49 protein-coding genes and 2 pseudogenes (1 of these 51 running past the window's edge) are annotated in these 57,671 nt (G+C 70.4%); 26 read left to right on the forward strand and 25 right to left on the reverse strand.

What is annotated here, in order from left to right:
* Window positions 1-180 precede the first annotated feature (180 nt).
* Window positions 181-1,881, reverse strand: a complete 1,701-nt coding sequence (locus POF73_RS17260; protein ID WP_272116130.1) for an RICIN domain-containing protein — start codon at window positions 1,879-1,881, stop codon at window positions 181-183.
* Between the two features lie 272 nt (window positions 1,882-2,153).
* On the opposite strand from POF73_RS17260, the gene POF73_RS17265 reads away from it, so the two are divergent.
* Entirely contained in the window at window positions 2,154-2,330 is a 177-nt protein-coding gene (locus POF73_RS17265; RefSeq protein ID WP_272116132.1) for a hypothetical protein, read from the forward strand.
* 334 nt (window positions 2,331-2,664) lie between these two features.
* Here POF73_RS17265 and POF73_RS17270 read toward each other — a convergent pair whose 3' ends face one another.
* The gene (locus POF73_RS17270) at window positions 2,665-3,084 is read right to left on the reverse strand and encodes a transposase (protein WP_272116134.1); all 420 of its coding nucleotides are present in this window, start codon (window positions 3,082-3,084) and stop codon (window positions 2,665-2,667) included.
* Between the two features lie 39 nt (window positions 3,085-3,123).
* Here POF73_RS17270 and POF73_RS17275 point away from each other — a divergent pair.
* The 7 genes and pseudogenes from POF73_RS17275 to POF73_RS17305 all read left to right on the forward strand — a co-directional run.
* Window positions 3,124-3,314, forward strand: a pseudogene (locus POF73_RS17275) (IS701 family transposase); the annotation flags it as partial.
* Between the two features lie 127 nt (window positions 3,315-3,441).
* Window positions 3,442-4,395 (forward strand): LysR family transcriptional regulator, encoded by a 954-nt coding sequence (locus tag POF73_RS17280; RefSeq protein ID WP_272116136.1) that lies wholly within the window; start codon window positions 3,442-3,444, stop codon window positions 4,393-4,395.
* Window positions 4,396-4,526: 131 nt separating this feature from the next.
* Window positions 4,527-4,688, forward strand: a complete 162-nt coding sequence (locus POF73_RS17285; RefSeq protein ID WP_272116139.1) for a hypothetical protein — start codon at window positions 4,527-4,529, stop codon at window positions 4,686-4,688.
* Window positions 4,685-5,719 carry an amidohydrolase family protein gene (locus POF73_RS17290; protein ID WP_272116142.1) on the forward strand — a complete coding sequence of 345 codons (1,035 nt, stop codon included), beginning with the start codon at window positions 4,685-4,687 and terminating at the stop codon, window positions 5,717-5,719. Before POF73_RS17285 ends, POF73_RS17290 begins: the two co-directional genes overlap by 4 nt.
* A 1,174-nt stretch (window positions 5,720-6,893) precedes the next feature.
* Window positions 6,894-7,673: an SDR family NAD(P)-dependent oxidoreductase gene (locus tag POF73_RS17295; protein ID WP_272116144.1), complete on the forward strand. Its 780-nt coding sequence runs from the start codon at window positions 6,894-6,896 to the stop codon at window positions 7,671-7,673.
* A 331-nt stretch (window positions 7,674-8,004) separates the two neighbouring features.
* Window positions 8,005-8,151 (forward strand): annotated as a pseudogene (locus tag POF73_RS17300) (IS1380 family transposase); the annotation flags it as partial.
* A 46-nt stretch (window positions 8,152-8,197) separates the two neighbouring features.
* Window positions 8,198-9,322, forward strand: coding sequence for a transposase (locus POF73_RS17305; protein ID WP_272116146.1), 1,125 nt, complete (start codon window positions 8,198-8,200; stop codon window positions 9,320-9,322).
* Window positions 9,323-9,554: 232 nt separating this feature from the next.
* On the opposite strand, the gene exaC is transcribed toward POF73_RS17305, so the two are convergent.
* From exaC to xylB, 7 genes are all read right to left on the reverse strand, one after another.
* Entirely contained in the window at window positions 9,555-11,078 is a 1,524-nt protein-coding gene (exaC, locus tag POF73_RS17310) for an acetaldehyde dehydrogenase ExaC (RefSeq protein ID WP_272116148.1), read from the reverse strand.
* Between the two features lie 284 nt (window positions 11,079-11,362).
* Window positions 11,363-12,640, reverse strand: a complete 1,278-nt coding sequence (locus POF73_RS17315; RefSeq protein WP_272116151.1) for a GAF domain-containing protein — start codon at window positions 12,638-12,640, stop codon at window positions 11,363-11,365.
* 143 nt (window positions 12,641-12,783) lie between these two features.
* Window positions 12,784-13,383, reverse strand: a complete 600-nt coding sequence (locus POF73_RS17320; protein WP_272116153.1) for an N-acetylmuramoyl-L-alanine amidase — start codon at window positions 13,381-13,383, stop codon at window positions 12,784-12,786.
* Window positions 13,384-13,422: 39 nt separating this feature from the next.
* Window positions 13,423-14,433, reverse strand: coding sequence for an acetamidase/formamidase family protein (locus POF73_RS17325; protein WP_272116155.1), 1,011 nt, complete (start codon window positions 14,431-14,433; stop codon window positions 13,423-13,425).
* Window positions 14,430-15,914: an APC family permease gene (locus POF73_RS17330; RefSeq protein WP_272116157.1), complete on the reverse strand. Its 1,485-nt coding sequence runs from the start codon at window positions 15,912-15,914 to the stop codon at window positions 14,430-14,432. Before POF73_RS17330 ends, POF73_RS17325 begins: the two co-directional genes overlap by 4 nt.
* A gap of 379 nt (window positions 15,915-16,293) precedes the next feature.
* Window positions 16,294-17,502 (reverse strand): ROK family transcriptional regulator, encoded by a 1,209-nt coding sequence (locus POF73_RS17335; RefSeq protein ID WP_272116158.1) that lies wholly within the window; start codon window positions 17,500-17,502, stop codon window positions 16,294-16,296.
* Window positions 17,503-17,516: 14 nt separating this feature from the next.
* Window positions 17,517-18,962 carry a xylulokinase gene (xylB, locus tag POF73_RS17340; protein ID WP_272116160.1) on the reverse strand — a complete coding sequence of 482 codons (1,446 nt, stop codon included), beginning with the start codon at window positions 18,960-18,962 and terminating at the stop codon, window positions 17,517-17,519.
* 203 nt (window positions 18,963-19,165) lie between these two features.
* Here xylB and xylA point away from each other — a divergent pair, with 203 nt between their 5' ends.
* Both xylA and POF73_RS17350 read left to right on the forward strand, forming a co-directional pair.
* A complete protein-coding gene (gene xylA, locus POF73_RS17345; RefSeq protein WP_272116162.1) occupies window positions 19,166-20,332 on the forward strand; it encodes a xylose isomerase in 1,167 nt (388 codons plus the stop codon).
* A 544-nt stretch (window positions 20,333-20,876) separates the two neighbouring features.
* A complete protein-coding gene (locus POF73_RS17350; RefSeq protein ID WP_272116164.1) occupies window positions 20,877-21,116 on the forward strand; it encodes a hypothetical protein in 240 nt (79 codons plus the stop codon).
* 25 nt (window positions 21,117-21,141) lie between these two features.
* Here the strand turns inward: POF73_RS17350 and POF73_RS17355 are convergent, their stop codons facing one another.
* From POF73_RS17355 to POF73_RS17365, 3 genes are all read right to left on the reverse strand, one after another.
* Window positions 21,142-22,488: an esterase-like activity of phytase family protein gene (locus tag POF73_RS17355; RefSeq protein ID WP_272116166.1), complete on the reverse strand. Its 1,347-nt coding sequence runs from the start codon at window positions 22,486-22,488 to the stop codon at window positions 21,142-21,144.
* A 158-nt stretch (window positions 22,489-22,646) separates the two neighbouring features.
* Window positions 22,647-23,933, reverse strand: a complete 1,287-nt coding sequence (locus tag POF73_RS17360) for an SWF or SNF family helicase (protein WP_272116168.1) — start codon at window positions 23,931-23,933, stop codon at window positions 22,647-22,649.
* Complete coding sequence (locus POF73_RS17365; protein ID WP_272116170.1) at window positions 23,930-26,797, reverse strand: DEAD/DEAH box helicase; 2,868 nt, start codon at window positions 26,795-26,797, stop codon at window positions 23,930-23,932. Before POF73_RS17365 ends, POF73_RS17360 begins: the two co-directional genes overlap by 4 nt.
* Window positions 26,798-27,045: 248 nt before the next feature.
* On the opposite strand from POF73_RS17365, the gene POF73_RS17370 reads away from it, so the two are divergent.
* Window positions 27,046-27,228, forward strand: coding sequence for a hypothetical protein (locus tag POF73_RS17370; protein WP_062704261.1), 183 nt, complete (start codon window positions 27,046-27,048; stop codon window positions 27,226-27,228).
* 3 nt (window positions 27,229-27,231) lie between these two features.
* On the opposite strand, the gene POF73_RS17375 is transcribed toward POF73_RS17370, so the two are convergent.
* From POF73_RS17375 to POF73_RS17385, 3 genes are all read right to left on the reverse strand, one after another.
* Window positions 27,232-28,626, reverse strand: a complete 1,395-nt coding sequence (locus tag POF73_RS17375; protein ID WP_272116176.1) for a tannase/feruloyl esterase family alpha/beta hydrolase — start codon at window positions 28,624-28,626, stop codon at window positions 27,232-27,234.
* 270 nt (window positions 28,627-28,896) lie between these two features.
* Complete coding sequence (locus tag POF73_RS17380; RefSeq protein ID WP_272116178.1) at window positions 28,897-29,784, reverse strand: hypothetical protein; 888 nt, start codon at window positions 29,782-29,784, stop codon at window positions 28,897-28,899.
* 135 nt (window positions 29,785-29,919) lie between these two features.
* Complete coding sequence (locus POF73_RS17385) at window positions 29,920-30,216, reverse strand: hypothetical protein (protein ID WP_272116180.1); 297 nt, start codon at window positions 30,214-30,216, stop codon at window positions 29,920-29,922.
* 99 nt (window positions 30,217-30,315) lie between these two features.
* Between POF73_RS17385 and POF73_RS17390 the strand changes: the two genes are divergently transcribed.
* The gene (locus POF73_RS17390; protein WP_272116183.1) at window positions 30,316-31,212 is read left to right on the forward strand and encodes an oxygenase MpaB family protein; all 897 of its coding nucleotides are present in this window, start codon (window positions 30,316-30,318) and stop codon (window positions 31,210-31,212) included.
* Here the strand turns inward: POF73_RS17390 and POF73_RS17395 are convergent.
* Window positions 31,198-31,722 carry a PadR family transcriptional regulator gene (locus POF73_RS17395; RefSeq protein WP_272116185.1) on the reverse strand — a complete coding sequence of 175 codons (525 nt, stop codon included), beginning with the start codon at window positions 31,720-31,722 and terminating at the stop codon, window positions 31,198-31,200. The genes POF73_RS17390 and POF73_RS17395 overlap by 15 nt on opposite strands.
* Before the next feature lie 132 nt (window positions 31,723-31,854).
* Here POF73_RS17395 and POF73_RS17400 point away from each other — a divergent pair, with 132 nt between their 5' ends.
* Window positions 31,855-32,610 (forward strand): alpha/beta fold hydrolase, encoded by a 756-nt coding sequence (locus POF73_RS17400; protein WP_272116187.1) that lies wholly within the window; start codon window positions 31,855-31,857, stop codon window positions 32,608-32,610.
* Window positions 32,611-32,614: 4 nt separating this feature from the next.
* Here POF73_RS17400 and POF73_RS17405 read toward each other — a convergent pair whose 3' ends face one another.
* On the reverse strand, window positions 32,615-33,223 hold the full coding sequence (locus tag POF73_RS17405) for a class I SAM-dependent methyltransferase (RefSeq protein ID WP_272116189.1): 609 nt from the start codon (window positions 33,221-33,223) through the stop codon (window positions 32,615-32,617).
* A 143-nt stretch (window positions 33,224-33,366) separates the two neighbouring features.
* On the opposite strand from POF73_RS17405, the gene POF73_RS17410 reads away from it, so the two are divergent.
* The 5 genes from POF73_RS17410 (at window position 33,367) to POF73_RS17430 (ending at window position 38,490) form a co-directional block, all read left to right on the forward strand.
* Window positions 33,367-34,140 (forward strand): MHYT domain-containing protein, encoded by a 774-nt coding sequence (locus POF73_RS17410; RefSeq protein ID WP_272116192.1) that lies wholly within the window; start codon window positions 33,367-33,369, stop codon window positions 34,138-34,140.
* Between the two features lie 98 nt (window positions 34,141-34,238).
* Complete coding sequence (locus POF73_RS17415; RefSeq protein WP_272116194.1) at window positions 34,239-36,830, forward strand: sensor histidine kinase; 2,592 nt, start codon at window positions 34,239-34,241, stop codon at window positions 36,828-36,830.
* Window positions 36,827-37,264, forward strand: coding sequence for a roadblock/LC7 domain-containing protein (locus POF73_RS17420; protein WP_272116196.1), 438 nt, complete (start codon window positions 36,827-36,829; stop codon window positions 37,262-37,264). The genes POF73_RS17415 and POF73_RS17420 overlap by 4 nt, the downstream gene beginning before the upstream one ends.
* A gap of 20 nt (window positions 37,265-37,284) precedes the next feature.
* The gene (locus tag POF73_RS17425; RefSeq protein WP_272116198.1) at window positions 37,285-37,698 is read left to right on the forward strand and encodes a DUF742 domain-containing protein; all 414 of its coding nucleotides are present in this window, start codon (window positions 37,285-37,287) and stop codon (window positions 37,696-37,698) included.
* 186 nt (window positions 37,699-37,884) lie between these two features.
* Window positions 37,885-38,490 carry a GTP-binding protein gene (locus POF73_RS17430; protein WP_272116200.1) on the forward strand — a complete coding sequence of 202 codons (606 nt, stop codon included), beginning with the start codon at window positions 37,885-37,887 and terminating at the stop codon, window positions 38,488-38,490.
* Between the two features lie 50 nt (window positions 38,491-38,540).
* On the opposite strand, the gene POF73_RS17435 is transcribed toward POF73_RS17430, so the two are convergent.
* Complete coding sequence (locus tag POF73_RS17435; protein ID WP_272116202.1) at window positions 38,541-38,969, reverse strand: PPOX class F420-dependent oxidoreductase; 429 nt, start codon at window positions 38,967-38,969, stop codon at window positions 38,541-38,543.
* Window positions 38,970-39,067: 98 nt separating this feature from the next.
* Here POF73_RS17435 and POF73_RS17440 point away from each other — a divergent pair, with 98 nt between their 5' ends.
* Window positions 39,068-39,481 (forward strand): roadblock/LC7 domain-containing protein, encoded by a 414-nt coding sequence (locus tag POF73_RS17440; RefSeq protein ID WP_272116204.1) that lies wholly within the window; start codon window positions 39,068-39,070, stop codon window positions 39,479-39,481.
* 126 nt (window positions 39,482-39,607) lie between these two features.
* Window positions 39,608-40,519: a DUF6397 family protein gene (locus POF73_RS17445; RefSeq protein WP_272116206.1), complete on the forward strand. Its 912-nt coding sequence runs from the start codon at window positions 39,608-39,610 to the stop codon at window positions 40,517-40,519.
* Here the strand turns inward: POF73_RS17445 and POF73_RS17450 are convergent.
* Window positions 40,506-41,375, reverse strand: coding sequence for an acyl-CoA thioesterase (locus POF73_RS17450; protein WP_272116208.1), 870 nt, complete (start codon window positions 41,373-41,375; stop codon window positions 40,506-40,508). The two genes, POF73_RS17445 and POF73_RS17450, sit on opposite strands and share 14 nt — an antisense overlap.
* A gap of 19 nt (window positions 41,376-41,394) precedes the next feature.
* Window positions 41,395-43,908, reverse strand: a complete 2,514-nt coding sequence (locus POF73_RS17455; RefSeq protein ID WP_272116211.1) for a DEAD/DEAH box helicase — start codon at window positions 43,906-43,908, stop codon at window positions 41,395-41,397.
* 145 nt (window positions 43,909-44,053) lie between these two features.
* Here POF73_RS17455 and POF73_RS17460 point away from each other — a divergent pair, with 145 nt between their 5' ends.
* The gene (locus tag POF73_RS17460; RefSeq protein WP_272116214.1) at window positions 44,054-44,848 is read left to right on the forward strand and encodes a metal-dependent hydrolase; all 795 of its coding nucleotides are present in this window, start codon (window positions 44,054-44,056) and stop codon (window positions 44,846-44,848) included.
* 35 nt (window positions 44,849-44,883) lie between these two features.
* Here the strand turns inward: POF73_RS17460 and POF73_RS17465 are convergent, their stop codons facing one another.
* The 4 genes from POF73_RS17465 to POF73_RS17480 form a co-directional block, all read right to left on the reverse strand.
* Complete coding sequence (locus POF73_RS17465) at window positions 44,884-45,144, reverse strand: type B 50S ribosomal protein L31 (protein ID WP_272116216.1); 261 nt, start codon at window positions 45,142-45,144, stop codon at window positions 44,884-44,886.
* A 177-nt stretch (window positions 45,145-45,321) separates the two neighbouring features.
* The gene (locus tag POF73_RS17470) at window positions 45,322-45,792 is read right to left on the reverse strand and encodes a DUF5709 domain-containing protein (protein ID WP_272116217.1); all 471 of its coding nucleotides are present in this window, start codon (window positions 45,790-45,792) and stop codon (window positions 45,322-45,324) included.
* Window positions 45,793-46,335: 543 nt separating this feature from the next.
* Window positions 46,336-48,147, reverse strand: coding sequence for an ABC transporter ATP-binding protein (locus POF73_RS17475; protein WP_272116219.1), 1,812 nt, complete (start codon window positions 48,145-48,147; stop codon window positions 46,336-46,338).
* Window positions 48,144-49,973, reverse strand: a complete 1,830-nt coding sequence (locus POF73_RS17480) for an ABC transporter ATP-binding protein (RefSeq protein ID WP_272116221.1) — start codon at window positions 49,971-49,973, stop codon at window positions 48,144-48,146. Before POF73_RS17480 ends, POF73_RS17475 begins: the two co-directional genes overlap by 4 nt.
* A 225-nt stretch (window positions 49,974-50,198) precedes the next feature.
* On the opposite strand from POF73_RS17480, the gene POF73_RS17485 reads away from it, so the two are divergent.
* The 3 genes from POF73_RS17485 (at window position 50,199) to POF73_RS17495 (ending at window position 54,285) form a co-directional block, all read left to right on the forward strand.
* Complete coding sequence (locus tag POF73_RS17485; RefSeq protein ID WP_272116223.1) at window positions 50,199-50,969, forward strand: hypothetical protein; 771 nt, start codon at window positions 50,199-50,201, stop codon at window positions 50,967-50,969.
* Between the two features lie 59 nt (window positions 50,970-51,028).
* Window positions 51,029-52,723, forward strand: a complete 1,695-nt coding sequence (locus POF73_RS17490) for a peptide-N4-asparagine amidase (RefSeq protein WP_272116225.1) — start codon at window positions 51,029-51,031, stop codon at window positions 52,721-52,723.
* Window positions 52,724-52,899: 176 nt separating this feature from the next.
* Window positions 52,900-54,285 carry a cation:dicarboxylate symporter family transporter gene (locus POF73_RS17495; protein ID WP_272116226.1) on the forward strand — a complete coding sequence of 462 codons (1,386 nt, stop codon included), beginning with the start codon at window positions 52,900-52,902 and terminating at the stop codon, window positions 54,283-54,285.
* Window positions 54,286-54,463: 178 nt separating this feature from the next.
* Here the strand turns inward: POF73_RS17495 and POF73_RS17500 are convergent, their stop codons facing one another.
* Window positions 54,464-54,913 carry a MarR family winged helix-turn-helix transcriptional regulator gene (locus POF73_RS17500; protein WP_272116228.1) on the reverse strand — a complete coding sequence of 150 codons (450 nt, stop codon included), beginning with the start codon at window positions 54,911-54,913 and terminating at the stop codon, window positions 54,464-54,466.
* A 112-nt stretch (window positions 54,914-55,025) separates the two neighbouring features.
* On the opposite strand from POF73_RS17500, the gene POF73_RS17505 reads away from it, so the two are divergent.
* Both POF73_RS17505 and mltG read left to right on the forward strand, forming a co-directional pair.
* The gene (locus tag POF73_RS17505; protein WP_272116230.1) at window positions 55,026-56,837 is read left to right on the forward strand and encodes an ABC transporter ATP-binding protein; all 1,812 of its coding nucleotides are present in this window, start codon (window positions 55,026-55,028) and stop codon (window positions 56,835-56,837) included.
* A gap of 43 nt (window positions 56,838-56,880) precedes the next feature.
* Window positions 56,881-57,671 carry the 5' portion of an endolytic transglycosylase MltG gene (gene mltG, locus POF73_RS17510; RefSeq protein ID WP_272116232.1) on the forward strand. The gene runs 61 nt beyond the window's last position, so the window shows 791 of its 852 coding nt (coding positions 1-791); the start codon lies at window positions 56,881-56,883; its stop codon lies off the right edge, out of view.

A 57,671-nucleotide genomic window follows, 5' to 3' on the forward strand; every position in this document is an offset into this window, starting at 1 on the left:
TTCCTCTACCAGGGCAGGGACCCCTCCTCGGACGGCATCGACTACGCGAAGCTGCCGTACCGGCCGGGCGTGCTCACCCTGCAGCGCTGACCCTCAGCCCGACGAAGACGACGAAAGGCGCCCCCATCGCAGAGAGGGGGGGCGCCTTTCGGCATCTTCACCTACTTGAGTGCTGCAGCGCTACTTAAGCGCTGTACCACCCGAGTTGTGATAGGCGATCGTCTTGTTGATCAGGTTTCCGCCGTCGGACTCGACCGTGGTCTGTTCCTGCTGCCCCGGACCGAAGAACAGGCCGGCGACATGGGCGTTCGCCACCTGGTCCATGTGTCCGAAGAACCAGTCCACCTTGTCGTCCTTGTAGTGGTTGAGGGTGTTGTTCTGCGCCATGTTGCCCACGGGGATCTGCCACAGGACCACCGGCTTGCCCACGGACTCGGCCATCGTCTTGTAGAACTTCAGCGTGTCAGCGGCCGTCTGGTCGGTCCAGAAGGTGTTACGGCCGCCGTGGGCCGGCTGTGCGTACCAGCCCGCGTCGCGGTCCGACACGTCGGAGACCAGGAAGTCGGCGTCCTGCGCCCCGAGGCTCGCGTAGTCCTTGACGCATTTCTGGGTGTCGTTCTGCCAGTCCCAGCAGGTGAGGTGGAGCCCCGCGGCGGTGTTCGGCGCGTACTTGTGGGCCATCGAGATCAGGCAGCGGGAGAGTCCGGCGGCGCTGTTCTCCTGTGATCCGCAATCCTTCGGATTCGCGGTCGAGACCTGCGCGGCAACCTTGTGCGGATCGCCGAGCGACCGGACGTAGCCCCAGAAGTCGGGCTCGATGTCGATCGCGTCGTGCGACGTGCCGATCTTCTGGAGGAAGAAACGGTAGTCGTTCAGGTACCGGGTGAGCAGGTCGACCCGGTTGATGGCCTTGACCTCACCCGGACCGTCGCCCTCGCCCGCCGCATCGCCGAGGTCGCGCAACGAGTACCAGCTCCACAGCATCTTCTGCGGACGCGAGCTGCCCTTGTACGTGGCCTGGGACGCCACCTCGTCCCGCCAGGTCACGTACGTGCCGGGCGCCGTGGTGCTGCCGTTCCAGCAGCCCCACCAGCTCGACCACCCGTCCTTGCACTTCGCTGCCGTGTAGTAGTCCGACGAGGGCGCGGGCTGGCTGTGCACATAGGCGTAGCGCGCGTCGAACGGCGCGGCGTTCGCCGAGGCGTCGGACATCGAGCCGCCGATGATCACCTTGTCACTGCCCAGGAAACGCTTCGCCGAGCTGCCGCCACCACCCGCGGGCGACGGAGACGCGGACGAAGGCGAGGACGACGGTCGCGTGCCGCTCGGAGTCGGGCTCGCGGGAGCGCTGCTGCTCGGCGTGGTGGGCGTACCGCCGCCGCTGACGTTCCCGACCGCGACGAGCTTCCACTGCTGATCGGCGCCGCTCCGGTCGCGGTTCTGGACGACGCCGCCCCCGTCGGCCTTGGCGGCCTTGTGGACACCGACAGCCATACCACTGAAGCGATTGACCAAACGCACGTAGCCGTTCGACGACTTGGCCAGCTTGAACTGCTGATTGCTGCCGTTCAGGTCTTTCCACTGCACGACGGCGGAGCCGGCGGTCTTCGACCAGCCGAGGTCGTCCAGCACCTTGCCGGAGGTCCGGTTCTTCAGCCGGTAGTACCCGTCACCCGCGTCGATGAACCGCCACTGCTGGTTGGCCCCGCCGTGGCGCGCCCACTGCACCACCGCCGCGCCGTCGTTCTTGGCGGAGCCGCGGTCGTCCAGCACCTTGCCGCTGTTGCGGTTGACCAGCACATACCACTTCTTCAGGTCCAGAGTTTTCTGGTCCGCCGAAGCCTGGCTGACCACGACAGCCGAGCCGGCCACGATCACCATGGCGAGACCTCCCCAGAGGCCCCGACGCGCGAGCAACCGACGACCACGATGCTTCGGACGACCACCGCGCGCGCCGTCGTCGGCACGGTGTCCGCCGACGCGGGACGCCATCGATGACGTGGGTGGACCGGGGACATGTCTGTGCTCTCGTTCCAGGGACATGCCTGTGCTCTCTTTCAGCTGTTGCATGTGACCGGACCACTTGGCCGGACACCACTGAGTGGTCAGAGAGGCCGAAAAGGTTGCCGCGAAGATCCACAGAACTTTTTTCTGTGGGCCGGACGGTCACCCTGAAGCTCAACGGCGTGGAGGAAGGCGGCGCCGCCCGCCCGTCCACGAAAGATCAGCGAGCTGCAACGGCTGGTCGCCGGCTCCAGGAGACAGTCAGCTCGTACACCGTGATCGACCAGGCAATCGGCGTGGTCATCGAGGTGTCGTCGATGCCGTAGGTGTCCCAGGCGGGGAGCGGTCCGTGGGCGGCAGGCTCTCGCCGTCGGCCATGAGGCAGTCGGTCAGCGCCGCATGCAGTGCGTCCCGGGCTGTCGGCGTCCCGTGCGGCTTGCGAGGGTAGAGGCTCCCCGTCCCGTGCCCGGCACACCCGACACGTGATCACCTCCGTTCTGGCACGGGAGTGGCACGGCTCGCTACTTTAGATGGGTGCCCTAAGAGAGCATCTGATCAGTGTTCACGCCGATGCGAGCGGGATGTCCGTTTCGATTCGCCAGGTTGGTACGGATTCCCCGGTCAACTCGCGGGACATTTTGTTAGCCATCGCCCAGTGGATCATCGTCCGGGATGCAGGCGGCGGTGCTGCATCAGCCAGCCGAAGGTCCGCTCGATCACCCACCGCTTTGGCAGCGGCTCGAACCCCTTCGTCCGGGTCCGTTGCACGACCCCGACGTCGATGCCGTGGTCGGCACCGTGATTGAAGATGCTGCTCTGATAGCCGCCGTCGGCCCAGATCTTGACCACGCTGGGATGACGCGCCGCCAGGTCGTCGGGAAGATACTTTCCGCCGACGGTGTCGTGGACGTTCGCGGCGGTCACCAGGACGGCCAGGACCAGGCCGAGGGTGTCGGTGATCAGATGGCGTTTGCGCCCTTTGATCTTCTTGCCGGCGTCGATGCCCTGACTGCTCTCGGCCACGTTTACCATCGCCACGTTCCAGCCGTGGCCGGCTGCTGCTGCCCGCTGCCTTCGCACGGCTGACCGCCGCGCACCCGGACACCGAACTCCATGTCGTGGAGGCCGAGCTGGAGGGTCCGCGAACTCAAGCACGGCCTGGGCCTGACCACTTCGAGGGCCGGTCCTGGCCTGGCTGGCACCACCACGTCACCCTCGTGACCGCCGCCCACGCTTTCCTCACCGAACAGCGCCTGGCCCCAAGGCGCCCGAACGGGTCTCACTCTCTACCAAGTCCTCGACGCACTACAGGACGTCCTGAGGTGTTGGACCGGCACCTGCGCCACCTGCCATCAGCCCCTGCCCAGCCGGACACACAGCACATCAAGATCGAGACAGACCAACGGAGTCCTGTGGAAAGTTAGGCTGCATTCGCTGATGTCTCACATCAATGAGAGCGAGGCGGAGGCCGCCGTGAAGCTGTCGAACCTGGACCTGAACCTCCTCGTGTCGCTCGACGTGTTGCTGGAGGAGCGTTCGGTGACGCGCGCCGCTGCTCGCCTCGGCTTGTCCCAGCCCGCCCTCTCGGGCGCGCTCGCCCGGTTGCGGCGGCACTTCGACGATCCGCTGCTCGTCCGATCAGGCAACACGTCCGAGTTGAGCCCACTCGCCCAGGCCCTGCGGCTCCGCACGGCTCACGCGCTGAAGGAGGTCGAGCGCGTGTTCGCCAGTGAGGCCGTGTTCGATCCGGCGACCTCCACGCGGAGCTTCACCCTGCACGCCTCGGACTACGCCATGGCCGTGCTCGGCCCGCGGGTCGCGCAGGTGCTCGCGGACCGGGCTCCCGGTGTCATGCTGCGGTTCGAGAATCACCCGAACACCGTGACGGACAGCCCGACCGACTGGCTCCGCGGGATGGACGGCATGATCGTTCCACGCGGATACGTGTTCGACCTGCCGTCGAGCGACTTGTTCACCGACGAATGGGTGTGCGTGGTAGATCAGGGCAACGACGCCGTCGGTGCTGCCCTGACCATGACGGACGTCGCCGAGCTGCCCTGGGTACTCACCCACCACGGACCGACCCGCTTCCTCTCCGCCGTGCGGCAACTGGAGCAACTGGGAATCGAGCCCAGGGTCCAGGCGGTCGTCGAGAGCTTCCTCGCCCTGCCGTTCTACATCGTCGGGACCCGTCGACTCGGACTCATTCAGCGTCACCTGGCCGACATACTGGCGGCCCGTCACCGACTCCGGGTGCTCGCGTGTCCCTGGGACGTGGTGCCGGTGGTGCAGGCGCTCTGGTGGCATCCGCTGCAAACTCGCGAGCCGGGGCACGCGTGGCTGCGGTCGGTCCTCACCGAGACGAGCCGGCACCTCGACCGGCGGACGTGACGTTCCCGGCCGCCGCGGTGATCCCCGGGCGACATTTGTCTGCCTTATATAGAGCATCAGCATTTTCAGCTTCCCTGATGTGGTCGGCCGAGCAGATAGTGGGGGCGTCACAGTAAACGGAAGGACCGCTCATGGTTGCTCCTCTTGCTCTCGCCACGGTCGTAGACGCTCACGCGGAACGTCCCGCGCTGGTCGTTGATCTCGACTGGGGTCCCGACCGGCGGGACCTCTCCTGTCCCGTGCCGACCGTGCACACGCCACGGCAGGACTCCCCGCTCGTGGAGCAGCCGTGAACATCCCGCAGACGCCCGCCCCAGGCAGGGACCTCGCGATCGACGTGCACGCCCACTGCTTCATCGCTGAGGTTGAGGCGCTGGTCGCCGACGAGCCTGGGCTCGCCGAACTCCACGCGCTCGAGGCACGGCGCCACGGCGCGAAATCGATGACAGTTTCGGGGCAGATGGTCCGGGCGGCCATGCCCGCGCTGACGACTGCGGAGCGGCGCCTTTCCGACATGGACGCGGCGGGCGTGGACGTGCAGGTCGTTTCGCCGTCCCCGTCGCACTACCACTACTGGGCGCACCCCGATCTTGCGACCGAGGTGTGCCGAGCGGCGAACCGCGGTGTGGCGGCCGTCGTCGCCCAGGCTCCCGACCGGCTGGCGGGGTTCGGACTGGTCCCGCTGCAGCATCCCGATCTGTGCGTCGCCGCTCTGGACGACGCTCTCGGTCTCGGTCTCAAGGGCGTCGAGATCTCCTCGTTCGCCCCCGGCGTCGAGCTGTCGGACGCACGGCTCGACCCGTTCTGGGCGCGGGCCGCCGAGACTGCCGCTGTGGTGTTCCTGCACCCCCTCGGCTGTTCGCTCGACGAGCGACTCGACCGGTTCTACCTGGCCAACACGGTCGGACAACCGGTCGAGAACGCCGTCGCCCTCTCGCACCTGATCTTCGCGGGGGTCCTGGACCGGCACCCGAACCTGCGGGTGATCGCCGCGCACGGCGGCGGCTACCTGCCCACCTACCTCGGCCGCTCCGAGCACGCCTGGCAGGTGCGTAGCGACGCCCGGCAGTGCGCCGAAGCACCCTCGGCGTACATGCGCCGGATCTGGTTCGACTCGCTCGTCTACACCCCGCAGGCGCTGCGCGCGCTGGTCACCGCCGTCGGCGCCGACCGGGTCGTGCTCGGCTCCGACCATCCGTTCGACATGGGCGTGCCCGATCCGCTTGCCCGCCTCGACGCCGCCGGACTGGACCCGGCCGACCGCGCCGCGATCGCCGGCGGCACTGCACAGAAGCTGGGGCTGGTCCCCGGGAAGGAAACCTGATGCCGGACACGGTGGCTCCACGCCTGGTCACGCACGTGCGGCACGTCGACTCGCCGTACCCGACCTGGCGGCCCAGCAGGCGTTCTGCACCGGCCAGTGAGCCTCACCCGGTCGACACGGCTCGGCTGTACCCGCCTTGCTCCTTCCTTGGTTCACCATCCTCGGTAAGCGCCAGGCAGCAGACGTGGCTGACGACATCGCCGGTGACAAGCTCCAGGTCGTGCACAGCACCGAGCTCGCGAACCGTGCATCCTGTGCTCGACCGCCTTCCGGAAGATCTGCTCCAGCAGGATTCTGGTGTGAGGGTGCTTGCCGTCGCTCTCGCCGACGCTCCGGCCCAGTCTCCGGACTCCGTCGGACGCCGCCGAGTCGGTCGTGCCGAGTATTCCGGGTGGGCAATTCGGTCTGGATCGGTGATGGGCGCGGGCACCGGGCGCAGCGGGACCTGCTGACGCTTGCCTTGGCGGGCACGATGGGAGTTGGAGAACTTCTCGTACTCGCGCAGGGCATGGCGCAGAACCGCACAGTCGCTGGTCAGGTATGGTCTTGCGGAGCCGTCGGTGGCCGGGAAGAGATCGGCCACGCAGTTCGCTTGGCACGGAGACGTCTTTGGGCCTCCGGCTCTCCAGCCCGACCGGGGGCGGCACTCGACCGCTTCCCCTCGCGCCCACACCTCGCCCGGTGGCTGACAGCTGGCCACCTGTCGGGCGCACCGGGCCAGACGAGTGTCTCGACGACCTCGTACCGAACACGGCGAACCGAGCGTTGCCGGCACGGAGTGATCGCCGGGCGGCTCCGCATCGAGTGACCGCGTTTTTTTGATTCACGATCGATGATCCGTTTCGCTGCCGGCGCGGCGAGATGCCGGCAAGAGCCCTTCCGTGCATCCCGTGGACACACCCGTCTCGCACTCTATGTCCTGGCCCACGGTCGTCTGCCGGCCGAACGGCTCGCGGAGGCTACAGCTGGTGCGATTCGGAGAACGTGACCCTGCGGTCTGGCGCCGATATGGGGACATGGTGCTACAGGCGCTATGCCACTGCCCACACTGCTGACAGGACAGTACCGATCTCATCTACTGAGGCGTGCTCAGGAAACCGTCCGGGCCGCCCGCGGCGAACTCGGTTGTCGCCACCGCCTCGCATGAGAGGTGATCAAATGAGGAGAGAATGCCATGGATTTGGGGCTGAAGGACAAACGTGCGGTGGTCACCGGTGGCAGCCGGGGCATTGGCCTGGCAGTGGGCCGGGCTCTCGCCCAGGAAGGTGCCGATGTCGTACTTGTCGGCCGCAATGCGCAGACGGCGGCCGAGCAGGCCGCTGCGCTCGCCGCCGACACCGGGGCGCGCGTGATCGGGATCGGCGCGGACACCGGTGACGACGTCTCGGTAGCGACCATGGCCGCGGCCGCCATTGAGCAGTTGGGCGGCGTCGACATCCTGGTCAACAACGCGGCCATGACCAACCCCGGCGTGATCGCGGAGTCAGCGTTGGAAGCGGAGATCAACGTCAAGGTGCGGGGCTATCTGCGCTGTGCGAGGGCGTTCGCGCCCGGCATGGTCGAGCGCGGCTGGGGCCGGATCATCAACGTCGGCGGCGCTGCCGCGCGGCGCACCGGCTCGGTAACCGGCTCGATACGCAATGTCGCCGTTGCCGCGCTGACCAAGAACCTCGCCGACGAACTGGGCCCACGTGGCGTGAACGTCACCGTCGTACACCCCGGCCCCACCAGCAGCGACACCATGGCCACGGCGTTGGCGGCCAACGCCGAGTCCCGCGGGCTGACTGTGGAGGAGGTCGAACGCGAGTTCAGCGCGGCGATCTCGATCGGCCGGATCGTCACCCCGGACGAGGTCGCCGCAGTGATCGCGTTTCTGGCCAGCCCACGCAGCGTCGCGCTCAACGGCGACCCGATCATCGCCAGCGGTGGTGAGCTCGGTCCCATCTACTACTGACCGCCCCGACGGGATGAACTCCCCATGGTGAGCCGGGAAGTGTGGCCGGCACCGTGTCCGTACGACGGCGGGGACCCCCATGACAACTGACTACGCGTCACCCGGCAGTTGTGAGAGGGCATTGATCTAGGTGTATTGCCTGTATGCCCTAGCCTCGCGGCTTTCACGAGGTGGGCTGTCCAAGAGTTGATCAGAAACACGGAAAGTGCCCTTGACCTGCAACGACAGGACTTGCTGAGGGTCCTGTTGGCTGCAAGGAAAAGAGCACTTCCAGGTGAGAGAGCCTATCTCGTCGTACCCACGTGTCCGTGTCCAGGGAGACGGTCGGCAGGTGGTCTCGCAGGCCGGTGCGGTCCTGCTGCTGGAGACGGTCCGCAAGACGGGCCTTGACCAGGCGATATCCGCAGCTCTGGCTCCGTGGCGCAAACCGCGGGCCGTCCACGATCCCGGCAAGATCCTCCTGGACGTCGCCATGGCGGTCGCACTGGGCGGGGACTGCCTCGCGGACGTCGCCATGCTGCGGTGTGAGCCGGCCGTCTTCGGCCCGGTCGTCTCCGACCCCGACCGTCTCCCGCCTGATCGACGCCCTCGCCGCATCCGGCGAGAAAGCCCTGCAGGCGGTCCGGTCCGCACGCGCCGAAGTCCGTCATCGTGCCTGGTCGTTGGCCGGCGAGAACGCCCCGGACGCCGACGGTCAGGTCACCGTCGACCTCGACGGCGTCCTCGTGCTCGCCCACTCCGACAAGCAGGACGCGGCCGCGACCTGGAAGAAGACCCACGGCCATCACCCGCTGACGGCCTTCGTCGACCACGGACCGGGCGGAACCGGAGAGCCCGTCGCCACCCTCCTCAGACCGGGAAACGCGGGCTCCAACACCGCCGCCGACCACATCACCACCGCCCAACTCGCCCTGGCCCAACTGCCCAAGCGCTACCGGCGAGGAGGGCAGACGCTGATCCGCACGGACTCCGCCGGCGGCACCCACGACTTCGTGTCCTGGCTCGCGAAGCGGGGCCGATGGCTGTCCTACTCGGTCGGTATGACGGTCACCGAAGCGATCCACGAACATGTGCTGAAGGTCCCCGCCTCGGCCTGGACCCCGGCCGTCGAGGCCGACGGTGAGGCCCGGGACGGGGCCTGGGCCGCCGAGCTCACCGGCACGCTCCTGGACGGCTGGCCCAAGGGCATGCGGCTCATCGTCCGCATGGAACGGCCCCATCCCGGCGCCCAGTTGAGGATCACGGACGCGGACGGCATGCGGATCACGTGCTTCGCGACCAACACCACCGGCTGGCCGATCGCCGAGCTCGATCGAGCTGCGCCACCGGCTCCGGGCACGGGCCGAGGACCGGATCCGGGCCGCCCGGGCCACCGGCCTGCGCAACCTGCCCCTGCACGCCACCGCCCAGAACCGGTCTGGATGGAGATCGTCCAGATCGCGCTCGACCTGCTGGCATGGATGCCCATGCTCGCCCTGACCGGCCGGGCGAGGCTCTGGGAACCGCGTCGCTTGCGGTTCCGCCTGTTCTCCGCAGCCGGCCAGCTCGTCACCACCGGTCGGCGCAGGATTCTCCGCCTCGCCCGGCACTGGCCCGGCGAGATCACCGCTGCCCTTGAACGGCTCGCGCTCCTGCCCGACCCCGGCTGACCAGCAACCCACCGTCCCTGCGACAGCATCACCCGCCCCGGGCAGTGGAACCCGGCGCCCACCCGACGCGACAGCCGGGCCACCGGCCTGCCCGGCATCAGCTCCGGAAGGCAAAAGGGTCCACCGACTCCGTCGGCGGACCCTCAAGAAAGATCGAGGCTAGGGGCGCCGTTTGGCCCGCGGACGGCCCCGGGTGAATTCCCTGGGAGTCCGCACAGTGACGCAATATGTTCTAGAAGAAGCCAAGCTTCTGAGGGCTGTAAGAACAAAGAATGTTCTTGGTCTGCTGATAGTGCTCCAGCATCATCTTGTGCGTCTCACGCCCGATCCCCGACCCCTTGTAGCCGCCGAACGCCGCATGCGCCGGATAGGCGTGGTAGCAGTTCGTCCAGACCCGGCCCGCCCGGATCGCGCGGCCCGCGCGGTACGCCGTGTTGATGTCCCGCGTCCACACGCCCGCACCGAGTCCGTACAGCGTGTCGTTGGCGATCTTCATGGCGTCGTCGAAGTCGTCGAAGGTCGTCACCGAGACGACCGGCCCGAAGATCTCCTCCTGGAAGATCCGCATACGGTTGTCGCCCTCGAAGACGGTCGGCTGGACGTAGTAGCCGCCCTTCAACTCACCGTCGTGCTCGATACGTTCGCCGCCCGTGAGGACCCGCGCACCTTCCTGCCGGCCGATGTCGAGGTAGGAGAGGATCTTCTCCAACTGGTCGTTGGAGGCCTGCGCGCCGATCATCGTGTCCGTGTCGAGCGGGTGACCGGTCTTGATCTGCTCGGTGCGGGCGACCGCCGCCTCAATGAACTCGGCGTAGTTGCCGCGCTGGACCAGCGCCCGGGACGGGCAGGTGCACACCTCGCCCTGGTTGAGCGCGAACATCGTGAAGCCCTCAAGCGCCTTGTCCCGGAAGTCGTCGTTCGCCGCCCAGACGTCGTCGAAGAAGATGTTCGGGGACTTGCCGCCGAGTTCGAGGGTCACCGGGGTGATGTTCTCCGAGGCGTACTGCATGATCAACCGGCCCGTCGTGGTCTCCCCGGTGAACGCCACTTTGGCCACCCGGGGGCTGGACGCCAGCGGCTTGCCCGCCTCCACGCCGAAGCCGTTGACGATGTTGACCACGCCCGGCGGGAGCAGGTCGGCGACCAGGCTCAGCCAGTAGTGGATGGACGCCGGGGTCTGCTCGGCCGGCTTGAGCACGACCGCGTTGCCCGCGGCCAGCGCCGGGGCGAGCTTCCACGTCGCCATGAGGATGGGGAAGTTCCACGGAATGATCTGCGCGACCACGCCCAACGGCTCGTGGAAGTGGTACGCCACCGTGTCGTCGTCGATCTCCCCGAGCGAGCCCTCCTGCGCCCTGATCGCCCCCGCGAAGTAGCGGAAGTGGTCGATGGCCAGCGGAATGTCGGCGGCCAGCGTCTCCCGCACCGGCTTGCCGTTCTCCCAGCTCTCGGCGACCGCCAGCTTGTCCAGGTTCGCCTCCATACGGTCGGCGATCTTCCGCAGGATGTCGGCGCGTTCGGCCACCGACGTCCGGCCCCACGCCGGGGCGGCCGCGTGCGCCGCGTCGAGCGCCCGCTCCACGTCCTCCTCCGTGCCCCGCGCGATCTCCGTGAACGGCTGCCCGTTCACCGGCGTCGGGTTCTCGAAGTACTGCCCCCGGATCGGCGGCACGTACTCCCCGCCGATGAAGTGGTCGTAGCGCGCCTGGTAGGAGACGATCGCACCCTCGGTGCCGGGCGCCGCGTAACGAGTCATACTGCTCTGCCTCCCGAAGAAGCGCTGCCCGCCGTTGGGCAGCTCTCGGCGCGAGGTTAGGGACGGCGAGGTTGCAAGTACGTTGCGCGAGCCGCCGCCGTTCCAGGTGCAAGCCGCCGCTGCTCCAGCTGCGAGCCGCTGCTCCACCAGCACGCCTCCGTTCTGACAGCGCACCGCCGCTCCGGCTGCGCGCCGGGGTCCCAGCGGCATGCTGCGGCTCCAGCAGCACACCGCGGTTCCAGCAACGCGTCGGGGTTCGGCCAGGCTGCAGGATCGAGGCGCTGTCAACGCGCCGGCCGGTGCTCCCACGCGCGCGGTGCCGACAGCTCGGACTCCAGCGCGGCCAGCTGTGACCGTACCGCCGCCGTCGGGCGCACCGCGGCGAGCGCCCGCCACACGTCCAGGTCGTCCTCGCCCCACGGCGCGTGCGCCCAGTCGGCCAGCAGGTCGGGGTCGCTGCGGGCGATCAGCGCCGTACGCAGGCCGTCGGCGAGGCGACGCCTGAGCCGCACCACCGCCGGTGCCTGGGAGCCGGGCAGCAGCGGGCCGCGGTACGCCGTGGCCGCGGCCGTGACCGCACCCGTCCCCAGACGACGCTCGACGGCCGCCACGTCCGACTCGACCGGCACGGTGAGCCGGTACGGTCGTGACGCGAGCAGACCGGGGCCGAGTACTCGGCGCAGGCGGGCCAGTTCGGCGCGCAACGTCACCGGCGTCACCGACTCGTCCTCGTACAGCGCGCACAGCAGCTCGTCCCCGGTCAGCCCCTCCGGATGGCGGGCCAGCAGCACCAGGATCTCGCTGTGCCGACGACTGAGCCTGACCCGGCGGCCGCCCGTCAGCAGCTGTGCCTCGTCGCGGCCCAGCGCGCTCAGCTCGGGCGTGTCGGCAGCGGGCACCCGCGGGGCGAGCAGTGCCAGATGGGACTCCGCGGCACGCGCCACCGCCTGCACGAACCCCAGGCTGTGCGGATGTGCGAGCCCGTCCCCACCGGTGATGTCCACCGCCCCGATCACCCGCCCGGTCCGCGGATCGTGCACCGGCGCCGCAGCACAGGTCCAGGGCTGCACCCGGCGGATGAAGTGCTCGGCGGCGAACACCTGCACCGGCCGGTCCACGGCGACCGCCGTGCCCGGCGCGTTCGTCCCGACCGCGGTCTCCGCCCACCGCGCACCCGGCACGAAGTTCATCCGGTCCGCTCTGCGCCGGGTCGTCGGATGCCCTTCCACCCACAGCAGCCTGCCGTGCGCGTCGCACACCGCGAGCAGATGCTCGCCGTCGGCGGCGAACGTACCGAGCAGCTCCCGGAACAGCGGCATCACCGGCGCCAGTGGATGCTCCGCTCGATAGGCGCCGAGATCCCCGTCCACCAGCTCCACACTCGCGGTCCCGTCCGGACCGACACCGGCCCGCGCGGAACGCCGCCACGAGTCGGCCACCACGGCACGCACCGGCTTCGACACCGTTCCCGCCTCGGTGAACGTCTCATGGGCACGACGCAGCACCCGTACACGCTCGGCGGGGTCGGCCCCCGGCTCCAGGGCCACCCACGGATCGGTCAACTCGGCCTCCCCCGGAAAGCGATGCGGCTGGGGACATCGTCACTCCGGGTACGCGTGCGGACAACCTTTTCGACGGTGCGACGCGAAGGTCGAGCCTGCCGCTCCGGCCCGGGTAGGTGCCGGCAAGAGACCCGGAGGCCGGCTCAGGCCCGGTTGACCAGTCGTATGTAGCGCGTCCAGTCCCAGTGCGGACCAGGATCGGTGTGGTCGGTGCCCGGCACCTCGTAGTGCCCGATGATGTGCGCGCGGTCCTTCGGTATGCCGTGCCTGGCGCAGATCGCCGCGGTGAGCCGGGCCGACGTCTCGTACAGGACGTCGGTGAAGTAGTCGGGCTCGTCCACCCAGCCCTCGTGCTCTATCCCGACGCTGCGCGTGTTGTGGTCCCAGTCCCCGGCGTGCCAGGCGATGTCCGCCTCGCGAACGCATTGGGAGGTGTGCCCGTCGGCGGACCGGACGACGTAGTGCGCGGACACCTGCTTCCTGGGGTTCTCGAAGACCGTCAGGCTGTTGGGGTAGGTGGTCTGTGTCACGTGGATGATCACTTGGTCGACGGGATGGGTCGCGGGGCGGTTCGCCGCCGTGTAGTTGGCGGTGCTCGCCGGTCGCCACTCGGCCAGTGGGTAGTCCGGGCCCGGGATGTGCGCACCGGCCCGCGGTGCGGGAAGCAGGGCGTACGGGACGGCGGCCAGAGCGGTGCCCTGGAGGATCCGGCGCCGGCTGAAGCGTGGTCGTGCGCGTTCCAAGAGGGGATTGCCTTTCATCGTCGAGGTGGGCCGGGGCACTCAGCGCAGAGCCGCCGCCGTCTCCCTCAGTCGTGCGTGCACTCCCCGGTGCGTCTCGCGCGCGGGCAGCCACCGCTTGCGGATCTTGGCCACGCAGGTGTAGTTGGTGTCGCACACGTTGGCCAGCGGCGACTCGACGGCCTGGGTGGCGAACTGGTACGCGTCCAGCTCACTGAACCCGTAGTCGCGCACCAGCCACTGCACCAGGTCCAGCTGGGATATCCGGAACGCGTCCTCCAGCGGCCGGGCCGAGCCGGTCGAGATGATGTGCGTGTCCGACTCGATGCGCGGCCACGGCGTGGCAAGCCCCTTGAGCAGCTCGACGATCACCACGGTGTTCATCGCGCACTCGACCGCGACCCCGCAGGTCTCGCCCTCGCCCTGCCGGGCATGCCCGTCACCGAGGCTGAGCAGCGCGCCCTCGACGTTCACCCCGAGATAGCAGGTGACGCCCGCCCGCATCTCCGGTGTGTCCATGTTCCCGCCGTGCGCGTCGGGCACCAGGGCCGAGCGCACCTCCAGATTGGCGGGCGCCACCCCGACCGTGCCGTGCATCGGATCCATGGGCAGCTCGGCCTCGATGTCACTGTCGTGGGCCCGGAACAGCGCCGTACGCCGGGTCCGGTCGAGCTGCCAGATCCAGACGGTCTCCGGCAGGGGCGGTTGCAGCGTGGCCGTGCTGTGCGTCGAGGTGAGGGCGCCGAACAGTGGGACCGTGGTCGAGGCGGCCCAGTCCCGGGCAGGTTCGATCGACACGAAGTGCACGGCGACCGTGTCACCGGGTTCGGCGCCCTCTATGTGGAAGGGACCGGTCTGCGGGTTGAGGTAGGGGAACTCGCACACCTCGGACACCAGGTCCTTCTCCGACCGCACGCGTCCGGCGAAGCAGTCCTCCGTGTACAGATCGAGAACCGTGCCGGGTGCGATGCGCGCCACCGGCGGTGCGCCGCCGAACGTCCAGGCGTACTCGCCGGGCTCCGGTCGCACGGTCAGGATCCGGGGGTCGCTCATCGCTGCGCAGCTCCGTTCTGCGGAAGGCCGGTGGGGGAGGGGTCGTCCAGGTGGACACGGGCGGTCTCGGCTATGCGCCCGGGGTGGCGTCGTAGGAGCACGACCAGCACCACGACTCCCGTCGCCATCCACGCCCCGACCACCGGTCCGGCGTACGACACGGGAGCGGTCAGCTCGGAGACGAAGTCGAAGACGGGCAGCCCCGCCGCGGTCAGGAGCGCGGGCACGAACGCGACGATGCCGAGGACGGGCAGCAGCAGATGCCGTACGGGTTTGAGCGCCTCGCGCCTGCGCCGCAGGAAGTAGCCGGCGCAGGCCAGGTTCACGACGATGTACACGCCGATCACCACCGTGACGATCACCGTGGCCAACAGCAGGAACGCGGTCACGGGGTCGTAGGCGAACCCGAGTCCCAGCACCGTGGCGACCGCGACGACGGTCTGCACGGCGATACCGGCCGCGGGCGAGCGGTACTTGGGGTGCAGCACCGCCAGGAAGCGGGGCAGGACCCCGATGCGGGCCAGGGCGAAGGCGGTCCGGGTGGAGACGGTGGCGCACGCGTTGGCGTTGGCGATCGCCGAGTTGACCACGGCCAGGAACACCAGCACCCAGAACAGTCCGAACGACGCCCGGGCCACGCCCTCCCAGGAGGCGGCACCCGAGGCCCCGAACTCCCCGAAGCGGTCCGGCCCGAAATACACGGTCATGGCGTAGGTGGTGAGCACGTAGAACAGGCCGATGGCGAGGGCCGCGCCGAGCACCGCGCGGTGCATCGTCCGGCGCGGATTCCGCGTCTCCTCGGCCAGCGGTGCCGCGGCCTCGAATCCGGCGAAGGCGAGCACGGTGTAGACCGACCCGGCGAACACTCCGGTGAGGCCCGCGTAGCCCTCGGTCGTATGGGACGTACCGAACACGGACAGGGTGTTGTCCTCGCCCGCCTTCCCGATCAGCCAGCCGGCGAACACCAGGAGGACGAGGACCTCGAAGATGCCGAGGATCGTGCCGAACCGGGCCGAGGCACGCACCCCCAAGTACCCCGAGACGCCGATGATCGCGGCACCCGTCAGTGCCCAGGGCCACCACAGATCAGCCGGATACGACGACCACTCCTGGTGCAGCGTGCCCGCCGTCGTGAAGCCCAGTTGCAGAAGCAGCAGCGGCGGGACCAGCGCCTCGACGAACACATAGCCCCAGCCGACGAGGAAGCCCATGGCGGGATGCAGCCCCTGCGCCACATACGTGGACACCGAGCCCGCGGCGGGCAACTCCCGTGCCAGCTCGGCGACGCACGACGCGGTGAACAGGCAGGCCACGAGCGCGATCAGTACCGACAGCGGCAGACTTCCGCCCGCGAAGGCGGCGCCCGACGGAATGGACGCGGCGACCGCCGCGGCCGGTGCCATGGCCGTGATGCTCTGGAACAGGACCTCGCGCAGTCCGATGGCGTCGCGCCGTAATCCCGTCGCTGCCTGCCCCGTCATTTCCCCCGACATGTGAATCCCCTCGTTCACGCCGACGCGCCCGCCGTCGCCGTGACAGCACGGCTGCGGCTCGCGTGAATCACGGTACGGCGCTGGTGGGTTGGGCAGAAGAGCGCGCCGTGATTCCGTGGACAGGCGCGGAATTGTGGATAACTCGCTCACTCACAGTAATGATTCTCGAAGTGCCAGTTTGAATCTTGCCGCAGCAGGATGATGCCTTCGGTGGCATCGCCGTGTAGGCCTGACTCATTCACTCACTGACGCTTGGGCTGTCCGTCTCGTGAACTGTCGGTCCACGCGACGGTGCCACCTTGCACGTAGCAGGTGGGGCTTACGCACATCCCACCCGGGCCCGCCCCGAGGCTGATTCCACCTGGGATCAGGCCCGCTCCGCCACCGCCGCCGGATCGTCCAGCACCGCTCGCGCCACCGAGTGCGCGGCGCCCAGCAACGGCCCCTCGGGGCCGAACCGCGACACGGACACCGGGCAGGCGGGACCCGCCGTACGCCGGTCCAACTCGGCCTCCAGCGACGGCAGCAGCCAAGGCGCAAGCCCGGCCAGCGCACCGCCCAGCACCACACTCTCGGGGTCCAGCAGATTGACCGCACCGGTCAGGGCTATACCGAGCGCGGTTCCCGCATCGCGCAACGCCCGCCGTACGTTCTCGTCGCCCTCGGCAGCGCGCTCGGCCAGCAGGCCGACCCGGTCCTCACCCGGCTCCAGCCCGGCCGCACGCAGCACCGCCTCCTCGCCGGCGTACTGCTCCAGACACCCGCGTCCCCCGCACGCGCACTCGGGGCCGTCCGGCCGGACGGGCACATGCCCCAGCTCACCGGCGAAACCCCGAGTCCCGTGCAGCAGCCCCCCGTCCACCACGACCGCCGCGCCGATGCCGATCTCCGCCGACACATGCAGGAAGTCGCGTGGGGTGCCGTCGCCGAGCCAGAGTTCGGCGAGCGCGCCGAAGTTGGCCTCGTTGCCCACGGTCAGCGGGAAGTCCACGGGCAGCAGATCGCCGAGGTCCGTGTCGCGCCAGTCGAGGTTCGGGGCGCGCACGACCGTACGGGCGTCCCGTGCCACCAGACCCGGCACGGCGACCGCCAGACCCGCCGGCCACAGGCCCTCGCGATCGGCCTCGGCGAGTACCCGGCGTACCAGCCCGGTGAGTTCCTCGATCACCGGCTCGGGCGCACGGCCCCGGTTCGCGCCGTATCTGACCGCCCTGGACCGCACCTCACCGCGCAGATCGACCGCGCAGACGGCGAGATGGTCGACACCGACCTCGGCGCCTATGCCTGCCGGACCGCGCCCGCTGACGGCGAGCGCCGATCCGGGACGGCCCACCCGGCTGGGCCGCTCGGGACCGAGCTCCTCCAGCAGCCCCGAGCGGATCAACTCGTCGACGAGCGTGGACACAGCCGCACGGGTCAGCCCGATGCGGGAGGCCACGGCGGCGCGGGAGAGCGGACCCTCGGCGCTGACGGTGTGCATCACCCGGGCGAGATTGCGGCGGCGCATGCCCTGCTGGGTGTTGGGCAGCGCCGGTCCGGCGCCGGTTGGGTGGGCCTCGTGCAGCGGTGCGGTCATGCCTCCGTCAGTCCTCAGTGTGTCTCGGGGGTCCGCTCCAGCAGCGGGGCCGCGTCGGAGAGTACCCCGCTGATCCTGGCCAGCGTCTCCTCGTCCCGCTCCACGGCGTCGAGTACCGGCCCGCGCGCGGTGTTCCAGCGCCGGGCGACCGCGGCCGGATCCTCGCCGGTCAGCAGGCCGGCCGCCTGGGCCGCCGCGCCGAGCGCGACCAGTTCCTTGGCCTCGGGGACCTGCACCGGACGGCCCGACAGCCGTCGTACGGTCTGCTGCCAGGCGGTGCCCCGGGCGCCACCGCCGATCAGCAGCAGCGGGACCGAGCGGTCCGCGTCGTCGTCCAGGACCAGATCCAGGGCGCCGAGCAGCGAGTGGACCGCGCCGTCGTAGGCGGCCTGGAGGAGCTGACCGGCCGTCGTGTCGTGGCGCAGGCCGTGCAGGATGCCGGAGGCGTTCGGCAGGTTCGGGGTGCGTTCGCCGTCCAGGTAGGGCAGGAGGGTCAGGCCGGTGGTGGGTTCCACGGCCTCGCGGTCGAGGCCCAGCAGGGCGGCGAGACGGTCCACGGCGAGCGTGCAGTTGAGGGTGCAGGCCAGCGGCAGCCAGTCGCCGTGCGCGTCGGCGAAGCCCGCCACCGTGCCGGTCGGGTCGGCGGGGCGCCGCTTCGCCACCGCGTACACCGTGCCGGACGTACCGAGGCTCAGCACGGGCGCGCCGGGACGCAGACCCAGGCCCAGCGCGGCGGCCGCGTTGTCGCCGGTCCCCGGAGCGACCAGGGTGCCTTTGGAGAACGGCAGGTCATGGCTGTCACGCACGGTGCCCGCGATCTCGCCGGGCCGGACCACGCGGGGCAGCAGCGCCGGGTCTAGCCCCACATGCGCGAGGATCTCGTCGTCGTACGACTCCGTCCCCGACGCCCACCAGCCGGTACCCGAGACATCGCCGCGGTCGGTGGTGCCCTGCCCCGTGAGGCGTTCGGTGAGGTAGTCGTGGGGGAGGCGTACGGCCTTGGTGGCCTGCACCGACTCCGGTTCGTTCTCGGCCAGCCAGGCCCACTTCGTGACCGTGAAGGACGCGGCCGGGACGGATCCGGTGCGCTCGGCCCAGAACTTCGCGCCGCCCAGTTCCTCGGTCAGCCGGCGGGCCTGCGGCGCCGAGCGCACGTCGTTCCACAGCAGTGCGGGACGCACCGGCTCACCTCGGTCGTCCAGCGTGACCAGGCCGTGCTGCTGCCCGCCGATCGACACCGCGGCGGCCTCGTGCGCGGCGTCGCCGCACTGACGCAGCGCCTCGCACAGGGCGTCCCACCACTGGCGCGGGTCGCTCTCGCGGCCGGCCCCGGAGGAAACCGTGTGCGGCGCCTGGCCGCTCGCGACGACCTGCCCGGTCGACGCGTCGACGACCAGGGCCTTCGTGGACTGGGTGGACGTGTCCACGCCGACGACGAGCGGACCCTCGGCTGCTGACATCGGGTTTCTCCCTCTTCCGCGGCTCTGCGGGATCTGACCTGCTGATTCAAGGGTGCCCCGGATTACCACGACCCGGACCTCACCCCATCGGGGACACCTTGTCCCTTCCCAGGGACGCGACGGCATACTAATTTGTAAATCGCCATGACGAAATAGTCATGGCGAGTCGTGCAAGCAGTCGTCAGCAAGCAAGGAGCCGCGGTATGAGCTTCCAGCCCACCCCCGAGGACAGGTTCACTTTCGGCCTGTGGACCGTCGGCTGGCAGGGACGGGACCCCTTCGGCGAGGCCACCCGCCGTGCCCTCGACCCGGTCGAGACGGTGCAGCGTCTGGCCGAGCTCGGCGCCTACGGCGTCACCTTCCACGACGACGACCTGATCCCCTTCGGGTCCTCCGACACCGAGCGCGAGGCGCACATCAAGCGCTTCCGTGAGGCGCTCGACGCGACCGGCATGACCGTGCCGATGGCCACCACCAACCTCTTCACGCACCCCGTCTTCAAGGACGGCGCGTTCACCGCCAACGACCGCGACGTGCGTCGCTACGCCCTGCGCAAGACGATCTGCAACATCGATCTCGCGGTCGAGCTGGGCGCGAAGACGTACGTCGCCTGGGGCGGCCGCGAGGGAGCCGAGTCCGGCGCCGCCAAGGACGTGCGGGTGGCCCTCGACCGCATGAAGGAGGCCTTCGACCTCCTCGGCGAGTACGTCACCTCCCAGGGCTACGACCTGAAGTTCGCGATCGAGCCCAAGCCGAACGAGCCGCGCGGCGACATCCTGCTGCCCACCGTCGGCCACGCGCTGGCGTTCATCGAGCGCCTGGAGCGCCCGGAGCTGTACGGCGTCAACCCGGAGGTCGGCCACGAGCAGATGGCCGGGCTGAACTTCCCGCACGGCATCGCGCAGGCGCTGTGGGCGGGCAAGCTCTTCCACATCGACCTCAACGGTCAGTCCGGCATCAAGTACGACCAGGACCTGCGCTTCGGCGCCGGTGACCTGCGCGCCGCCTTCTGGCTGGTCGACCTCCTGGAGAGCGCCGGCTACTCCGGCCCCCGCCACTTCGACTTCAAGCCGCCGCGGACCGAGGACCTCGACGGCGTGTGGGCGTCGGCCGCGGGATGCATGCGCAACTACCTCATCCTGAAGGAGCGTTCGGCCGCCTTCCGCGCCGACCCGGAGGTCCAGGAGGCTCTGCACGCCTCCCGCCTGGACGAGCTGGCCCAGCCGACGGCCGCGGACGGCCTCAAGGCGCTGCTCGCGGACCGCACGGCCTTCGAGGAGTTCGACGTCGAGGCGACCGCCGCGCGCGGGATGGCGTTCGAGCGACTCGACCAACTGGCGATGGACCATCTGCTGGGCGCCCGCGGCTGAGGCTGCCGGGCCCGGCGCCAGGACGGCGCTGCCGACACCGCCGGGCCCGGCGTCAGGACGGGGCCGTAGGTACTGCCGTCACTCGCGCGCATGCCCGCGCGCATGCCCCAGCGCATGACCCGTCTCGCGTGCGGCCCGTCCGTCGAAGGGCGGGTTCACGCGCGGGTGCGGGTTGCGCGCCTGGGACCAGGGTGAGCTGACGGGGCGCCGCGCGTGTGTGCCGGAATCGTGCGATCCATGGAATGGGGCCGTATCAACTCCCGCGAGGGGGTCGCGTCCTGACGGATATGAGGCGACTCTTGACGGTATGGCTATGCCGCCCGTACCGCCTCAGCCGCCCGGACCGCCGGGTGACACGCCGCCGCCGGGTGGCGGCTTCGGACCCCCTCCTGGCGGCTATGGCCCCACAGGTTCCTCGGGAGGCTACGGTCCCCCTCCGGGAGACAGCGGCCCACCTTCGTACGGTGGTTGGCCTCCGTCGGAACCGCCCGACGGAGGTGGCGGACCGGGGCGGCGCCGCACCCCGGTGTTCATCCTGCTCGCTGTGATCGTGGCCGTCGGAGCCGTGGTGGCCGTGGTTCTGATGGTCTCGGGGAGCGACGACTCACCCGGCGAGAGGCCGTCGTCCGAGAGCAGCGGGAGCGGCTCGCCCAAGCCGTCGTTCAGCGTCCCGACCGAGTTGCCCAGCAAGCTGCCGAGCGAACTGCCGACATCACTGCCGTCGGGGTTGCCCACCGAACTGCCCAGCGGCCTGCCGAGCGACCTTGAGTCGCTGATTCCGTAACCGGAGGACGAGCGGTGACCGGCTGTCAGATGCCGTGCGGCAGCCGGACGTAGATCACCGAAGTCTCCACACCGCTGTCGACCAGCCGGCCCTGCGCGTCGAACGCGCCCGCCCCATCCGTCATCCCGAAGTCGTTGTCGTTGATGAGAGCCAGCGTGTCGTGGCCCACGCGCGCGACGCCCTCGATCTTCCCCGGCACACCGGCGACCGTGCCCAGGTCGACGACCAGCTTCTTGGAAAGCACCGGCACGCCCGAGGAGGCCGGGTCGTCGAGCTGTTCGAGCGACGGAGCCGTCGTGTCGTCGTCCCAGGGGCCACCCAGGATGTTCGACGCACGGTCCGGACGCACCAGCTGCAGCCGAGCGGCCTTGTCGGTGCGCTCCTCGACCAGCAGCCGGTTCCCGCCCACGGACACGACCGACGAGATCTTCAGCTCGGAGGGGTCGTCCTCGCTCGGGTCGATCACGTTCACCGGGTCGAAGCGGTACGCGTACTCGGCGGTGACCGCCTTCTTCTTCGGCGAGAACCGCAGCAGCCGCGTGGTGCGCGACGCCTCACCGGCGTCCGTGTCCGGCAGGGACAGCGGGCTCTGGACGGCCATCACCAGATCGCCGTCCGGCAGCTGCGCCAGCCCTTCGAAGCCGCGGTTGGTCTTCCGGTGCAGCAGCACGGCGGGCAGCGCCTCCACGACCGGATAGTCCGTGCCCGTGAGGCCGAGCCCCTTGGGCACATAGCGCGTGAGAACCTTCCCGCGCGCGGAGACATGCACAAGGGAGGGCCCGTACTCGTCGACGAGCCAGAAACTCCCGTCGGCGGCCCGCACTATGCCCTCGGTGTCCAGTCCGTTCGCGTTGTACGCCAGCGGAGTCCGCGCGTCGTACGAGTAGGGCGCCTCGTCGCGTCCCTCCTGGTTCGACAGCCCGGTGACGGGCTTCCCGGACGCGGTCGTGACCGGGATCGCGTCGAGCACCCGCACGGTGTCTCCCGTCACCCGAATCTTCACGATCGCCGGATCGAAGCCCGGCACGGGGAACGTACGGCGCTTCTTGCCGTCCACCTTGATCTGGCCGTTGGGGCCGCGGTCGGTGACCGTCCAGAACTCGCCCTTGCGGCCCGCCGGGTAGATGTCGCTGCCGATGCCGCCGAGGTCCACGCCCCGGTCGTTGTCCACGGTGCCGGGCAGCAGCGCGTTGCTGAACGCACCGAGCGGGAGGTCGCCGAGCGTCGCCGTACGCACGACGCGCGCGTCGCCGCCCTCGTCCCCTGCGCCGGAGGCGGGCCCGGCGGCCACGAGCGCCGCGATCACCGCGACGGGTACGCCTCCGGCGACGAAGCGGCGGCTGCTGCGCCGACCGGTGCTGTGCGGGGACATCTGGCCTCCTGTGAACCAAGTTCGCCGACAGTGGCCAGAGTTGGAGCCCGCGCGGAACGCCGTACGACTGTGAGGTGAACGCAGGGCGACGGGCGCTCGTCGAGCCGACTTCCGCCTTGACGGCCTGGGTGCCCCTGCCGAGGCCCCGGGCGCACGCCCTACGGTGCCCCGTCCTCAGACGCGGGCTGTGTCGAGGCCAGCGCCGTCGCCGGGTCCTGGGCCGGGCCTCCGGCGGGTACCCAGCGGCCGAGTTCCTCGCGGTACGGCCACCAGCGGCCGTCGCGGCCCAGGCGCAGTTGGCTCGGCGCACCGACGACCGTCCAACGGTTGCCCTGTGCCCGCAGCGACGGGCGCTCGTCCTCGTCCCAGGCGGACTCCAGGGCGGCACGCGCGCGTGCGAGAGTCTCGCCCTCGACGGTCCACTCCTCGTCGAGCACGGACAGCGCGGCGACGCCTCCCAGACGCCAGGCGCGAACCCCCAGCGCCAGCCCCTCCCGGCCGCGCCCGGACCCGTCGGCCAGCCGCTCCGCGACGTCCTCGGCGGGGGATCCGGCGGCGAAACGCACCGCGTCCTCGGCGAGCGTCAACGCCGCTTCCGTCGCCTGCTGTTCCGGACTCGTACGGAGAGCGTCCGCCAGCAGGCGGTGCGCTTCCGCGGCCGTCCGGGCGGCCAGGAACTCCAGGGCGGCCGGGTCGACGCCGAGAGCGGGGGGCGTCTCGGTGTCCAGGGACGGCGGTGCTTCCGGCTCGGTGGGCAGCTCGGGAACGGCGGGCAGTGGCGGCAGGATGTCGCCGGTCGCATACGCCTCCGCGGCGTCGACGCCTTCCGGTTCGGCCGACGTGGACGCTTCGGGCGGAGTGCCGGCGGGCGCGGAGCTGCGGGCCTGGAGATCGTCCAGCAGGTCGCGTTCGCCACGTCCACGCATCAGGAACAGGACGAAGGGGTCCTGGTCCAGCAGCCGTGCCACCTGATAGCAGAGTGCGGCCGTGTGCCCGCAGTGGTCCCAGGCGCCACAGTCGCATTCCGGTTCCAGGTCGCCCATGCCCGGCAGCAGTTCGATACCGGTGGCCGCCGCGTCCTCCACCAGGTGCGGCGGCATGTCGCGGTCCAGCAACGCCGCGACATGCCCCGCCCGTTCGACGGTCATGTCCAGGAAGCGATCCCACTGCTGCGCGGACAGCTCCTCCAGCAGCACATCGGCCCGATGCGCCGTACGGTCGCGGCTCTGTACGACGGCCGTGATACGCCCCGGACGCACCGACACCGCGCCGACCGCACCCGCGCGCGCGAGCCTGCGGCCGGCCTTGAGCTGCTGCAAGTCCAGCGCCGTCTCCTCCAGTGCCTTCAGCCAGGCCTGGCCCCACCACGTCTGCGCGAACCCCCGCCCGTGCGCAGGCGGCAGCGCGGCGAACGTTCGCTCCATGTCACCGTCGTGTCGAATCATCGTGCGCCCCCTCGCAGTTCCACCAGATCGGCCAGCTCGGCGTCCGTCAGCTCGGTCAGTGCCGCCTCGCCGGCGCCCAGCACCGCGTCGGCCAGCTCCCGCTTGCGGCTCAGCATGTCGGCGATGCGGTCCTCGATGGTCCCCTCGGCGATCAGCCGGTGCACCTGCACGGGCCGGGTCTGGCCGATGCGGTAGGCCCGGTCGGTGGCCTGCGCCTCGACGGCGGGATTCCACCAGCGGTCGAAGTGCACGACGTGCTCGGCGCGGGTGAGGTTCAGCCCGGTGCCCGCGGCCTTCAACGACAGCAGGAAAACGGGCACTTCGCCGTCCTGGAAGCGACGCACCAACGACTCGCGCTCGGCAACGGGCGTTCCGCCGTGCAGGAACTGCGAGGGTGTGCCACGGGCGGCCAGGTGCTGCTCGATGAGGCGTCCCATGCGCACGTACTGGGTGAAGACCAGCACGCCCGCCCCCTCGGCCAGGATGGTGTCGAGCAACTCGTCCAGCAACTCCAGCTTCCCCGACCGTCCGGTGATCCTCGGTTGCTCCTCCTTGAGGAACTGGGCAGGGTGGTTGCAGATCTGCTTCAGGCCGGTCAGGAGCTTCACGATCATGCCGCGTCGCGCCATGCTGTCGGCACCGGAGATGTCCGCGAGTGTCTCGCGGACCACGGCCTCGTACAGGCCCGCCTGTTCGGGGGTGAGGGACACGGCGTGATCGGTCTCCGTCTTCGGCGGCAGCTCCGGCGCGATGCCCGGATCCGACTTGCGTCGGCGCAGCAGGAACGGGCGCACCAGCCGGGCGAGACGCTCGGCGGCGGCCGGGTCCTGGCCGCCCTCCACGGCTTGCGCGTAGCGCGTGCGGAAGGTGCCCAGCCGGCCCAGGAGGCCGGGAGTCGTCCAGTCGAGGATCGCCCACAGTTCCGACAGGTTGTTCTCGACGGGCGTGCCGGTGAGCGCCACACGTGCGCGTGCGCCGATGGAACGCAGCTCCCGCGCGGTCGCCGAGTACGGGTTCTTCACATGCTGGGCCTCGTCGGCCACGACCATGCCCCACGGCACCGTGCCGAGCCGACCCGCGTCCATGCGCATCGTGCCGTACGTCGTGAGCACGAACTCCCCGTCCGCGACGGCGTCCAGGTCGCGCCGCGAGCCGTGAAAGCGACGTACGCGCGTGCCGGGCGCGAACTTCTCGATCTCGCGCTGCCAGTTGCCCATCAGGGAGGTCGGACACACGACCAGCGTCGGACCGGCGGACTCGGCGTCGGACTGCCGGTGCAGATGCAGCGCGATCAGTGTGATCGTCTTGCCGAGGCCCATGTCGTCGGCCAGACAGCCGCCCAGACCCAGGGACGTCATCCGGGCCAGCCAACTCAGGCCCCGCCGCTGGTAGTCCCGCAGTGTGGCCGCGAGGGCGGCGGGCTGGCCGACCGGCTCCTGCCCCTCGGGATCCGCCAGCCGTTCCCGCAGCGTCGCGAGCCACCCGGTGGCCCGGACCTCGACCTGGCGGCCGTCGACCTCCGTGGAGCCCGTCAGCGCGGCGCCGAGCGCGTCGATGGGGGTGACCTTGTGGTCCTGCTGCGCGCGGGCGCGTCGCACCTCCTGCGGATCGACGAGCACCCACTGATCGCGCAGCCGCACCACGGGGCGGTTCGACTCGGCGAGAGCGTTCAGCTCCTCGCGCGTCAGCCGCTGGTCGCCCAGTGCGAACCACCAGTTGAAGGCGAGCAGCGCGTCGGCCGACAGGAACGACGGGGTGTCCGAGCAGAGCCTGCCCGGTACGGACTCGTCATCCGGCGGACCGATCACCGCGCGGGCGGTCAGATTGCGGGCCAGCTCCTTGGGCCAGTGCACGTCGACGCCGGCACCGGCCAGGGCCTTGGCGCCCTGCCCCAGAAGGTCGGTCACCTCCTCGTCGGCCAGGTCCACGGCGTCCGGAACGGCCGCCGAGAGCAACGGCGTGAGCGGACTCCAGGCACGCGCGGCCCGACGCAGCGCCAGCAGGGCGTCCATCCGCGCCCGCGGGCCGAAGGCGGCGGACCCCGCCCGTACGTCACCCGCCCACACGTCACCGGCATCCGCGACCAGCGTCGGATCGCTCACGCTGTGCACCTGCAGTACCGCCCGGAACGACAGCGCCGCGTCCTCCTGCGTCGCCGCGGCGAGGCCGGGCGCCTCAAGCCGCAGAGACAGCCGTACGCCCGCGTCGTGGCCCGCGGCGACATCGGCGGCCCACGCGCGTTGTTCGGGGACGTGTCGCGGGTCCTGCGCCGCATAGGCGGGCCCGCCCGTCACGAGCGGCGCACCGGGGGAGCGGGGCAGCGCGTCGGCGACCGCGTCCAGGAAGGCCCGCAGCAGCCGCTCCGGGTCCGGCAACCGCAGTGATGCGGCGCCCTCCAGGGGTACGGCGTGCGCCTCGGGCGGCATCGCGGCGGCGAGGGCGCGGATGCGTTCGACGTCCTCGGGGCGCAGGGGACCGACGCGCCAGGCGTCGTGGTCGGTGGCAGAGAGGCCGGGCAGCAGCAGACCGCGTGCCACGAGTTGCAGTGCCAGTACCGAGGCGGCGCCCCAGAAAGCGGCCGCCCGGTGCGCCTGCGGGTCTGCACGCACGCGCGTGAGTACAGGCAGAGCGGCACACACCGGCAGCACGACGGCCGGAACGCTCAGCAGCTCGACACCGTCCTCGCCGGGCAGGGCGACGGTCAGATCCTCGACGGATCCGGACGCGACGAACGGGGCGGTTTCGCCATCGGCCCGCCAGAAGGCGACCCGGCCGGTGCGGGCCGGATCACCGGGTACGAAGACGGCACAGCAGGATGCCAGTTCGGAGATCTCGGACGGTGTTGCCCCGGAAAGCCTCGGCACAGCGCTACAGCACTCCTCAAATTTGACTACTGGCGTTTGGGTGGCCGAGGGTACAGCACTTCGATGGCGAACCTGGCATCATCGCGTCGTGACCTGGGTCACTCGTCGATGGGTGTGGGTATCCCTGGGTACGTGACCCGTAGGGGCCGCAGCTCAGGGTCGTCTCAGGGTCGCGGTTCGGAACCGCTGGAAGCGCGGACCCGTTCTCAGGTCAGACAGCGGCAGTGGCCGCGAAGGAGGCGACGCAGATGTCGAAGAACGCGAAGATCGCCGCGGGAGGTGTGGCGGCCGGTCTCATCCTGCTGATCTGGCTGCCCTGGTGGGCCGCGCTCCTGATAGTCCTGGGAGTCCCGGCCGCCGCGTACCTCACGCTCGACCCGTCACAGCGGCGCAGGCTGCGCCGTGCCACGCGCAAGGAACTCGGCCGCTGACCCTCACCCGGCTGCCGGTGCGACCGGGCTGGACAGTGCGCAGGAGTTGAGCACATCGCCGTTCGCGGGCCTGTCGACGGTGCGGTCCGCGGGCGGTCGGGTGCCTCGCTCCACCCATGACACCAGTGCGTCGAACGCCGACCGGTAACAGGGCAGGATCGGCCGGAGCCGGTCCGGATACGTGTCGTACAGCCCGTCCACGTGCGTGCCGCCCGTGATCGTGAAATAGCGGTGCAGACGGCCCCGTCCGCTCGCGTCGACCATGCGTGCGTACACATCCGAATCGGCGGCCTTCGGCAGCAGCGCGTCCAGATCACCGTGCAGGGTGATCAGCGGTCTGCCGATGCGCCCGGTCAGCGCGACGCGGGCCACCGCGTGGCGCACGGCCGCCGGACGTGACGCGTAGTCGTACGCGGCATCGGACGGGCATGGCGCCAGGATCCGCTCCGGCGTGCTCCCGGCGGACGGGCCGGGGCAGCGGGCGTCGTACGCCGGGTCGAACTCGGCGCGGTAGATCTTCTGGGTGACTCCCCAGTAGGCCTGCTCGTGGTACGGCCACAGAAACTCGGAGCCACGGGCGAAACCAGCCGCGTACAGGTCCTCGTCCCGCCCGCCGCCGAGCATGTGCGCCACTGCCGTGGGCAAGGAGGTGAGCAGATTGGGGCCGTCCGCGGTCCACAGGGCGCCCTCCCAGTCCACGCCGCCGTCGTACAACTCGGGATGGTTCTCCAGCTGCCAGCGGGTGAGATATCCGCCGTTGGAGATGCCCGTCATGTAGGTACGGCGGGGAGCGTGCCCGTACCGCTGGGCCACCGCTTTGCGGGCGGCCCGGGTGAGTTCGGTGGTCCGTGTGTTCCACTCGGCGACGGCGTCACCGGGCCGTGTGCCGTCGCGGTAGAAGTCGGCGCCGTTGTTGCCCTTGTCGGTCGCGGCGTAGGCGTAACCCAGGGCGAGCACCTGGTCGGAGATCGCCGTGTCCGTCGCGTACTGTCTGCGGGTGCCAGGGGCTCCGGTGACGACCAGTCCGCCGTTCCAGCGGTCCGGCAGCCGGATCACGAACTGTGCGTCGTGGTGCAGGCCGTGCGTGGCGTTGAAGCGGGAGGAGTCCGGGAAATAGCCGTCGATCTGCATCCCGGGAACCCCGGCCGGCGTCCGGGTGCCCCGTGCCGTCAGCCCGGCCTGGTCGGCCATGTCGGTGTAGGGCGTGCCGGCGAGTCCCGTCGTGGTCAGATCCGCGAGACAGGCGCTCTGCTGGGAGGCCGCGCCAGGTACCCGGACGCGTTCCAGGCGTGGGCAGTGCCGCTCACCAACTGCCTTGGCCACTACGGGAGTCGGCCAGCTCAGCACGCCGGCCACCAGCGCGGCGGTGACGAACGGGACACCTCGGGACAGACGCATGACGGCCTCCTGGAGGCGGGAGACGGAGCACGACGGGAGAGGACGGAGCCGTGAAGGCTGCCTCATGGTGCGGGCCTGACTCCGGGCCTTCCATGGGTTGGGGCCACATCGAACGCCTTCGCGACATGGGGTCCCAAGACAGCGGCACAGCTCCGCCCACGCCGACTACGCACGAAGGGTGCGAGTCCCCCGACTCTTCCATCCGCAGGGGAGTGCCGACCTGTCCCACGTACCCGCAGCCATGTCGACATCCGTCGCCCGGCGTGCGGCTCAGATCGGCCGTACGGCCATCTTGTCGAGCGCTTCCAGCAGCCCGGGCAGCTCCGGGCCACGACCCACCGGCAGGACCTCGCCGGGTTCGTCGTCGAGGAGCACGAAGGCGATGTCGTCGGTCCTGGCGACGAGCGACCAGCCGGGGCCGTCCGCGCGCAGGGTCCGCGCGTCGCCGGGCGCGAACGAAGACCGGACGCGGCCGAGGGGCGGCGGGGACTCCACGTACCCGCGCGCCTCGGCGAGGACTCGCCGGACGCCGCTGTGGCCACCCGGGTTCCCGGCCGTCTCGGCGTCCTCGCCCTTGCCGTCGCCTCCGTCACCGCTTCCGCCGTCGCCCTCATCAGCGCCCTCGGCGGCGTCCGACCCGCCGCCCGGCGTCGCGAACTCGGCGTCGTCGATCTGCTCCCGCCACGTCGCCCACTGCAGGGCGATCTCGTCGGCGCCCAGGCGCCGCTGAGCCGGGCCCCACACGCTGGTGTCGGGCGGCGTCAGCGGGGGACCGTCGGCGATCTCCGGGTCGGGATCGTGCGGTGCCGGGACGTTGGGGGCGGCGACGGCGACCGCGAGGGGCCAGCCGGGCAGCGCGGCCACGACCGTGCGTTCGTCGGGTGACAGGTCGTACTCCATACCGCAGTCCCAGGACGCGATGGCGACCGCGACCAGGGAGACGTCGTCGATGACGACCGTCCACCGGGCGCCGTCGCCGTCCTGGCCGAGCACCAGGCCGTATCCGTCCGCCAGCGGCGCGAGGTCGAGCGCCGCGCAGGCCTCCGGATAGTCGTCGCCCAGCACGCTCGGGAACTTCGCCGGCGTCAGCAACACCGCCGTGAGCACATAGAGCGCATCGTCCGCGGCGGCGACGGCCTCCTCGTCCGTCCCGGCCATCCCAGCCTCCCCATCGGTTCGTCCATCGGCGCGCACCCTAGTGCGACCGGAAGCAGCTTGTCACGACTCTCAGACATACCCGGAGCTGCAGTTTTCCGACTGGACGGGGCGAATCGACCGCGATTGTCCGCAGTGTCAGGCCGCCGGGATGCCCAGGAGGTCCCGCGCGACGGTCTGCGGCGACTCGTCGCGCTCCCGGGCGAGCGCGATGACGGCCCGGCACGCCAGCTCGCTCACCCCGAACGAGAGAGCCTCCGGAGACACCCAGCCGGCGGCCTCGTCCACCTGCTCCTGGTCGTCCTCCGCGCGGGCCGACACATACACGGCGGCCGCCTCGAACAGATTGTGCGTGCGCGTGTCCTTGTGGGTGTCCGCCTCCACACGCAAGGAACGGAGAACTCTCGCACACGACTTGCGCACCCTGGCCCACATACTGAGCACCTTCCCCCTGTCCGGCCTGTCTGACTGATCATCCATCTTCCCTCATTCAACGTAGAGTTGGAGCCTCGGCTGCAGAAGGGGGTCGGCTCGGTGAAGCGCTTCGAGCGGCTGGAACAGATCAGGCGGATGGACCCGTTCGGCGAGGCCTCGGAGATCTACCGGCTCACCGCGGCGTACGAGTTCCCCTGGGACTTCACCAGAGCACTGGAGCTGGCGCTCTACCGCACGTACGCCGTGCCCAGCATCGGCCGGCTCCTCGCCGAGACAGCCGAGCTCACGGACCGCTCGCAGAAGCGCTACGACGACACCTCGCTGCTCCTCGACGCCGTCGTCGAGCACGGTTTCGGCAGTGAACAGGGCCGCACGGCGATCCGCCGGATCAACCAGATGCACCGCAGCTACGACATCAGCAACGACGACATGCGCTACGTGCTGTGCACGTTCGTCGTCGTGCCCAGGCGATGGATCGACGCCTACGGCTGGCGCAGGCTCTCGCGTCACGAGATCGTGGCCTCCGCCGTCCACTACGGCACCCTGGGCCGGCACCTGGGCATCGAGGGCGTACCCGAGTCCTACGAGGAGTTCGAGGCCTGCCTCGATGCCTACGAGGAGGCCCACTTCGCCTGGGACGAGGGCGCCCGGCGGGTCTCGGACGCGACCATCGATCTGATGGCCTCCTGGTATCCGCGCCCGCTCGCGCCCCTTCTGCGCACCTCGACACTCGCCCTGCTCGACGAGTCGCTGCTGGAGGCCTTCCGCTACCCGGCGCCGAGCGCCACCACCCGCGCTCTCGTACGGCGCGCGGTACGCGCGCGTGGGCGTGTGGTCCGTCTGCTGCCGCCGCGCCGGGAACCGCACTACGCACGCCAGAACTGGGAGATCAAGGGATACCCCGACGGCTACCGGCTCGAAGAGCTCGGCACCAACCCGGTCCCCGGCGTCAGCGGCTGCCCCGTCCGGCACATCGACCGGTCAGTCGCCGAGTGAGGCGATAGTCTCGCGCAGCCAGGTGAGTTCGGTACGGGACGTGGCACGCGCGATGGTCAGGATGCCGCGCCGGAAGGGATCGTCCAGCTCCTCCGCGCTGAGCGGCCGGTCACCGTCGTAGAAGAAGCTCGCGGGCTCTTCGAGGAAGGCCAGACGACGCCGCAGTACGGCGGACTGGGCTGCCGCGTCGTCCAGGTGCCGCAGGAAGGCGAGCACCGTGAACCAGCGGTTCTCGTCGCTGATGTCGCGCGGGTCGGGCTCGGTCAGTCGGCGGTGCAGCTCCTGTCGTCCCGCTTCGGTCAGCGTCAGGACGTGACGCGGAGCGGCCACTGATCCGGGCTCCGTCGCGCGGGCCAGCAGGCCCGCCTTCTCCAGCCGCTTGATCGCGGGGTACAGCGTGCTCTCGGCGACCGGTTTCACGTGCCCCGTGAGCGCCGCGATGCGTTTGCGCAGCTCATAGCCGTGAAGCGGGGTGTCGTAGAGGAATCCGAGGATGGCGAGCTCCAGCATGCCCTCATTGTCACTCACTTCCGCTGTACATCTGGGCTGGTGTACGCCTGAGATGTTGTACATCGCTCTGGCTATACATCGGTATCGAGGTATATCGTCTTGCGTGCCGACTGAGACTCCAAGGGGGACTTGATGAGACAGACCGAGTTCGACGGCAAGGGCAACTGCATTCGCTGGACGGAGACGCCGGGGGAGGGGCCTGCGCGCGTGTACGTGCACGGACTGGGGTCGGTCTCCGCCGTGTACCACGCGCACATCGCGGCCCGGACCGAACTCGCGGGCCGCCGGAGCCTGTTCGTCGATCTGCCGGGCCACGGCATCAGTGACCGGCCCGAGGACTTCGCTTACCGGCTGGAGGACCACGCCGACGCCCTGGCGGCGGCGCTGGACGCGGCCGGGCTGACCGGCGCCGAGCTGATCGCGCACAGCATGGGTGGTTCCGTCGCCATCGTGCTGGCCCGTCGTCGTCCCGACCTCGTCTCCCGTCTGGTGCTGACCGAGGCCAACCTCGACGCTTCGCCCCCTCCCGCTGCGGGGAGCGCCTCGATCACGGCCTACGAGGAGGACGAGTTCGTCGACGGCGCGCACGCGCGCGTGCTGGAAGGAGTCGGGTCGCTGTGGGCGGCGACCATGCGCCTGGCCGACCCGCGCGCCCTGCACCGCAGCGCCACATGGCTGCGGCGCGGTTCCGAGCCGATCATGCGGGACATCCTCGAAGAGCTGTCGATCGACCGGGTGTACCTGCAGGGCGAACTCAGCGGTGAACTCCCCGGCAGGGAAGCCCTGGAGACCGCCGGAGTGCGTGTCGTGACCGTGCCCGGCGCCGGCCACAACGTCATGTTCGACAACCCCGACGCCTTCGTGGCGGCGGTCGCCGGACAGGGCTGAGGGGTCAGGACTCCCGTACGGCCAGGACCAGGAAGCGGTCCTCCTCGTCGACGTACGACGTCATGCGCCACCCGGCGCCGGCCAGCAGCGGCCGGAGGTTGGGCTCGGCCCGCAGATCGTCCGGGGTGATCTGCCTGCCCTGGCGTGCGGCGAGCGCCGCCCTGCCGATCGGGTGGAACAGCGCGAGCGTGCCCCCGCGGCGCACCACCCGTGCCAACTCCCGGAGGTTCTCTGCCGGATGAGGGAGGTGCGCGATGAGCCCGGCGGCGAACACGGCGTCGAGCGACTCCGACCGCACCGGCAGCGCGGCCACGTCGGCGAGCAGCAACTGCCCGTCCGCGGCCCGCCCGGCCCGTACGGCGGCCTCCAGCATCGCCGGGGTCAGATCGGCCCCGACGACCACTCCCGAGGGCCCCACGGCGGCACGCAGCGGCGGCAGGGCGCGTCCCGTGCCGCAGCCCGCGTCGAGCACGCCGTCGCCCTCGCGCAGCCTGAGCTCGGCGACCGCGGCCGCGTAGGCGGGACCGTCGTCGGGGAACCGGCTGTCCCAGTCGGCGGCGCGGGCGGTGAAGAACTCCTGCACATGTGTGTGGTCGTCGCTCATGCACCGCATGATCCCTCACCGACACGGAGGACACCGTTGTGCACACGTTCGAGCGTGGCGCGATCGTTCCGGCGCATCTCTGCGTCATATTCCAACAGCTTTCGAAATGCGCCCCCTTCGCGCGCCCCTGCCCCGGCTAGCGTCCCGGGGCCATGGGACACCTGGACCACGCCGCCCTCGGCTGGCTGACCCCCGTGCTGTCGTACATGATGGCGTGCATAGGCGCCGCGCTCGGCCTGCGCTGCACCGTCCGAGCGCTCGGAGCCACCGGCCGGTCGCGCCGCAACTGGCTCGTCACCGCGGCCTCGGCGATCGGCACCGGCATCTGGACCATGCACTTCGTGGCCATGCTGGGCTTCAGCGTCAGCGGCACCGACATCCGCTACGACGTGCCGCTCACCATCGTGAGCCTCCTCGTCGCCATGACCGTCGTCTGCGCCGGCGTCTTCGCCGTCGGTCACAGCCGTGACCGCACGCGCGCGCTCCTCCTCGGCGGGCTCACCACCGGGCTCGGCGTCGCGAGCATGCACTACCTGGGCATGGCCGCCGTACGACTCCACGGTGACGTCACCTACGACCCCGCCCTCGTCGCACTCTCCGTCCTGATCGCCGTCGTCGCGGCGACGGCAGCCCTATGGGCAGCGCTCAACATCAGGTCGCCGGTCGCCGTCACCATCGCCTCCCTGATCATGGGCGCGGCGGTCAGCAGCATGCACTACACGGGGATGTTCGCGGTCTCCGTGGACGTCGCGCCCTCCGGCGAGGCCCTGCCCGGGGCTACGGCGATGCAGTTCATCTTCCCCCTCGCCGTCGGCCTCGGGTCCTACCTCTTCCTGACCTCGGCCTTCGTCGCACTCTCGCCCACCACGGGGGAACGCGAGGCATCCGCGTCGGCCGAGCGGCCGGTCGAGGGCGCCGTCGGCTAGCGGCGGGAGCCGACCGGCGACGGCCACAGCGGGCACACCTCCGAGCCGACTCCGAGCACGAAGGCACGCCCCCCGAACCACTTCCGAGCGAGGAGGCCATGCGTACACCCCGTAGGACCACTGAGGCCGACGGCCGGACGCCGTCCCCGCCCCTCGTGCGCGGCCGCCGCGCCCACGCCGGACCGCCCGCCGACGAGAGCCCCGAAGGGCCCACGGACGCGACGCCGGACGACCCGCCCACGCGCGCGGAGCAATGGCGGATACGCCCGCGCACCGTTCGGGCCAAGATCGTCTGCCTGCTGATGGTGCCGGTGGTCTCGCTGCTGGCGCTGTGGGCCTACGCCACCGTCACCACCGCCCAGGACGTCTCCAGGCTGCGTCAGTTGCAGCGCGTCGACTCCGGGATCAGGACGCCCGTCGCGGCAGCCGTCGCCGCCCTCCAGGCCGAACGCTCGGCCGCGGTGCACTATGCGGGCGATCCGTCCGCCGAACAGGGCGGTGCCTACAAGAAGCTCGCGCGGGACACGGACAAGGCGGTGGCGCGGCTGCGGCTCGACGACCGCAACACGGTCGCCGCCGGCGAGGAGTTCCCCGCCGGCGTGGCCCGGCGCCTCGAAGCCTTCGTCACCGGCGCCGAGCGGCTGACCACCTTACGGAGCGCCGTACTCGACCGCCGCACGGGCTGGGACGAGACGTACGGGCAGTACACGAAGACCATCGCCGGCGCGTTCTCGGTGGGCGGCGCGCTCACCGGCATCCAGGACGCCGAACTCGGGTCCGCCGCGCGCGTGCTGCTCGAATTCGCCCGCGCGGGCGAGGCCCTGGCTCAGGAGGACGTCGTGCTCGACAGCGCACGCCTCGCCGGGCACCTCGATGGACAGCGGGCGCGGCTGTTCACCGGTGCCGTCGACACCCGCCGCGCCCTCACCGAGTCCGCCGTCGCCGACCTGCGGGGCCCGGAACGCGCGGCCTGGCAACGCCTCGCTGACGGCAGCGCTTACGGGACGGTGGCCGCCGTCGAGGACAAGGTCCTCGCCAACGCACCCGGAGTGCAGGCGATCGAGGCAGCGGCGGAAGCGACTTGGAGCAAGGCACACGCACGCGTGCAGGGCTCGATGCGGACGATCGAGCAGGACGCCGGGCGGGATGCGGCGGAGCGCGCCGACCCCTTCACCCGCGGTCTGCTCACCCCCGCCGGTGCCGCCGTTCTCTTCGGCCTCGCCGCCGTCGCCGCCTCACTTGTGATCTCCGTGCGCATCGGCCGCGGCCTCGTCGTCGAGCTGGTGAGCCTGCGCAACCGCGCGCTGGAGATCGCCCGGCGCAAACTTCCCGAAGCCATGCGGAGGCTGCGGGCCGGCGAGGAGATCGACGTCCGGGCCGAGGCGCCGCCCGGACCGCCCGCGGAGGACGAGACCGGTCAGGTCGGCGAGGCCCTGGGTACCGTCCACCGTGCAGCGCTCCGGGCCGCCGTGGAGCGCGCCGAGCTCGCCAGCGGCATCTCCGGGGTCTTCGTCAACCTCGCCCGCCGCAGCCAGGTCCTCGTGCACCGTCAACTGAGCCTGCTGGACAGCATGGAGCGGCGCTCCGACGACCCGAACGAACTGAGCGATCTCTTCCGGCTCGACCATCTCACCACCCGCATGCGACGCCACGCCGAGAGCCTGATCATCCTCTCGGGAGCGGCACCCGGGAGGGCCTGGCGCATGCCGGTGTCCCTGACCAACGTGGTCCGCGCGGCCGTCTCCGAAGTCGAGGACTACGCGCGCGTGGAGGTACGGCAGCTTCCCGAGGCGCAGGTCATCGGCGCGGCCGTCGCCGACCTCACCCACCTCCTGGCCGAGCTCGCGGAGAACGCCGCCCAGTTCTCACCGCCCCACACGCGCGTGCGCATCACCGGTGAGCCCGTCGGCAACGGGTACGCCGTCGAGGTCGAGGACCGCGGGCTGGGCATGGGCAAGGAGACTCTCGCCGAGGCCAACCGGCGCATCGAGCAGTCCGAGGCGCTCGACCTGTTCGACAGCGACCGGCTCGGCCTCTTCGTGGTGAGCAGGCTCGCCTCCCGGCACGGCATCAAGGTGCACCTGCGCACCTCGCCCTACGGCGGCACCACCGCGGTCGTCCTGCTGCCCACGGCCCTGCTGCACAACGCCACGGCGGAACGTTCCCCCGGCGGCAGGGCGGACACCGAGCTGCCCGCCGAACGCGAGTACGCGCGCGTGCCCGCCGCCGACCGGCACCAGAGTTCGGTCCACGCGGTGGCCGACCGGCACCAGGGTTCCGCCCGCCCGGTCGCCGACCGGCACCAGGAATCCGTGCCCGCGTCCGCCGACCGGCCCGCTCTGGTGGCTCCCGCACCACCCGAGGCCGAGCCCAAGTCCGACACCCCGCCTCCCGGAGTCACCACCTTGCGACTGCACCGCCCTGCGGCCGACCCCGAAGCCTCCGACGACCTCCCACGCCGCGTACGGCAGGCGAGCCTCGCCCCCCAACTGCGCGAGGGACGCGCCGAGGAACCGCCGGGAGCGCCCACGCACACCTCCCACGACGACCAGCGCACCCCCGAACTCGTCAGGGACCGAATGGCGGCCTACCGCGACGGCTGGGCGCGCGGCGGCGGCAGGCAGCCCGGCCGCCGGGCCACTCCCGATTCCCCGGCGCGCAGCGACAGCAGCGAAGGAGACCTCGCATGATCCAGGATCCGAGCATGAGGGCCGCCCAGCGGTCCGGCGAACTCGACTGGTTGCTGGACGACCTGGTGCTGCGGGTGCGTGAGGTGCGGCATGCCGTGGTGCTGTCCAACGACGGACTCGCCGTGGGCGCGTCGACCGACCTCCGGCGCGAGGACGCCGAGCACCTGGCCGCGGTCGCCTCAGGCTTCCACAGCCTGGCCAAGGGCGCGGGACGGCACTTCGGCGCCGGCGGCGTACGCCAGACCATGGTGGAGATGGACGACGCCTTCCTGTTCGTGGCGGCCGCGGGCGACGGCTCCTGCCTCGCCGTCCTCACCGCCGTGACCGCCGACATCGGGCTGGTGGCGTACGAGATGGCACGGCTGGTCAAGCGCGTCGGCGAGCACCTCCACACACCGACGCGCACAGCCGCGCGGCCGCCCGCCGCGGGATGAGCGGAAGGGCGTCCGCGCACATGACCGAGGACACGACGGACACCCCGCGCGAGCAGGGCAGTCAGTGGTACGACAGCGAGGCCGGGCCCCTCGTGCGCCCCTACGCCATGACGGGCGGGCGCACCAGACCGGGCCCCACCGGGGTGCGGTTCGACCTGATCGCCCTCGTCACCCTGGACGGCGCCGCGCCCGGTGCCGGCGAGGACACCGCATTCGGCCCGGAACACCGGGCCCTCATCGAGCTGTGTCGCCCGGAGACACAGTCGGTCGCGGAGCTCGCCGCGGGCGCCGATCTGCCCGTGGGGGTCGTCAGGGTGCTGCTCGGTGACCTCCTGGAACTGGGCTGCGTCACCGTCAGCCGTCCGGTGCCGCCCGCACAGCTTCCGGACGAGAGGATCCTGCGCGAGGTGATCGAAGGGCTGCGGGCGCTGTAGATGACATGTCAGAACCAGCCGGTCCCGTACGACCCACTCGTGCATGCGTCCAGGCATCCAACAGGAACAAGACGGTCGGATCGGGTAAAAATCGGTCCAACTCCACAAAGTGCGGCGGCAGTTGTCATGATGCTGACTTCGCACAGCGACGCCGACCGACGCCGGCACTCCAGAGAGAAGTGATCGATGGTCTCCGAGCACTCCGACGCCTACGACGGTGATACGGCCGCCCTGGCGCTGAAGATTCTTGTGGCCGGCGGATTCGGCGTCGGCAAGACCACCCTGGTGGGCGCGGTCAGTGAGATCAGGCCGCTGCGCACCGAGGAACTGCTCAGCGAAGCAGGCCAGTCCGTGGACGACACCGACGGCGTGGACCAGAAGGTCACCACCACCGTGGCCATGGACTTCGGGCGCATCACCATCCGGTCCGGTCTGTCCCTCTACCTCTTCGGCACCCCCGGGCAGGACCGATTCTGGTTCCTGTGGGACGAGCTGTCGCAAGGCGCTCTGGGCGCGGTCGTCCTCGCCGACACACGGCGCCTGGAGGACTGCTTCCCCGCAGTGGACTACTTCGAGCACCGGCACATCCCGTTCGTCGTGGCCGTCAACTGCTTCGCCGGCGCCCGGACATACGGCACCCACGACGTCTCACGCGCCCTTGACCTGGACCGGGGAACACCCGTGGTGCTCTGCGACGCCCGGGATCGCGACTCGGGAAAGGAGGTGCTGATCCGGCTCGTCGAGTACGCCGGGCGGATGCACACCGCCCGGCTGCTCGACTCCGTGGGCTGACGGCCCTCAGCCGCCGACCTGTCCGACGCCGACCGGAGTCCGGTCCACCGTCACTCCGCCACGCCCTTCTCCGCCAGCACCTTCTCGACCGTGACGCGGACGAGGAGTTCCCCCGGAACGCCGTTACGGGCCCCGAACTCCTCCGCGCGCTCCTCGCCCATGTATCGCGCCCCGATACGACCGGCCCAGTGCCTCAGCTCATCGAGGTCCTCCGAAATCCGGGCGCGGCCCTGCAACACCACGAATCCGTACGGCGGCCGGTCGTCGTCCACGCAAATCGCCAACCGGCCGTCACGGACCAGATTGCGCCCCTTCACGCTCGACTTGCCCGTGTTGAACACCACCTCGTCCCCGTCGAGCACGAACCAGATCGGGGTCACATGCGGGCTCCCGTCGGCCCGTACGGTCGACAGCTTCCCGGTGCGTGTGCCGTGCGAGACGAACGCCCGCCATTCCTCATCGGTCATCTTCTGCGCCATGCCCCCATCCTCCTTGCCCATGGCCCGGATCGTCGGGAAGGGTGGCGAAAGGGATTCCTCCGGCGCAGGGGGAGACATCTACACGGGGAGACCGGATCATGGCGCAGAACCAGGGACTTGGTTGGCTCCTGGACGACCTGACAGAGCGCGTCGATCATGTGCGGCATGCGTTGGTGCTGTCCAACGACGGCCTGGTGACCGGTGCGAGCACGGGACTGCGACGGGAAGATGCCGAGCACCTCGCGGCCGTCTCGTCCGGACTGCACAGCCTGGCCAAGGGCTCGGGACGGCACTTCGGCGCGGGCAGAGTACGTCAGACGATGGTCGAGTTCGACGATGCCGTGCTGTTCGTCACCGCGGCGGGCACCGGCGCCTGTCTGTGCGTGCTCAGCGGCGCGGAAGCCGACATAGGCCAGATCGCCTACGAGATGACGCTCCTCGTCAACCGGGTCGGCGAACATCTCGACGTGGACGCCCGACAGCCCGAACGGGCACCGCGCACAGACCTCTGACCTGCTGATTCGTCGCCTCCCGCGGAGTTATCCACAGGCCCGATACGAGATCTGGCGGACCGGCTACGGTTTTGTCACGGCGAGCGCACACAGCGTGAGCCACTGACTCCACGGGGGAGATCGACCATGTCGGGCGACACCATCACCACACCGCACCAGACCTCCTGCACGCCGAGCCGGGCGGCCAGGGAACTCGGACTGAAACGAAGCGATCTGGACCTCGCCGTCCACCTCGGACTCATCAGGACCGTGCCCGACGAAGGAGGCGGAGGTCGGCGCGTCCCCCGTTCCGAGATCGAACGGGTGAGTTCGGGCGCCGGGTTCCCCGACTCGTTGCTGGAGCGCGTGGAGGTCGTGGGGACGACGCAGGGCGCGCACGTCTTGGACGTGTCCGCCGGCCGGTTCACGCGCCTGGCACGCCTGGGCCTCGTCGTGCCGGTGAACTGGTATCTCAACCGCTACCGAGCCGTCGTCTGGCTGTATCTGGTCCAGGAGTTGAAGCAGTTCGCCGCCGACGAGAAGAACACGCCACTGCTGAAGGCCCGCCGTACGCCTGAAGGGCTGCGCGGCATGCTGGACGCGGGCGTGGACCTGCGTCCGCGCAACTGGCGAGGACGGCACCGGGGATTCCTGCTGCGACAGACCGACGACCCATGGCAGAGCGCCGGAGCGCTGGCCGCCTTCCTCGATCCCGTCCAGATCGCGGAAATCGTCCCCGACCCCTACGAGCGCTCCCACCTCAACCGCTTCCGGCCGGGGCCGCCGGCGTCCGGAGCGCCGGGTTCGCCCGCCGCACACATCGCCAAGAGGATCATGACGGCGGACGACCCGGACGAGATCAGCCTGCTGCGCGCCGACCTGACGGCGGTCCTGGAGGAAGCCCGCGACCGGCGGCCCGCGCCGCGCCCCACGGCGAGCCGGGCCCCGATGCCGGCGCATCCGGTACACATCGGCTCGCCCCGGCCCGACGAGCCGGAGCAGTCGTGCGGCCTGATGAGCTGGCTGCGGCGGCGGAATTCCCGGGCTACAACACCCTGAACAGACCCTCCTGGACGACGGACACCAGCAGGCGTCCTTCCAGGTCGTAGATCCGTCCACGGGCGAGGCCCCGTCCACCGGTCGCGATCGGCGACTCCTGGTCGTACAGGAACCACTCGTCCGCGCGGAACGGCCGGTGGAACCACATGGCGTGGTCCAGCGACGCGATGTCGAAGCTCCGCGGCCCCCACAGGGGTTCGACCGGGATGCGGACCGCGTCCAGGAGGGTCATGTCGCTGGCGTAGGTCAGCGCGCAGGTGTGCACGACCGGGTCGTCGCCGAGCGGCCCGACCGCGCGCATCCACACCGCGCTGCGCGGTTCGGCGTCCTCGACGTCCTCGGCGGTCCAGCGCAGCCGGTCCACATAGCGGATGTCGAAGGGCTGACGGCGTGCCATCCGCTCCAACTGCTCGGGCAGCGCGCCCAGATGTTCCCGGATCTCGTCGGTGACCGACGGCAGCGACTCCGGGGCCGGGACCTTGCGGGCCGGCGGCAGCTGGTGCTCGAAGCTCCCTTGCTCAGGCTTGTGAAAGGAGGCGGTGAGATTGAAGATCGTGCGGCCCTGCTGCACGGCGGTGACCCGGCGGGTCGTGAACGACCGGCCGTCCCGCACCCGTTCGACCTGGTACACGATCGGAACGCCCGGCCGCCCCGGGCGCAGGAAGTACGCGTGCAGCGAGTGCACGGGCCGGTCGCCGTCCGTGGTGCGCGCGGCGGCGACCAGCGCTTGGCCCGCCACCTGGCCGCCGAAGACCCGCTGCAGGGACTCCTGCGGGCTGCGGCCACGGAAGATGTTGACCTCGATCTGCTCCAGGTCGAGCAGGTCGACGAGCCTCTCGGCCGGGTTCGTCGTCATGGGTGGGATTCTCCTGTGCTCACAACTGGCCTACGTCGGTGACGCGGACCACCGCGCGGCCCTCCGTGTCGGAGGCCGCGAGGTCGATCTCCGCGCTGATGCCCCAGTCATGGTCGCTGTTCGGGTCGTCGAAGATCTGGCGGACCCGCCACAGGCGGTTCTCGGGCTCCTCCTCGATCACCAGGAGCTTGGGACCCCGGGCGTCGGGTCCGGTGCCGAGGTCCTCGTACTCGTCCCAGTACTTGTCCATAGCCTCGCCCCAGGCGTCGGCGTCCCAGCCGGCGTCGGCGTCCATCTCGCCCAGCTCCTCGACCTGGTCGAGCGCGGCGAGCTCGACGCGGCGGAACATGGCGTTGCGGACCAGGACGCGGAAGGCGCGCGCGTTCGCGGTGACCGGCTTGACCTCGTCGGCCTTCTCCTGCGCCTCCTCGGCGGTCATCTCCTCCGGGTTGGCGAGTTGCTCCCACTCGTCGAGCAGGCTGGAGTCGACCTGGCGGACCATCTCACCGAGCCACTCGATCAGATCCTGGAGATCCTCGGACTTGAGGTCGTCCGGGATGTTGTGGTCGAGCGTCTTGAACGCACTGGCGAGGTAGCGGAGCACGATGCCCTCGGTGCGGGCCAGCTCGTAGAAGGACACCAACTCCGTGAAGGACATCGCCCGTTCGTACATGTCCCGGATGACGGACTTCGGCGACAGCGGATGGTCACCGACCCAGGGGTGGCTCTTGCGGTACGTGTTGTACGCGTGGAAGAGCAGCTCCTCCAGGGGCTTGGGGTAGGTGATGTCCTGCAGCCGCTCCATGCGCTCCTCGTACTCGACGCCGTCCGCCTTCATGGCGGCCACGGCCTCGCCCTTCGCCTTGTTCTGCTGGGCGACGAGGATCTGCCGCGGGTCGTCCAGGGTGGACTCGACGACGGAGACCATGTCCAGGGCGTAGGACGGCGATTCCGGGTCCAGCAGCTCGAACGCGGCCAGCGCGAATGTGGACAGCGGCTGGTTGAGCGCGAAGTCCTGCTGGAGATCGACGGTGAGGCGGACGATGCGGCCGGAGGCGTCCGGCTCGTCGAGCTTCTCGACGATGCCGCCGTCCAGCAGCGAGCGGTAGATGGCGATCGCGCGCCGGATGTGCCGCAGCTGCTGCTTGCGCGGCTCGTGGTTGTCCTCCAGCAGGTGCCGCATCGCCTCGAAGGCGTTGCCCGGACGGGCGATCACCGACAGCAGCATGGTGTGCGTCACCCGGAATCGGGAGGTCAGCGGCTCCGGTTCGGAGGTGATCAGCTTCTCGAAGGTGCTCTCCGTCCAGGCGACGAAACCCTCGGGTGCCTTCTTGCGGACGACCTTGCGGCGCTTCTTCGGGTCGTCGCCCGCCTTCGCGAGCGCCTTCTCGTTCTCGATGACATGCTCGGGCGCCTGGGCGACCACGAAGCCCGCGGTGTCGAAGCCCGCGCGTCCGGCGCGTCCGGCGATCTGGTGGAACTCGCGGTTGCGCAGGGTGCGGACACGGTTGCCGTCGTACTTGGTCAGGGCCGTGAACAGCACGGTGCGGATGGGCACGTTGACCCCCACGCCGAGCGTGTCCGTGCCGCAGATGACCTTCAGCAGACCGGCCTGCGCGAGCTTCTCCACCAGACGCCGGTACTTGGGCAGCATGCCGGCGTGATGGACACCGATGCCGTGCCGCACGTAACGGGAGAGGTTGCGGCCGAACTTGGTGGTGAACCGGAAGTTGCCGATCAACTCGGCGATCTGCTCCTTCTCCTCGCGCGAGCACATGTTGATGCTCATCAGCGCCTGCGCCCGCTCCACGGCCTGAGCCTGCGTGAAGTGCACGATGTAGACCGGCGCCTGTTTGGTCTCCAGCAGCTCGGTCAGGGTCTCGGTGAGCGGGGTGAACTTGTACTCGTAGGACAGCGGCACCGGACGGGTCGCCGAGCGGACCACCGACGTCGGCCGGCCGGTGCGCCGGGTGAGGTCCTGCTCGAACATCGAGACATCGCCGAGCGTGGCCGACATCAGGATGAACTGCGCCTGGGGAAGCTCCAGGATGGGAATCTGCCAGGCCCAGCCGCGGTCCCCCTCCGCGTAGAAGTGGAACTCGTCCATCACGACCTGGCCGACGTCCGCCTGCTTGCCGTCGCGCAGCGCGATCGACGCGAGCACCTCTGCGGTGCAGCAGATGACGGGGGCGTCGGCGTTGACGGACGCGTCTCCCGTCAGCATGCCGACGTTCTCGGTGCCGAAGATCTTGCACAGCTCGAAGAACTTCTCCGAGACGAGCGCCTTGATCGGAGCGGTGTAGAAGGTGACCTCGTCCCGGGCCAGCGCGGCGAAGTGGGCGCCCGCGGCGATCATGCTCTTGCCGGAGCCGGTGGGCGTCGACACGATCACGTTCGCGCCGGAGACCACCTCGATCAGCGCCTCCTCCTGGTGGGGGTAGAGAGTGAGACCGCGTTCCTCGGCCCAGGCCTCGAAGGCTTCGTAGAGGGCGTCGGGGTCGGCGGTCGGCGGCAGCTGATCGATGAGGGTCACCCACCCATCTTGCCTGTCCTCCCGCCCCACAGGGGAATCGGATGCGAGCACGAAGATCGCGGACGCTACTCTGTGTCGCCGACGACACGTCAGCGAACCCGGTCAACTGGACAGCGACGCACGAGGAATAGGGCAGGCAAGGCCAATGATGGGACCAGCACACTCACTGTCGGGCGCTGCCGCCTGGCTCGGCGTCGGAGCGGCCGCGGCCGCGGCCGGGCACGGGATGCCCTGGCCGGTCCTGCTGGCCGGCGCGCTGATCTGCGCCGGGGCGGCCCTCGCCCCGGACCTCGATCACAAGGCCGCCACCATCTCGCGGGCCTTCGGACCGCTGTCGCGCTGGCTGTGCGAGATCGTCGACAAGCTGTCGTACGCCGTCTACAAGGCGACGAAGAAGCAGGGCGACCCGCGTCGCTCCGGCGGGCATCGCACGCTCACGCACACCTGGCTCTGGGCGGCCCTGATCGGGGCGGGCGCCTCCGTCATAGCGATCACCGGCGGCCGGTGGGCGGTCCTGGGGATCCTGTTCGTGCACATGGTGCTCGCCATCGAGGGCCTGCTGTGGCGCGCGACCCGCGGCTCCAGCGCCGATGTGCTGGTCTGGCTGCTGGCAGCCACCAGCTCGTGGATCATCGCCGGGGTCCTGGACAAGCCGGGCAACGGCTCGGACTGGCTGTTCACGGCGCCGGGCCAGGAGTACCTGTGGCTGGGGCTGCCGATCGTGCTGGGCGCCCTGGTGCACGACATCGGGGACGCGCTGACGGTCTCCGGCTGCCCGATCCTGTGGCCGATCCCGGTCGGCCGCAAGCGCTGGTACCCGCTGGGTCCGCCCAAGGCCATGCGGTTCCGGGCGGGCAGCTGGGTCGAGCTCAAGGTGCTGATGCCGGTGTTCATGGTGCTCGGCGGGGTGGGCTGCGCGGCGGCGCTCAACGTCATCTGAGCCGCACGCCACGGATCTCCGGTCCGCTCGCCGGATCAGCCGCCCTGGCCCGATCCACCGCCGTAGCGACGCTCGAAGGCGGCGATGCGGCCCTCCGAGTCCACGGTCCGCGCCTTGCCGGTGTAGAAGGGATGGCTCTCCGAGGAGATCTCGACGTCCACGACCGGGTAGGTCTCGCCGTCGTCCCACTCGACGGTCTGGTCGCTGGTCGCGGTGGACCGGGTCAGGAAGGCGTAGCCGGCGGCGCGGTCGCGGAAGACGACCGGGTGGTAGTCGGGGTGCGTGTCCTGCTGCATGCGAACTCCTCCTCCGGAGGCATCGGCATCGACGCTGACGTTGGCAATGGCATGGGCCGACGGTGCGGGGCCGTAAGCACACGGACCACGGCCCAGGGGGCTGGAGGGGCTCGACGCTCACCCGCACAGCGGTCGGTCCTGCGATGTCCGGCCGTGCGGCTGTCGGGCCTACAGCGATCAGCCGGACAGGGAGTCCTCGTCGACGATGTGCATGGCGGCCTCCTCGGCGGACGCCGCCGCACCGTCGATGCCCACGTCCGTCGCGACGAGCGCGCTCTCCTCGTCCTCATGGGCCCCTTCGTCGGGCGCCACCAGGCGGCCGGAGCGCATGGCGCCGACCTCGTTGTCGAGGAGTTCCCCGTCGGTGCCGTCGGCGTCGCCGAGGCCGTCGCCGTCCTGGGGGGCGAGGTCGGGCAGCTCCTCGGAGAGCCGCTGGTCGAGGGTCTCGCCCTGTCGGCGCTCGGTGGCCGTGACGCCGGAGTGCTCCACCGCCCACGGTCGCTCCGGAGGGGACCAGCCCCGATCCAGGGGGTCGTCGACGCCGTCGTTGTCCAGGGTGTCCTCGGCGTCGAGCAGCCCCGAGTCCTCACGTTGCCCGGATGCATCGGGCTGGTAGACGTCGTCCCCCCATCCGTCGACGCTGTTCACGGGTACCTCCAGGTGGTGGGGACGGGCCCGAAGTCACCGCGGTCGGCGGGGGACCGCCGCGGCGGGGCACAGGCCGCACCCGGCGAGATTCGTGCGGTTCCCGGGTGCCCCCGAACCGGTGCCGGTATCCAGCCTTCCACCCCTTTTCGCCCCCGCGCAACGCCACGGACCGAGGCCGGGCCGTTCGGCTCCTCCGGGCCCGGTCCCGGTCCCGACACGACGGCGCACAGGAAGCGTCTCGCCGAGGCCGACGGCGGCCGTGCCCCACATCTGAGCCCCCGGCCGATGAGGGCGGCAGCCCAGGCCACCGTGGGCAAGGGCTCCGGCCATGTGGGGCCGCGTCCCAGGGGGGAGTGTGCTGGGTCTCCGGTGATCAAGGCCCTCGGCCCGACCTCACCCCGTTCCGGCGCAGGTAGGCCGACGCCCCCGCACGCCACTCACGCACACGCAGGCGCAGACGCCCTCACGCACACGCAGAGGCACTCACGCACACGCACTCACCCAGACACCACTCACCCACACACCACTCACCGATGCGACGAGTCACCCATGCCAGGACCGCCACAGCCCCGCATAAGCCCCGTCGGCCCGGACCAGCTCCTCATGGCTGCCCAGCTCGCTGATGCGGCCGTTCTCGACGACGGCGATGACGTCCGCGTCGTGGGCGGTGTGCAGGCGGTGGGCGATGGCGACGACGGTGCGGCCGTCGAGGACATGGGCCAGGGAGCGTTCCAGGTGGCGGGCCGCGCGCGGGTCGAGGAGCGAGGTCGCCTCGTCCAGGACCAGGGTGTGCGGGTCGGCCAGCACGAGGCGCGCCAGGGCGATCTGCTGGGCCTGGGCCGGCGTGAGCGCGAAGCCGCCCGATCCGACCTCGGTGTCCAGGCCCTCGTCGAGCCCCCGGGCCCACGAGTCCGCGTCGACCGCGCCCAGCGCCGCCCACAGCTCGGCGTCGGTCGCGTCGGTGCGGGCCAGCAGCAGGTTGTCGCGCAGGGAGCCCACGAAGACGTGGTGCTCCTGGTTGACCAGGGCCACATGGGAGCGGACCCGTTCGGCGGTCATCCGGGACAGTTCCGCACCACCCAGGGTGATCCGGCCGTCCCGGGGTGCGTAGATGCCGGCGAGCAGCCTGCCCAGGGTCGACTTGCCGGCACCCGAGGGGCCGACCAGGGCCAGTCGGGTGCCGGGGGCGACCTCCAGGGAGACCTTGCGGAGCACGTCCACGCCCTCCAGGTAGCCGAAGTGCACCCGGTCGGCGTGCACGTCGCGGCCGTCAGGAGTGAGCTGGGCGTCCCCGGCCTCCGGCTCGATGTCCCGGACACCGACGAGCCGGGCCAGCGATACCTGGGCCACCTGCAACTCGTCGTACCAGCGCAGGATGAGCCCCACGGGGTCCACCAGCATCTGCGCGATCAGCGCACCCGTGGTCAGCTGACCGACCCCGATCCAGCCCTGCAGGACGAACACGCCGCCGACGATCAGGACCGAGCCGAGGATCATCACGTGGGTGACGTTGATGAACGGGAAGAGCACCGACCGCAGCCAGAGCGTGTAGCGCTCCCAGGCCGTCCACTCCTTGATCCGCCGCTCCGACAGTTCGACCCGGCGCTCGCCGAGGCGGTGGGCCTCGACGGTGCGCCCGGCGTCCACGGTCTCGGCGAGGGCGGCGGCCACAGCGGCGTATCCGGCGGCCTCCGAGCGGTAGGCGGACGGCGCCCGCCTGAAGTACCAGCGGCAGCCGATCACCAGCAGCGGCAGGCTGATCAGCACGGCGGCGGCCAGCGGCGGCGCGGTGACGACGAGGCCGCCGAGCAGCAGGACCACCCACACCACGCCGATCGCCAGCTGGGGCACGGCCTCGCGCATCGCGTTGGCCAGCCGGTCGATGTCCGTCGTGATCCGGGACAGCAGGTCACCCGTCCCGGCGCGCTCCAGGACGCCGGGCGGCAGCCCGACCGACCGGATGAGGAAGTCCTCGCGCAGATCGGCCAGCATCCGCTCGCCGAGCATCGCGCCACGCAGCCGCACCTGCCGTACGAACACGGCCTGCACGACGAGCGCGGCCACGAACAGGCCGACGGTGAGCTCCAGATGGAGGTCCTGCGCACCGATTCCGGAGCCGTCCCCGGCCCCGGTCCCGTTCGACACTCGCTCCACCAGCCCGCCGAGCAGCCAGGGCCCCGCCATCGAGGCGACCACGGCGACCGTGTTGACGGTGATGAGGAGCAGGAAGGCACGGCGGTGCCGTCGGAACAACTCGACCACATAGGTGCGTACGGTCTCGGGGGCGCCGACGGGCAGGGTGTTCGCCGTTGTCGGGGCCGCCGGGTCGTACGCCGGTGGCGCCACGCCGATCATGCCGATTCCTCGATTTCTTCCAGTTCCTTCAGTACGTCGTCGAGGGCGGATCCTCTGCGCTGTCCGTCCTTGCGGGCGTTCAGGGCGGCCTCTTCGTCGGTCTCCCGGGTCACCACCGCCCGGTACCGGGGTTCGGCGTTCACCAGCTCGTGGTGCACGCCGACCGCGGCCACCTCGCCCTCGTGGACCAGTACGACCCGGTCGGCGCGGTCCAGAAGCAGGGGCGACGAAGTGAACATCACCGTCGTGCGCCCCGCCCGCAGGTCCCGCACCCCCTGCGCGATCCGTGCCTCCGTGTGGGAGTCGACGGCCGAGGTCGGCTCGTCCAGGACGAGCACCTCGGGGTCCGTGACCAGTGACCGGGCGAGCGCGAGGCGCTGGCGTTGGCCGCCGGACAGGGACCGGCCGCGTTCGGTGATACGGGCGTCCATCGGGTCCTCGGCGCCGAGCGACCCCTGGACCAGTGCGGCCAGGACGTCGTCGCACTGTGCGGCCGAAAGGGCCTCCTCGGCGCCGACGTCGCCGGACCTCGGCACGTCGAGCAGATCGCGCAGCGTGCCCGAGAGCAGCACCGGATCCTTGTCCTGCACGAGCACGGACGCACGGGCGCGGTCGAGTGGCAACTCGTCGAGCGGGACACCGCCCAGGAGTACCGCGGTGCCCTCCTCCGAGGGGTGTCCGCCGAGCCGTTCGGCCAGCCGTCCCGCCGCGTCCGGATCGCCGCACACCACGGCGGTGAGCCGGCCGGACGGAGCGAGCAGCCCGGTGGCCGGGTCGTACAGGTCACCGGAGGGTACCTCGGATCCGTCGCGCGACCCGTCGGTGTCGGTGACCCGCTCCAGCGACAGCACGCGTGCGGCCCGTCGGGCCGAGGGGCGCGAGAAGGAGTAGGCCATCGCGATCTCTTCGAAGTGGCGCAGCGGATAGGAGAGGATCATGACCGAGCTGTAAACCGTGACCAGTTCACCGACGGTGACGCGGCCCTGGCGGGCCAGGTGGACGCCGTACCAGACCACGGCGATCAGCAGCAGTCCCGGCAGCAGTACCTGGATGGCCGAGATCAGGGACCACATCCGGGCGCTGCGCACGGCGGCGTGGCGTACCTCCTGGGAGGCGCGGCGGTAGCGGTCGAGGAAGAGTTCCTCGCCGCCGATGCCGCGCAGGACGCGCAGACCGGCGACGGTGTCCGAGGCCAGTTCGGTGGCGCGGCCCGCCTTCTCGCGCTGGAAGTCCGCTCGCCGGGTGGCCCGGGGCAGCAGCGGCAGCACGGCGACCGCCAGCACGGGCAGGCCGACGGCGACGACCACACCGAGCGCGGGCTGGTAGACGAGCAGGCCGACACAGACGGCCACGACGGTGAGCGCAGCCGCGGTGAACCGTGAGCAGGCCTCGACGAACCAGCCGATCTTCTCGACGTCGCCCGTGGAGACGGCCACGACCTCACCGGCCGCGACTCGTCGGGTCAGCGCGGAGCCCAGGTGGGCGGCCTTGCGGGCCAGCAGCTGCTGGACGCGCGCGGCGGCCGTGATCCAGTTGGTGATGGCGGTGCGGTGCAGGAAGGTGTCGCCGATCGCGTTTCCGGCACTGCACAGCACCAACAGCCCACCGGCCAGAGCCAGTTGGGAACCGGAACGGTCGACTACGGCCTGTACGGCGACGCCCACGCAGAAGGGCAGCGCGGAGACGGACAGGAAGTGCAGCAGTCCCCAGGAGAGGGACTTCAACTGCCCGCCCAGCTGGTTCCGGAAGAGCCACCACAGGAATCGGGGACCTGAGCGCGCGTCCGGCACACCTGGGTCGGGATACGGAAGGTCTTGAATCTGCATGACGTCCCAGTGGCTCGTGTCAATGGGGGGATTGGGGATGGGGAAATGTGGGGGTTGGTCGGGTGCCGGCATACGGAGCGGGACCGCGCACGGCGGCAGCAAACCGTGACAGGTTCGCGTCGCAGCGTGGTCGGACGCAAACGGTTTTCCACGCCGTCGCACAGATCCGGCTGCCGGCGGTTGTCGCTCCCGCCGCCGTACCGAACAGGGTGCGACCATGGACCGATGCGCAACGGTGGAACACGACGTGTCCTGGTCGCGGCGGCGGCCATCGGATCCCTTCTGACGGCCCTGACGACCCTCACCGCGTGCGGTGGTACGGAGCACGGTGGCGGCGCGGACGGAGCCAAGGCCGCGCGCACGCGCCCGGCCGCCACCGAGGACCCGATGCGGGATCCGACGCGCATCCCGGACGTCGCCGACCGCTGGCAGCGGCGCATCCCGGCCAACTCCAGCCAGGTCGTGGCGGTCTACGGCGACGGCAAGGACTCCCCGGACTCCACGGTCGTGCTCTACACGAGGCAGGACACCGGGCACGGCGCCACCTGGGACCGCGTCCGCAGCTGGCCCGCGCACAACGGCAAGAAGGGCTGGACGACCGACCACCACGAGGGCGACAACCGCAGCCCCGTCGGCGTGTTCACGCTGAGCGACGCGGGCGGCGTACTGAAGGACCCCGGGGCCAAGCTGCCGTACACGCGGTCGGCCGCCATCGCGGCGCCGCGATGGTGGGCGAAGTCCCACTGGCACGACTTCGACTACGTGATCGCCATCGACTACAACCGCGTCAAGGGCACCCCGCCCAACGACCCCACCCGCCCCGAGGGCGAGGCCAAAGGTGGCGGCATCTGGCTGCACATGGACCACGGCAGCGGCACGTCGGCCTGTGTGAGTCTGTCCGAATCGGCGATGGCGTACCTGCTGCGCACGCTCGATCCGGATCGGCATCCCGTGGTGGTGATGGGGGACAGGGCCGACCTGAAAGCCTCGCGCTGACGCGGGAGGCCCGGAGGCCTCATTGCGGCGGATGCCCGACTCCCCGTAGAACACCGGCCATGAAGAGACGGATCGTCATGTCCATGCTCGCCGGAGCGACCCTCCTGGCGGGCTCGCTGCTCGGGGCGACCCCCGCCCAACCGGCCGATGCGCCGGCCGCCCAACCGGCCGACGTGCCCGCCGAGTTCGGCACCGACTGGCACGACCCCATCACGGCCGCCCCACCCGTCGACAGACCCTCCGGCAGGTCCTGCCAAGTCACCGTGGCGGAGGCGCAGTTCCGCGACTTCACCCCGTACAAGGGTGCCTACGTACCGCCCGAGGGCTGCGGCGCCCGCTGGAGCAAGGTCGTGCTGCGGATGGACGGCAAGGTCAAGGGCCGCCAGTACGACCGGCTCGGCTATCTGCACGTCGGCGGCGTCGAGATCTTCCGTACGTCGACTCCCGAGCCGTCACCCGACGGCATCCAGTGGTCCGTGGAGAAGGACGTCACGCGCTACAGCGACACCCTCCGCCGCGCCCAGGACGTCGAGATGCTCATCGGGAACGTCGTCGACGACACCTACACCGGCATCATCGACGTCAAGGTCACGCTGACGTTCTACGCCGCCCCCGCCCCCGCTCTCACCTCCGCCACCAAGACACCCGGCCGCCCGGCCCCCACCCCCCGTAGCCCCATCGGCATCGCCGACCGCCCCACCGCCACCCCCGACCGCGTCCTCACCCTCCAGAACGGCACGCTCACCACCCCGCGCAACAGCGAACGCATCGTCGCCGAGGTGTACGCCACCGGCTCCGGCGGCGGCTGCGAGGAGTACTGGTACCTGTCGGTGCCCGACCAGGCGCCGTACTCCTGCAAGGCGTCCGGCGGTCCCTACCGCGAGGTGCAGATCAAGGTCGACGGCCAACTCGCCGGAATCGCCGCACCGTTCCCGCACGTGTGGACCGGTGGCTGGTCCAACCCCTTCCTCTGGTACGTCGTCCCGGGACCGCGCGCCTTCGACGTCAAGCCGATCGAATACGACCTGACCCCGTTCGCCGGCCTCCTCAACGACGGCCGCCCGCACCGCGTCGAGGTCTCCGTCGCCGGCGTCCCCGAGGGGCAGAGCGGCTGGAGCGCACCCGTGAACGTCCTCGTCTGGCAGGACGCCAAGCGCGTGCACGTCACCGGGAAGCTCACCGCGCACCAGGCCGGCGACCTCGCCAACTCCTCGACGTACACGCCCGGTTCGGAGCACCGGGTGGACACGTTGGGTGGTCACCGGCTGACCGTCGCCGGCTATGTCGACACCTCGCACGGCCGGGTGACGACCACCGTCCGCCGCGCGCTGACCAACACCTCCGTCCACCGCTGGACCGACGGCGAGAACCTGGACGCCCTCGACGCCACCTGGACGGACGACCAGGCGACCACCGTCGACGGACGCGGCCCGGCCCGAACGACCCGTGCGCAGCGGACGTACACGATGGACGGCACCACCACGATCGGCGCGGGCGACCGCCTGCGCACCGTGCTGACCCTCGGTGACCGGGCCATGGCCGTGGCGACCCAGGAGGGGCGACGGACCGCCTGGTCGCGGCTCGACGACACCTACACCGGTGACGCCGCCTGGACGATGAACGTGCCACGCGACCAGCGGCACGCGGTCGGCACGACCCGTGAGCGCTACCGGTCGTACGGCTCGGGCGGCTGCTACGACCGCGCTCTGACCAGCGTCCAAGGGGTGCTCACCGAGGATCGCGGCGGCTGCTGAGACGGGGTGTGTGCGATGCGTCACCCGGTGCGTGATTTACACGGATGCAACACGGGGGTCTTGTGCGGGACCAACATCACCCGCAAAGTGATCGGCACGGAATGCGCTTTCCGTATCGCAGAAGTCCCACCCGTCCCTGGGGACTTCTGTGTGTCGTCGTCCCCAAGGAGTGCCCCGTGCCGCCGTCCGTACCGTCCCTGCCGCGACGCGTCGCACGCATGCTGCGTACCTCTCTCTTCGCGCAGGTCGCCTGCGCGATCGTGCTCGGAATCGTCGTCGGGAAGCTGTGGCCCGGATTCGCCGCGGATCTCCAGCCGCTCGGCGACGGATTCATCCGGCTCATCAAGACGATCATCTCGCCGCTGGTGTTCTGCGTGGTCGTCGTCGGCATCGCCAAGGCCGGTGACCTGAAGGCATTCGGGCGGATCGGGCTGAAGGCCCTGATCTGGTTCGAGGTCGCGAGCACGCTCGCGCTGGTCATCGGGCTCCTCGCCGCCAACGTGGTCCAGCCCGGGTCCGGGATGAACGTCGACCCGTCCTCGCTCGACGCCTCAGCGGTCGACGCGAAGACGGGCGGCGAACACCTGCCCTCCACCGCCGACTTCGTGCTCAACGCCCTTCCGACCAGTTTCATGGGTGCCTTCGCCGAGAACTCGCTGCTGCAAGTGCTGATCCTGGCCTGCCTGGTGGGCGCCGCGCTGTTGCATCTCGGCCAGACCAAGGTGCCGCAGGTGCTGCCGGCCATCGAGCAGGCCCAGGAGATCATCTTCGCGATCGTCGGCTTCGTGATGCGGCTGGCCCCGATCGCGGTGTTCGGCGCGATGGCCGTCCTCATCGGCAACTACGGGCTCGGTGTGATCGAGACCTACGGCAAGCTGATCATCCTGTGCTATGCGGCCGCGGCGCTGTTCATCGTGCTCCTCGCCGTCGCCCTGAAGGCGGTCACCGGGCTCAGCCTCTGGAAGTTCCTGCGCTACATCCGTGAGGAGATGCTGCTCGCGCTCGGCACCGCGTCCACCGAGTCGGTCCTGCCGCGGGTGATGCAGAAGCTGCGCAAGGCCGGCGCCCGTGACGACGCCGTGGGTCTGGTGCTGCCCACGGGCTACTCCTTCAACCTCGACGGCGCCTCGCTCTACCTGTCCATCGGCACGCTGTTCATCGCCCAGGCCGTGGGCGTCGACCTCAGCCTCGGCCAGCAGATCACCGTGGTCCTGGTGCTGATGCTGACCAGCAAGGGCATGGCGGGCATCCCCGGCTCGGCGTTCCTCGCCCTGTCCGCGACCGCGTCCTCGCTGGGCGCCATCCCGGCCGGAGCCGTCGCTCTGCTCCTCGGCGTGGACCGCATCATGGACTCGATGCGCGTCGTCACCAACCTGCTCGGCAACTGCGTCGCCGTCTTCGCGGTCTCCCGCTGGGAGGGCGCGCTGGACAGGGAGCGGGCGAAGAAGGTCCTGGACGGCGAGATCGTGGTCGAGCTGGAGGACGAGGAGCCGGGGGAGCCGGAGAAGGCGGAGCTCAAGAAGTCCGGGCTGAAGAGGGAGACGGCCGCCGAGGCCGGCTGACGTTCAGACAGCCACAGCCGCAGCCACAACCCCAGCCCTGAATCCCAGCCAAACCGCAGCCACAAACCCAGCCAAACCACAGCCGCACCCTGAGCCAAGCTCAAGCCGCAGTCACCGCAACAGCCCCGGCCGCGGCCACCCTCCGGTAATCCGGAGCGGTGGCCGCGGCCTCTCGCGCTCAGCACCCCCGCACGGCAGCCCCATCGATCAGCGTGTCCAGCAACTCGCCCAGCACCGACCGCTGTTCATCCGTCAACGGCGCCAGAATCTCCTCCGCCGCCGACCGCCGCGCACCGTGCAGCTCCCGCAGGGCCCCCCGCCCGTCGTCGGTGAGCTCGATCCGGATCACCCGCCGGTTCGTCGGATCCGGCACCCGCCGTACCTTCCCGCTCGCCTCCAGTCCGTCGACCAGCGTCGTCACGGCTCGCGGGACCACTTCCAGGCGCTCGGCGAGGTCGGCCATCCGGGGCGGCGAGTCGTAGTGCGCGAGGGTGCGCAGCAGACGGGACTGCGCCGGGGTGACCCCCAGGCCGCACTCCTGAAGGTGCCGTTTCTGGATCCGGTGCACCCGGCGGGTGAAGCGCAGGAGCTGCTCGGCGAGCGGGCCGTCGGGATCGGGGGTGGTCATGCGGGAACAATATCAGGACTATGTGCATTGTGAGCGTAGGTAACAATGAGCTAAGCTCCGTCAGTCCGTATCGCCGCGTCCTGCGGCGTGACCTCACCTCCCGTAGGAGCCCATGCACCCCGACCACGAACACGCCTGGACGCCACCCGCCGCGCAGCAGGAACAACCCCGGCAGGTGCGCCGCATCCTGAAACTCTTCCGTCCCTACCGTGGACGCCTGGCCGTCGTCGGCCTCCTCGTCGGTGCCGCGTCGCTGGTCGGCGTCGCCACGCCGTTCCTCCTCAAGGCGATCCTCGACGTCGCGATCCCCGAGGGCCGCACCGGCCTGCTCAGCCTGCTCGCGCTCGGCATGATCCTCAGCGCGGTCCTGACCAGCGTCTTCGGTGTACTGCAGACCCTGATCTCCACGACCGTCGGCCAGCGCGTCATGCACGACCTGCGCACCGCCGTCTACGGCCGCCTGCAGCGCATGTCGCTCGCCTTCTTCACCCGGACCCGCACCGGCGAGGTCCAGTCCCGCATCGCCAACGACATCGGCGGCATGCAGGCCACCGTCACCTCCACCGCGACCTCCCTGGTCTCCAATCTGACCAGCGTGGTCGCCACGATCATCGCGATGATCGCCCTCGACTGGCGCCTGACCGTCGTGTCCCTTCTCCTGCTCCCGGTCTTCGTCTGGATCAGCCGCCGCGTCGGCAACGAGCGCAAGAAGATCACCACCGAGCGCCAGAAGCAGATGGCCGCGATGGCCGCCACCGTCACCGAGTCGCTCTCGGTCAGCGGCATCCTGCTCGGCCGCACCATGGGCCGCTCCGACTCGCTCACCTCCGCGTTCGCCGACGAGTCCGAGCGGCTGGTCGACCTCGAAGTGAAGTCGAACATGGCCGGCCGCTGGCGCATGGCGGTCATCACCATCGTCATGGCCGCGATGCCCGCCTTCATCTACTGGACCGCGGGCATGGCCCTCCAACTCGGCGGCCCGCAGGTCTCGATCGGCACGATCGTCGCCTTCGTCTCGCTCCAGCAGGGCTTGTTCCGTCCGGCGGTCAGCCTGCTGTCCACCGGCGTCCAGATCCAGGCCTCGCTCGCGCTCTTCCAGCGCATCTTCGAGTACCTCGACCTGCCCATCGACATCACCGAGCGGGAGAACCCGGTCCACCTGGACCGCGTCAAGGGCGAGGTCCGCTTCGAGAACGTCGAGTTCCGCTACGACAGCGACGACGCCAGGAGTGGCGCCATCATCGACGGCATCGACGTCACCGTCCCGGCGGGCGGCAGCCTCGCGGTCGTCGGCCCGACCGGCGCCGGGAAGTCGACGCTCGGCCATCTCGTGCCGCGCCTGTACGACGTGACGGGCGGCCGGGTCACCCTCGACGGGGTGGATGTGCGCGACCTCGACTTCGACACCCTCGCCCGCGCCGTCGGCGTCGTCTCGCAGGAGACGTACCTCTTCCACGCCTCCGTCGCCGACAACCTGCGCTTCGCCAAGCCGGACGCCACCGACGAGGAACTGCACGCGGCGGCCGAGGCGGCCCAGATCCATGACCACATCGCCGCCCTGCCCGACGGCTACGACACCGTCGTCGGCGAACGCGGACACCGCTTCTCCGGCGGTGAGAAACAGCGCCTGGCCATCGCCCGTACGATCCTGCGCGACCCGCCCGTGCTCATCCTCGACGAGGCGACCAGCGCACTGGACACCCGCACCGAACACGCCGTCCAGCAGGCCATCGACGCCCTGTCCGCCAACCGCACCACGGTCACCATCGCGCACCGGCTGTCCACCATTCGGGGCGCCGACCAGATCGTCGTCCTCGACGCGGGGCGGGTGGCCGAACGGGGTACGCACGAGGAACTGCTGGAGCGGGAGGGACGGTACGCGGGGCTGGTCCGCCGGGACGCCCAACTGGAGCCGACGGGGTGACGTTATGCCGGGTTTGTGACCATGTGCGGGTTACCGTTCCCGCATGTACCTGAACACTCCGTCACGGAGCACGATTCGACTGACGCGCCGGGGCCGTATCGCTCTCATCGCCGCCGGCGCCGTCGTGGCCGGCACCGCCGTGGCGGTGCCGCTGCTGAGCACGGGTGAGGAGAAGGCGAAGCCCACCTCGCTGGTGATCCCGGAGGGCTGGCGTGCGAGCCAGGTGTACGACGCCGTCGACAAGGCCCTGGACCTGCCGGGCGGTGCCACGAAGAAGTCCCTCCGCAAGCTCGACCTCAAGCTGCCGAACGACGCCGAGGGCAACCCCGAGGGCTACCTCTTCCCGGCGACGTATCCGCTGGAGCAGAAGGACGGCAAGAAGACGACGCCGGAGTCCCTGCTGTCGGCCATGGTCGACACCGCCAACAAGAAGTTCGGGGGCGCCCCCATCGCGGCCGGCGCCCAGCGCAATGCCATGAACGTCTATCAGGCGGTCACCATCGCGAGCATCGTGCAGGCGGAGGCCGGCAGCAGGGCCGACATGGGCAAGGTGGCGCGGGTCGTCCTCAACCGGCTCGAACGCGGGATGCCGTTGCAGATGGACTCCACCATCAACTACGCGCTCGGCCGTTCCACGCTGCGCACCACCGAGGCCGACACCCGGATCGAGAGCCCCTACAACTCGTACCAGCGCATGGGTCTGCCGCCCACGCCGATCGCCAACCCGGGCGAAGAGGCGATGCGCGCCGCGATCAATCCGGCCGCGGGTGACTGGCTGTACTTCGTCACGGTCAAGCCGGGCGACACCCGCTTCACCGCCGACTACGCGGAACA

It is taken from the genome of Streptomyces sp. HD (assembly GCF_028369295.1).
GTDB lineage: Bacteria > Actinomycetota > Actinomycetes > Streptomycetales > Streptomycetaceae > Streptomyces.

Coding starts and splice junctions, on each gene's coding strand:
- POF73_RS17360 (WP_272116168.1), bottom strand. CDS start 23,933: ATGATTCGACACGACGGTGACATGGAGCGAACGTTCGCCGCGCTGCCG.
- POF73_RS17480 (WP_272116221.1), bottom strand. CDS start 49,973: ATGCAGATTCAAGACCTTCCGTATCCCGACCCAGGTGTGCCGGACGCG.
- POF73_RS17430 (WP_272116200.1), top strand. CDS start 37,885: ATGGTCTCCGAGCACTCCGACGCCTACGACGGTGATACGGCCGCCCTG.
- POF73_RS17325 (WP_272116155.1), bottom strand. CDS start 14,433: ATGAGCGACCCCCGGATCCTGACCGTGCGACCGGAGCCCGGCGAGTAC.
- POF73_RS17380 (WP_272116178.1), bottom strand. CDS start 29,784: ATGGCCGGGACGGACGAGGAGGCCGTCGCCGCCGCGGACGATGCGCTC.
- POF73_RS17440 (WP_272116204.1), top strand. CDS start 39,068: ATGGCGCAGAACCAGGGACTTGGTTGGCTCCTGGACGACCTGACAGAG.
- POF73_RS17490 (WP_272116225.1), top strand. CDS start 51,029: ATGAAGAGACGGATCGTCATGTCCATGCTCGCCGGAGCGACCCTCCTG.
- POF73_RS17500 (WP_272116228.1), bottom strand. CDS start 54,913: ATGACCACCCCCGATCCCGACGGCCCGCTCGCCGAGCAGCTCCTGCGC.
- POF73_RS17435 (WP_272116202.1), bottom strand. CDS start 38,969: ATGGCGCAGAAGATGACCGATGAGGAATGGCGGGCGTTCGTCTCGCAC.
- POF73_RS17355 (WP_272116166.1), bottom strand. CDS start 22,488: ATGTCCCCGCACAGCACCGGTCGGCGCAGCAGCCGCCGCTTCGTCGCC.
- POF73_RS17485 (WP_272116223.1), top strand. CDS start 50,199: ATGCGCAACGGTGGAACACGACGTGTCCTGGTCGCGGCGGCGGCCATC.
- exaC (WP_272116148.1), bottom strand. CDS start 11,078: ATGACTCGTTACGCGGCGCCCGGCACCGAGGGTGCGATCGTCTCCTAC.
- POF73_RS17505 (WP_272116230.1), top strand. CDS start 55,026: ATGCACCCCGACCACGAACACGCCTGGACGCCACCCGCCGCGCAGCAG.
- POF73_RS17285 (WP_272116139.1), top strand. CDS start 4,527: ATGGTTGCTCCTCTTGCTCTCGCCACGGTCGTAGACGCTCACGCGGAA.
- POF73_RS17450 (WP_272116208.1), bottom strand. CDS start 41,375: ATGACGACGAACCCGGCCGAGAGGCTCGTCGACCTGCTCGACCTGGAG.
- POF73_RS17375 (WP_272116176.1), bottom strand. CDS start 28,626: ATGCGTCTGTCCCGAGGTGTCCCGTTCGTCACCGCCGCGCTGGTGGCC.
- POF73_RS17420 (WP_272116196.1), top strand. CDS start 36,827: ATGATCCAGGATCCGAGCATGAGGGCCGCCCAGCGGTCCGGCGAACTC.
- xylB (WP_272116160.1), bottom strand. CDS start 18,962: ATGTCAGCAGCCGAGGGTCCGCTCGTCGTCGGCGTGGACACGTCCACC.
- POF73_RS17445 (WP_272116206.1), top strand. CDS start 39,608: ATGTCGGGCGACACCATCACCACACCGCACCAGACCTCCTGCACGCCG.
- POF73_RS17410 (WP_272116192.1), top strand. CDS start 33,367: ATGGGACACCTGGACCACGCCGCCCTCGGCTGGCTGACCCCCGTGCTG.
- POF73_RS17400 (WP_272116187.1), top strand. CDS start 31,855: ATGAGACAGACCGAGTTCGACGGCAAGGGCAACTGCATTCGCTGGACG.
- POF73_RS17295 (WP_272116144.1), top strand. CDS start 6,894: ATGGATTTGGGGCTGAAGGACAAACGTGCGGTGGTCACCGGTGGCAGC.
- POF73_RS17405 (WP_272116189.1), bottom strand. CDS start 33,223: ATGCGGTGCATGAGCGACGACCACACACATGTGCAGGAGTTCTTCACC.
- POF73_RS17395 (WP_272116185.1), bottom strand. CDS start 31,722: ATGCTGGAGCTCGCCATCCTCGGATTCCTCTACGACACCCCGCTTCAC.
- POF73_RS17330 (WP_272116157.1), bottom strand. CDS start 15,914: ATGACGGGGCAGGCAGCGACGGGATTACGGCGCGACGCCATCGGACTG.
- POF73_RS17335 (WP_272116158.1), bottom strand. CDS start 17,502: ATGACCGCACCGCTGCACGAGGCCCACCCAACCGGCGCCGGACCGGCG.
- POF73_RS17385 (WP_272116180.1), bottom strand. CDS start 30,216: ATGTGGGCCAGGGTGCGCAAGTCGTGTGCGAGAGTTCTCCGTTCCTTG.
- POF73_RS17465 (WP_272116216.1), bottom strand. CDS start 45,144: ATGCAGCAGGACACGCACCCCGACTACCACCCGGTCGTCTTCCGCGAC.
- POF73_RS17260 (WP_272116130.1), bottom strand. CDS start 1,881: ATGGTGATCGTGGCCGGCTCGGCTGTCGTGGTCAGCCAGGCTTCGGCG.
- POF73_RS17370 (WP_062704261.1), top strand. CDS start 27,046: ATGTCGAAGAACGCGAAGATCGCCGCGGGAGGTGTGGCGGCCGGTCTC.
- POF73_RS17280 (WP_272116136.1), top strand. CDS start 3,442: ATGTCTCACATCAATGAGAGCGAGGCGGAGGCCGCCGTGAAGCTGTCG.
- xylA (WP_272116162.1), top strand. CDS start 19,166: ATGAGCTTCCAGCCCACCCCCGAGGACAGGTTCACTTTCGGCCTGTGG.
- POF73_RS17425 (WP_272116198.1), top strand. CDS start 37,285: ATGACCGAGGACACGACGGACACCCCGCGCGAGCAGGGCAGTCAGTGG.
- POF73_RS17475 (WP_272116219.1), bottom strand. CDS start 48,147: ATGATCGGCGTGGCGCCACCGGCGTACGACCCGGCGGCCCCGACAACG.
- POF73_RS17460 (WP_272116214.1), top strand. CDS start 44,054: ATGATGGGACCAGCACACTCACTGTCGGGCGCTGCCGCCTGGCTCGGC.
- POF73_RS17415 (WP_272116194.1), top strand. CDS start 34,239: ATGCGTACACCCCGTAGGACCACTGAGGCCGACGGCCGGACGCCGTCC.